General features: G+C 65.8%; 52 protein-coding genes and 1 pseudogene. 29 read left to right on the forward strand and 24 right to left on the reverse strand.

The window, feature by feature from the left end:
• Nucleotides 1–257 (reverse strand): transposase family protein (locus tag BUA29_RS06160; protein ID WP_143148829.1); only part of this gene is annotated, 257 nt, incomplete at its 3' end.
• Nucleotides 258–389: 132 nt separating this feature from the next.
• Here BUA29_RS06160 and merP point away from each other — a divergent pair.
• From merP to BUA29_RS06190, 6 genes and pseudogenes are all read left to right on the forward strand, one after another.
• Nucleotides 390–647, forward strand: coding sequence for a mercury resistance system periplasmic binding protein MerP (gene merP / locus BUA29_RS12320; protein WP_425443770.1), 258 nt, complete (start codon nt 390–392; stop codon nt 645–647).
• 37 nt (nt 648–684) lie between these two features.
• Nucleotides 685–2,097, forward strand: a pseudogene (gene merA / locus BUA29_RS06170) (mercury(II) reductase); the annotation flags it as partial.
• 301 nt (nt 2,098–2,398) lie between these two features.
• Nucleotides 2,399–2,707, forward strand: coding sequence for a BufA1 family periplasmic bufferin-type metallophore (locus BUA29_RS06175; protein WP_072755743.1), 309 nt, complete (start codon nt 2,399–2,401; stop codon nt 2,705–2,707).
• 20 nt (nt 2,708–2,727) lie between these two features.
• A complete protein-coding gene (bufB, locus tag BUA29_RS06180) occupies nt 2,728–3,633 on the forward strand; it encodes an MNIO family bufferin maturase (RefSeq protein ID WP_072755744.1) in 906 nt (301 codons plus the stop codon).
• Nucleotides 3,633–4,412, forward strand: a complete 780-nt coding sequence (locus BUA29_RS06185) for an HvfC/BufC N-terminal domain-containing protein (protein WP_072755745.1) — start codon at nt 3,633–3,635, stop codon at nt 4,410–4,412. The genes bufB and BUA29_RS06185 overlap by 1 nt, the downstream gene beginning before the upstream one ends.
• Complete coding sequence (locus BUA29_RS06190) at nt 4,409–4,939, forward strand: DoxX family protein (RefSeq protein ID WP_245770518.1); 531 nt, start codon at nt 4,409–4,411, stop codon at nt 4,937–4,939. Before BUA29_RS06185 ends, BUA29_RS06190 begins: the two co-directional genes overlap by 4 nt.
• Nucleotides 4,940–4,994: 55 nt before the next feature.
• Here the strand turns inward: BUA29_RS06190 and BUA29_RS06195 are convergent, their stop codons facing one another.
• The 5 genes from BUA29_RS06195 to BUA29_RS06215 form a co-directional block, all read right to left on the reverse strand.
• On the reverse strand, nt 4,995–5,219 hold the full coding sequence (locus BUA29_RS06195; protein ID WP_072755746.1) for an anti-sigma factor family protein: 225 nt from the start codon (nt 5,217–5,219) through the stop codon (nt 4,995–4,997).
• Entirely contained in the window at nt 5,213–5,848 is a 636-nt protein-coding gene (locus BUA29_RS06200) for an RNA polymerase factor sigma-70 (protein WP_084602375.1), read from the reverse strand. Before BUA29_RS06200 ends, BUA29_RS06195 begins: the two co-directional genes overlap by 7 nt.
• A 100-nt stretch (nt 5,849–5,948) precedes the next feature.
• Complete coding sequence (locus tag BUA29_RS06205; protein WP_072755747.1) at nt 5,949–6,233, reverse strand: hypothetical protein; 285 nt, start codon at nt 6,231–6,233, stop codon at nt 5,949–5,951.
• A 98-nt stretch (nt 6,234–6,331) separates the two neighbouring features.
• Nucleotides 6,332–7,414, reverse strand: a complete 1,083-nt coding sequence (gene pyrC, locus BUA29_RS06210) for a dihydroorotase (protein ID WP_072755748.1) — start codon at nt 7,412–7,414, stop codon at nt 6,332–6,334.
• A gap of 164 nt (nt 7,415–7,578) precedes the next feature.
• Nucleotides 7,579–8,085, reverse strand: coding sequence for a hypothetical protein (locus BUA29_RS06215; protein WP_072755749.1), 507 nt, complete (start codon nt 8,083–8,085; stop codon nt 7,579–7,581).
• Nucleotides 8,086–8,564: 479 nt separating this feature from the next.
• Between BUA29_RS06215 and BUA29_RS06220 the strand changes: the two genes are divergently transcribed.
• On the forward strand, nt 8,565–9,188 hold the full coding sequence (locus tag BUA29_RS06220) for an SOUL family heme-binding protein (protein ID WP_072755750.1): 624 nt from the start codon (nt 8,565–8,567) through the stop codon (nt 9,186–9,188).
• Nucleotides 9,189–9,361: 173 nt separating this feature from the next.
• On the opposite strand, the gene BUA29_RS06225 is transcribed toward BUA29_RS06220, so the two are convergent.
• Nucleotides 9,362–12,802 (reverse strand): methylmalonyl-CoA mutase family protein, encoded by a 3,441-nt coding sequence (locus tag BUA29_RS06225; RefSeq protein ID WP_072755751.1) that lies wholly within the window; start codon nt 12,800–12,802, stop codon nt 9,362–9,364.
• Nucleotides 12,803–12,887: 85 nt separating this feature from the next.
• Here BUA29_RS06225 and BUA29_RS06230 point away from each other — a divergent pair, with 85 nt between their 5' ends.
• The 3 genes from BUA29_RS06230 to BUA29_RS06240 all read left to right on the forward strand — a co-directional run bounded on the left by BUA29_RS06230 (nt 12,888) and on the right by BUA29_RS06240 (nt 16,229).
• Entirely contained in the window at nt 12,888–13,706 is an 819-nt protein-coding gene (locus BUA29_RS06230) for a ChaN family lipoprotein (protein ID WP_072755752.1), read from the forward strand.
• A gap of 158 nt (nt 13,707–13,864) precedes the next feature.
• Complete coding sequence (locus BUA29_RS06235) at nt 13,865–14,962, forward strand: Glu/Leu/Phe/Val dehydrogenase dimerization domain-containing protein (protein WP_072755753.1); 1,098 nt, start codon at nt 13,865–13,867, stop codon at nt 14,960–14,962.
• A 109-nt stretch (nt 14,963–15,071) separates the two neighbouring features.
• Nucleotides 15,072–16,229, forward strand: coding sequence for an isovaleryl-CoA dehydrogenase (locus tag BUA29_RS06240; protein ID WP_072755754.1), 1,158 nt, complete (start codon nt 15,072–15,074; stop codon nt 16,227–16,229).
• Between the two features lie 58 nt (nt 16,230–16,287).
• On the opposite strand, the gene BUA29_RS06245 is transcribed toward BUA29_RS06240, so the two are convergent.
• Nucleotides 16,288–19,194, reverse strand: a complete 2,907-nt coding sequence (locus BUA29_RS06245) for a S8 family serine peptidase (RefSeq protein ID WP_178137900.1) — start codon at nt 19,192–19,194, stop codon at nt 16,288–16,290.
• Nucleotides 19,195–19,388: 194 nt separating this feature from the next.
• Between BUA29_RS06245 and BUA29_RS06250 the strand changes: the two genes are divergently transcribed.
• The 3 genes from BUA29_RS06250 (at nt 19,389) to BUA29_RS06260 (ending at nt 21,544) form a co-directional block, all read left to right on the forward strand.
• Nucleotides 19,389–20,564 (forward strand): thiolase family protein, encoded by a 1,176-nt coding sequence (locus BUA29_RS06250; protein ID WP_072755756.1) that lies wholly within the window; start codon nt 19,389–19,391, stop codon nt 20,562–20,564.
• A gap of 187 nt (nt 20,565–20,751) precedes the next feature.
• Nucleotides 20,752–21,057: a hypothetical protein gene (locus BUA29_RS06255; RefSeq protein WP_072755757.1), complete on the forward strand. Its 306-nt coding sequence runs from the start codon at nt 20,752–20,754 to the stop codon at nt 21,055–21,057.
• A 211-nt stretch (nt 21,058–21,268) separates the two neighbouring features.
• Nucleotides 21,269–21,544 (forward strand): hypothetical protein, encoded by a 276-nt coding sequence (locus BUA29_RS06260; RefSeq protein ID WP_072755758.1) that lies wholly within the window; start codon nt 21,269–21,271, stop codon nt 21,542–21,544.
• Between the two features lie 131 nt (nt 21,545–21,675).
• Here the strand turns inward: BUA29_RS06260 and BUA29_RS06265 are convergent, their stop codons facing one another.
• The 6 genes from BUA29_RS06265 to rlmD all read right to left on the reverse strand — a co-directional run bounded on the left by BUA29_RS06265 (nt 21,676) and on the right by rlmD (nt 26,363).
• A complete protein-coding gene (locus BUA29_RS06265) occupies nt 21,676–21,882 on the reverse strand; it encodes a cold-shock protein (RefSeq protein WP_072755759.1) in 207 nt (68 codons plus the stop codon).
• A gap of 218 nt (nt 21,883–22,100) precedes the next feature.
• A complete protein-coding gene (locus tag BUA29_RS06270; RefSeq protein ID WP_072755760.1) occupies nt 22,101–22,850 on the reverse strand; it encodes an S-methyl-5'-thioinosine phosphorylase in 750 nt (249 codons plus the stop codon).
• Nucleotides 22,851–22,883: 33 nt separating this feature from the next.
• Nucleotides 22,884–23,441, reverse strand: coding sequence for a hypoxanthine-guanine phosphoribosyltransferase (locus BUA29_RS06275; RefSeq protein WP_072755761.1), 558 nt, complete (start codon nt 23,439–23,441; stop codon nt 22,884–22,886).
• Nucleotides 23,438–24,490 (reverse strand): beta-N-acetylhexosaminidase, encoded by a 1,053-nt coding sequence (gene nagZ, locus BUA29_RS06280; RefSeq protein ID WP_084602378.1) that lies wholly within the window; start codon nt 24,488–24,490, stop codon nt 23,438–23,440. The genes BUA29_RS06275 and nagZ overlap by 4 nt, the downstream gene beginning before the upstream one ends.
• Entirely contained in the window at nt 24,481–25,017 is a 537-nt protein-coding gene (locus BUA29_RS06285; protein WP_072755762.1) for a CYTH domain-containing protein, read from the reverse strand. The genes nagZ and BUA29_RS06285 overlap by 10 nt, the downstream gene beginning before the upstream one ends.
• A gap of 2 nt (nt 25,018–25,019) precedes the next feature.
• Nucleotides 25,020–26,363 (reverse strand): 23S rRNA (uracil(1939)-C(5))-methyltransferase RlmD, encoded by a 1,344-nt coding sequence (gene rlmD, locus BUA29_RS06290; RefSeq protein WP_072755763.1) that lies wholly within the window; start codon nt 26,361–26,363, stop codon nt 25,020–25,022.
• Nucleotides 26,364–26,479: 116 nt separating this feature from the next.
• Here rlmD and BUA29_RS06295 point away from each other — a divergent pair, with 116 nt between their 5' ends.
• From BUA29_RS06295 to BUA29_RS06305, 3 genes are all read left to right on the forward strand, one after another.
• A complete protein-coding gene (locus tag BUA29_RS06295; RefSeq protein ID WP_072755764.1) occupies nt 26,480–28,090 on the forward strand; it encodes a carboxyl transferase domain-containing protein in 1,611 nt (536 codons plus the stop codon).
• A 105-nt stretch (nt 28,091–28,195) separates the two neighbouring features.
• Nucleotides 28,196–28,684: a bactofilin family protein gene (locus BUA29_RS06300; RefSeq protein ID WP_072755765.1), complete on the forward strand. Its 489-nt coding sequence runs from the start codon at nt 28,196–28,198 to the stop codon at nt 28,682–28,684.
• Complete coding sequence (locus tag BUA29_RS06305; protein ID WP_072755766.1) at nt 28,681–29,034, forward strand: hypothetical protein; 354 nt, start codon at nt 28,681–28,683, stop codon at nt 29,032–29,034. The genes BUA29_RS06300 and BUA29_RS06305 overlap by 4 nt, the downstream gene beginning before the upstream one ends.
• A gap of 33 nt (nt 29,035–29,067) precedes the next feature.
• Here BUA29_RS06305 and BUA29_RS06310 read toward each other — a convergent pair whose 3' ends face one another.
• From BUA29_RS06310 to fabA, 7 genes are all read right to left on the reverse strand, one after another.
• Nucleotides 29,068–29,487, reverse strand: a complete 420-nt coding sequence (locus BUA29_RS06310) for an RNA-binding S4 domain-containing protein (RefSeq protein ID WP_072755790.1) — start codon at nt 29,485–29,487, stop codon at nt 29,068–29,070.
• A 176-nt stretch (nt 29,488–29,663) separates the two neighbouring features.
• On the reverse strand, nt 29,664–30,071 hold the full coding sequence (gene rplS, locus BUA29_RS06315) for a 50S ribosomal protein L19 (RefSeq protein ID WP_072755767.1): 408 nt from the start codon (nt 30,069–30,071) through the stop codon (nt 29,664–29,666).
• Between the two features lie 240 nt (nt 30,072–30,311).
• On the reverse strand, nt 30,312–31,085 hold the full coding sequence (gene trmD / locus BUA29_RS06320; protein WP_072755768.1) for a tRNA (guanosine(37)-N1)-methyltransferase TrmD: 774 nt from the start codon (nt 31,083–31,085) through the stop codon (nt 30,312–30,314).
• 3 nt (nt 31,086–31,088) lie between these two features.
• Complete coding sequence (gene rimM, locus BUA29_RS06325; RefSeq protein ID WP_072755769.1) at nt 31,089–31,610, reverse strand: ribosome maturation factor RimM; 522 nt, start codon at nt 31,608–31,610, stop codon at nt 31,089–31,091.
• A 35-nt stretch (nt 31,611–31,645) separates the two neighbouring features.
• On the reverse strand, nt 31,646–31,894 hold the full coding sequence (gene rpsP / locus BUA29_RS06330; protein WP_072755770.1) for a 30S ribosomal protein S16: 249 nt from the start codon (nt 31,892–31,894) through the stop codon (nt 31,646–31,648).
• 96 nt (nt 31,895–31,990) lie between these two features.
• Nucleotides 31,991–33,199, reverse strand: a complete 1,209-nt coding sequence (gene fabB / locus BUA29_RS06335; RefSeq protein ID WP_072755771.1) for a beta-ketoacyl-ACP synthase I — start codon at nt 33,197–33,199, stop codon at nt 31,991–31,993.
• A gap of 2 nt (nt 33,200–33,201) precedes the next feature.
• Nucleotides 33,202–33,717, reverse strand: a complete 516-nt coding sequence (fabA, locus tag BUA29_RS06340) for a 3-hydroxyacyl-[acyl-carrier-protein] dehydratase FabA (protein ID WP_072755772.1) — start codon at nt 33,715–33,717, stop codon at nt 33,202–33,204.
• A 354-nt stretch (nt 33,718–34,071) separates the two neighbouring features.
• Here fabA and zwf point away from each other — a divergent pair, with 354 nt between their 5' ends.
• From zwf to BUA29_RS06365, 5 genes are read left to right on the forward strand one after another with little or no spacing between them, the layout of a single operon-like run.
• Nucleotides 34,072–35,541 (forward strand): glucose-6-phosphate dehydrogenase, encoded by a 1,470-nt coding sequence (gene zwf, locus BUA29_RS06345; protein WP_072755773.1) that lies wholly within the window; start codon nt 34,072–34,074, stop codon nt 35,539–35,541.
• 5 nt (nt 35,542–35,546) lie between these two features.
• Nucleotides 35,547–36,254 (forward strand): 6-phosphogluconolactonase, encoded by a 708-nt coding sequence (gene pgl / locus BUA29_RS06350; protein WP_072755774.1) that lies wholly within the window; start codon nt 35,547–35,549, stop codon nt 36,252–36,254.
• Nucleotides 36,254–38,086: a phosphogluconate dehydratase gene (gene edd / locus BUA29_RS06355; RefSeq protein WP_072755775.1), complete on the forward strand. Its 1,833-nt coding sequence runs from the start codon at nt 36,254–36,256 to the stop codon at nt 38,084–38,086. The genes pgl and edd overlap by 1 nt, the downstream gene beginning before the upstream one ends.
• A complete protein-coding gene (glk, locus tag BUA29_RS06360) occupies nt 38,083–39,093 on the forward strand; it encodes a glucokinase (RefSeq protein ID WP_072755776.1) in 1,011 nt (336 codons plus the stop codon). The genes edd and glk overlap by 4 nt, the downstream gene beginning before the upstream one ends.
• 2 nt (nt 39,094–39,095) lie before the next feature.
• Nucleotides 39,096–39,743, forward strand: a complete 648-nt coding sequence (locus tag BUA29_RS06365; protein ID WP_072755777.1) for a bifunctional 4-hydroxy-2-oxoglutarate aldolase/2-dehydro-3-deoxy-phosphogluconate aldolase — start codon at nt 39,096–39,098, stop codon at nt 39,741–39,743.
• Between the two features lie 5 nt (nt 39,744–39,748).
• Here BUA29_RS06365 and BUA29_RS06370 read toward each other — a convergent pair whose 3' ends face one another.
• The 3 genes from BUA29_RS06370 to BUA29_RS06380 are packed head-to-tail and all read right to left on the reverse strand — an operon-like array spanning nt 39,749 to nt 42,086.
• Complete coding sequence (locus BUA29_RS06370; RefSeq protein ID WP_072755778.1) at nt 39,749–39,982, reverse strand: DUF6587 family protein; 234 nt, start codon at nt 39,980–39,982, stop codon at nt 39,749–39,751.
• A complete protein-coding gene (feoB, locus tag BUA29_RS06375) occupies nt 39,982–41,841 on the reverse strand; it encodes a ferrous iron transporter B (protein WP_072755779.1) in 1,860 nt (619 codons plus the stop codon). Before feoB ends, BUA29_RS06370 begins: the two co-directional genes overlap by 1 nt.
• Entirely contained in the window at nt 41,838–42,086 is a 249-nt protein-coding gene (locus tag BUA29_RS06380) for a FeoA family protein (protein ID WP_072755780.1), read from the reverse strand. The genes feoB and BUA29_RS06380 overlap by 4 nt, the downstream gene beginning before the upstream one ends.
• A 161-nt stretch (nt 42,087–42,247) precedes the next feature.
• On the opposite strand from BUA29_RS06380, the gene BUA29_RS06385 reads away from it, so the two are divergent.
• The 8 genes from BUA29_RS06385 to BUA29_RS12225 all read left to right on the forward strand — a co-directional run.
• Entirely contained in the window at nt 42,248–43,033 is a 786-nt protein-coding gene (locus BUA29_RS06385; protein WP_072755781.1) for an enoyl-CoA hydratase-related protein, read from the forward strand.
• A complete protein-coding gene (locus BUA29_RS06390; RefSeq protein WP_072755782.1) occupies nt 43,033–45,027 on the forward strand; it encodes an acetyl/propionyl/methylcrotonyl-CoA carboxylase subunit alpha in 1,995 nt (664 codons plus the stop codon). The genes BUA29_RS06385 and BUA29_RS06390 overlap by 1 nt, the downstream gene beginning before the upstream one ends.
• A gap of 3 nt (nt 45,028–45,030) precedes the next feature.
• Nucleotides 45,031–45,939, forward strand: coding sequence for a hydroxymethylglutaryl-CoA lyase (locus BUA29_RS06395; RefSeq protein ID WP_072755783.1), 909 nt, complete (start codon nt 45,031–45,033; stop codon nt 45,937–45,939).
• 8 nt (nt 45,940–45,947) lie between these two features.
• The gene (locus BUA29_RS06400; RefSeq protein ID WP_072755784.1) at nt 45,948–46,433 is read left to right on the forward strand and encodes a GNAT family N-acetyltransferase; all 486 of its coding nucleotides are present in this window, start codon (nt 45,948–45,950) and stop codon (nt 46,431–46,433) included.
• A 63-nt stretch (nt 46,434–46,496) separates the two neighbouring features.
• Complete coding sequence (locus tag BUA29_RS06405) at nt 46,497–47,267, forward strand: SDR family NAD(P)-dependent oxidoreductase (RefSeq protein ID WP_072755785.1); 771 nt, start codon at nt 46,497–46,499, stop codon at nt 47,265–47,267.
• 29 nt (nt 47,268–47,296) lie between these two features.
• On the forward strand, nt 47,297–47,566 hold the full coding sequence (locus BUA29_RS06410; protein ID WP_143148830.1) for a hypothetical protein: 270 nt from the start codon (nt 47,297–47,299) through the stop codon (nt 47,564–47,566).
• Entirely contained in the window at nt 47,563–48,129 is a 567-nt protein-coding gene (yeiP, locus tag BUA29_RS06415) for an elongation factor P-like protein YeiP (protein ID WP_072755787.1), read from the forward strand. Before BUA29_RS06410 ends, yeiP begins: the two co-directional genes overlap by 4 nt.
• Before the next feature lie 531 nt (nt 48,130–48,660).
• Nucleotides 48,661–49,241, forward strand: a 581-nt coding sequence (locus BUA29_RS12225) for a hypothetical protein (protein WP_178137901.1), incomplete at its 3' end; no start/stop codon positions are given.

The raw sequence follows: 49,241 nt of genomic DNA on the forward strand, positions 1-49,241 counted from the left end.
CCGCACTCGCGGCAGGCCACGCGCGGCACCCGGCAGTGGATGAAGGCCTTGAACTGGAAGAAGTGCAGATGCTGCCAGGTGCGCTCCACCCGGTCGTGCACCGGCTGGGCCGCCGCCCCGCAGACCGGACAGGCCAGCCGGGCCGTATCGCACGACACCTCGAAGTGGATCGCCCCCTCATCCGGACGAAACGACACGCTGTCTACCGCCCACGGCGGCGTCAGCCCCAAAGCCTGGGTGAAGAGTTGTTCTTGCATCCGCCAAGGCTGACATCATCCGGCGGCCCGTTCCACACCAGACGCGATGGAGCCGATTGCGCTTGGGTTTCCCTACGTTGCGCCATTTTTCTACTGAAGAGGTATTTGCCATGAAGAGAAACATTGCCCCTTTTGCTCGCCCTGGCTACCGTCGCCACCCCGGTATGGGCGGCCACCAAAACCGTCACCCTGTCGGTGCCGGGTATGACGTGCGCTGTCTGCCCGATCACCGTCAAGAAGGCGCTCACCAAAGTCGATGGTGTGCGCACGGTCGAGGTGTCATTCGAGAAACGGCAAGCCATCGTGACGTTTGACGATGCCAAGACCCGCGTGCAAACGCTGATCCAGGCCACCACCGACGCCGGCTATCCCTCCAGCGTCAAGCCCTGAAGGACACGCCATGCACCCGTGCTGCGCCACCACGCCCCACTCAGCCCAAGAGCACACCCCGCGACTGGCCATCATCGGCAGTGGTGGCGCCGCGATGGCGGCAGCGCTGAAAGCCGTCGAGCGAGGGGCGCGGGTGACGCTCATCGAGCGCGGCACCATCGGCGGCACCTGCGTCAATGTCGGCTGCGTGCCCTCCAAGATCATGCTCCGTGCCGCCCACATCGCCTACCTGCGCCGGGAAAGCCCGTTCGATGGCGGCGTGTCCGCAACGACGCCCGTGATCGACCGCGCAAGCCTGCTGGCCCAGCAACAGGCGCGCGTCGATGAACTGCGCCACGCCAAGTACGAAGGCATTCTGGACGGCAATCCGGCCATCACCGTGCTGCACGGTGCCGCCCGTTTCCAGGACGGCCGAACACTGGTTGTCAGTTTGAACGAAGGCGGCGAGCGCACCGTAGCGTTCGACCGCTGCCTGATCGCTACTGGCGCGAGCCCAGCCGTGCCGCCGATTCCTGGCCTCAAAGAAACGCCCTACTGGACTTCGACCGAAGCCTTGATGAGCGATGCGATTCCGCCCCGGCTCGCGGTCATCGGCTCGTCGGTGGTGGCCTTGGAGTTGGCGCAGGCATTCGCCCGGCTGGGCAGCAAGGTCACGATCCTGGCGCGCAGCACGCTGTTGTTCCGCGAAGACCCGGCCATCGGCGAGGCGATCACCAACGCGTTCCGCGCCGAAGGAATCGAGGTGCTGGAACATACCCAGGCCAACCAAGTCGCCCATACAAACGGTGAGTTCGTGCTCACCACCGGTCACGGCGAACTGCGCGCCGACCAACTGCTGGTGGCCACCGGCCGCACCCCCAACACCCGCGACCTCGATCTCGAAGCAGCAGGCGTGGCCACCAATACGCAGGGCGCCATCGCGGTCGATTCACACCTGCGTACCAGTGCCCAAGACATCTATGCCGCCGGCGACTGCACCGATCTGCCGCAGTTCGTCTACGTTGCCGCCGCAGCCGGCACCCGCGCCGCGATCAATATGACCGGCGGCGAGGCGACGCTTGATCTCACCGCCATGCCGGCGGTGGTGTTCACTGACCCGCAGGTGGCGACCGTCGGCTTGAACGAGCAGGAAGCGCACCGCGCCGGCATCGAAACCGACAGCCGCACGCTCACGCTCGACAACGTGCCGCGTGCGCTGACCAACTTCGACACCCGCGGCTTCATCAAGCTGGTGACCGACGCTGGCAGTGGCCGGCTGATTGGCGTGCAGGCGGTGGCTCCGGAAGCGGGGGAGCTGATCCAGACGGCGGCGCTGGCGATTCGCAACCGCATGACCGTGCAGGAACTGGCTGATCAGTTGTTCCCTTATCTGACGATGGTCGAGGGCTTGAAGCTTGCGGCCCAGACCTTCAGCAAGGACGTGAAACAGCTTTCCTGCTGCGCCGGGTGATGGTGTGTCGGCGGGCACACCACCTTGGGAATCTCCGAGCACTTTGGCGAATCTCGTCGGCCACGAATCGCGAAGGCTGATAACACCAGGATGGCGTTGACCTTCCCGATGGGGCAACCAACCTCAATCGGGCACAGCGCCGCCATGGCGACCGCCGATCACCCGCCGCAACGTCACTGTAAGAATCCGCCACCCTGATCCGACAACTGTCTGTCCAACCACGAAGCCGCCGGCAGCAAGCGCATCCGGCATGGCAGCGGGGACGGGCATGACCCTATTCCACAGAAGCGAGGATTCCACCATGAGCAAGACCACCACCATCACCGCACTGACTCTGGCCCTTGGGGCCGCCCTTGCCAGTGCTGCCACACCGACCCATGCCGCCGACCAGAGCATGGGCATGAAAGGCATGGAGAAATGCTTCGGCGTTGCCCTCAAGGGCAAGAACGACTGCAAGGCTGGTGCCGGCACGACCTGTGCGGGTACCGCGAAAAAGGACTATCAAGGCAACGCGTTCAAGCTGGTGCCTGCCGGCACCTGCGAAAAAACGCCATCGCCGACTTCACCCACCGGCTATGGGCAGCTTCAGGCCTTCCAGGAAAAGGCCTGACGTCCCCGGAGCGCCGTGCGATGACCCCCGCTTTGCAATATTCACCTTCATCGCGCACGGCGCTGCCGTCGCGCACGGGGCTCGGGCTCAAACCCGAGCACGTGCGCGATATTTTGACCACAGCGCCAGCGCTGGGATTTTTCGAGATCCACGCAGAGAACTACATGGTGGAAGGCGGCCCCTTCCACCATCACCTTGAACTGATTCGCGAACGCTATGCGCTGTCTGTGCACGGTGTCGGGCTCTCCATCGGCGGACAGGACCCGCTGGATGCCGAACACCTCCGGCGTCTGCATGACCTACTGATGCGCTACCAGCCCGAGGCTTTTTCCGAACACCTGGCCTGGTCCAGCCATGGCAGCCACTTCTACAACGATCTGCTTCCCCTGCCCTACACCCAGGACACGCTGGAGCGGGTCTGCCGTCACATCGACCAGGTGCAAGCCACACTGCGCCGACCAATGCTGCTGGAAAATCCCGCAACCTACGTCGAGTTCGCATCGTCTACCTGGGATGAAGCCGACTTCATTGCCGAAGTCGTTCGGCGCACCGGCTGCGGGTTGCTTCTCGACCTCAACAATGCATACGTCAGTGCGGTCAACCACCAGCGCAACATCCAGACCTATCTGGATGCACTGCCACTCTCTGCGGTGGGTGAAATCCACTTAGCCGGCCATGCCGAAGACCACGATGCACGCGGTGAGACGCTGCTGATCGACAGTCACGGCAACGCGGTGGCCGATCCGGTGTGGATGCTCTACCAACAGATCATCCAGCGGCTGGGCCCGGTACCCACCCTGATCGAGCGCGACCAGAACATCCCGCCGATCTCTGCACTACTGGATGAGGCATACCGGGCGCAGCACATCCTGGACAGCAACCGCACCATCACCTTGAAACCAGAACCCGTGATCGAGGTGGCCTGATGAACGCCTTTGCTGCTGCACTGCTCGACCCGACGTTGCCGCCCCCCGCCGATCTGGCCGTCCGAAACGGTGCAGACCTGACCTCTCGCTTTGCGATCTATCGCAACAATGTGACGTGGTCACTGATCGAGGCGCTGGCCGACACCTACCCGGTGGTAAAGCAGCTTGTCGGTGACACGTTTTTCCAGGCCATGGCGTGTGCCTATGTCCGTGCCCACCTGCCGAAGTCGCCGGTACTGGCGTATTACGGGGATGCATTTCCAGACTTCATCGCCAGCTTCCCCCCAGCTTCCGGTGTTCCCTATCTCGCAGATGTCGCCCGCCTCGAATGGGCCTATGTCGCGGCGTTTCATTCCGCCGACACCACTGCCATGCGCCTGGATGCATTTGCCGATGCCATGCGCAATCCCGCGACCCTTGCTAACGCCCACCTTCGGTTTGCCCCATGCGTACGGGTGGTGAAATCGCGCTTCCCGGTCGTTTCGATCTGGCATGCCCACCAGGACGACGATCCAGCCGCACGCATGGCAGACATCCCGATTCCCCAGGCCGAAGCCGCCCTGCTGGTACGCCCGGCGTACACCGTGCAGGTGATTCCCTTGCTGATGCCCGCTGCAGACTGCATCGCTGCCCTGCTCGACGGCGTCAGGCTTGGTGAGGCCATCGAACACGCCGCGCTGCCCCAAGCGCATCTGGAATCACTGTTCACGCACCTGCTGCAAACCGGTGCGCTGTGCGGCATCGACATTCCAGAAGATCATGCAAGGCAACCGTCATGACCATGCGCATCATCTGTGTACATTTCTGCACCGCCATGGCACGCCTGTCGGAACTGCTGTCGCGCATTCCCCATTCGTTGATCGCACTACTCGGCCGGTTTTCCATTGCAGCCGTGTTCTGGCAGTCCGGTCAGACCAAGGTCGAGGGATTTGCAGTGGACCTGCTGACGGGTCAGTTTCAGTTGGGCTGGCCCCATCTTTCCGATAGCGCCTTGGCACTGTTTCGTGACGAGTACCGCCTCCCCCTGCTGCCAGCCGACGACGCGGCCCTGTTGGCCGCCCTTGCCGAACACCTGTTCCCAGTACTGCTGCTGGCAGGCCTGGCCACCCGGCTATCGGCGCTCGGCCTGCTGGGCATGACCGCCGTGATCGAAATATTCGTTTACCCCGATGCCTATCCCACCCACAGCACATGGGCAGCTGTTCTGCTTTATCTGATTGCCCGTGGCCCCGGCACGCTGTCACTGGATCATCTGCTCGCCCGGCACTGCCAACCTCTGAAGCCAGCCACCCAGGGGTCTGCCTAAGGGAATCACCGAACACTTCGGAGACTCCCTTGGGCCACGGACGGCTGCTCACAAATCAAGCGTGCGGGTCGTCCTCGCCTGCTGGCGCTGGCGGGTTTTCCTCCGCTGCCCCGCTGACATAGCGCCTGGCAATCTGCCGCAACACTGACAGATGCTGGTCAAAGTGGCGACATCCCGAGCACAGCATCAAATGCACGCGCAAGGCAATTTGATCGCCCAAGGGCAACGGCTGCTCCCTGGCCATCGACATCAGGCGTGTGGCTTGCTCGCAGTTCAGCATGCGCCCCCCTTGGCGAACCAGCGGTTCTCCAGGCACTCCCGTAACCGTATCCGCGCGCGGTAGAGGATGACGTTGACATTGGTGACACTCAGTCCGAGCGTCTGACAGATCTCACTGGTTTCCAGCTCAATGAACTCACGCATCATGAAGACTCTCGCCTGCTGAGCTGGCAACCGTTCTAGACATGTTTCGAAAACCTGCCAGAACTGGGCATTGAGCGTGGCGGTTTCGGGATCGACCCAGTGCTGCGGTCGTTCGTCAGGACGCCAATGGCCGCCCCGATCAAACAGATCGGGAAGCCCATCATCTTCTTCCGCGGCCTCTGTCAGCTGGCTGACCGGCACCATACGGCGGCTCTGGCGCAGCAGATCAGCGATCTTGTGCTTGAGGATGGCCAGCACCCAGGTCTTGAACGCCGAGCGGCCGGCAAACCTGTCGGCATTGGCCATCGCCCCGATCAGCGCCTCCTGTACGGCATCCTCGGCAAGTTGCGGCTCGGCCAGCTGCAAGGTTGCAAATTTCAGCATTTGCCGACGCAGGTCTGCCATGAAATCGCGGTCATGCAGCCATGCCTGCGCCCCCGTCGTAGGGTGATCATCATGCATAGCTGTCGCCGCCAGCTCGTTCATGCCTGCGCATCCATGCCACATGCGGCCAGTGCATTGGCATCACAACGAAACGCCAGTGACGGCAAGAAGCTTCCACGACATTCGATGCGCGGCATAAACCTCACTCCCGCGCCCTGGGGTCATTCGCCGCCAGTGCGGCCGCTTCGCGCAGCTTGCCGATGTACACACGGCGTGTCGGCGGCGCATCACTGGCCGCAACCTGGAGGCCATGGATATAGGCCGCCAGCAGTTCGCGCTTGTTGAACTGCTCACCCAGATCATCCAGCGTGCGAGCAACGGCATCGCGCAGATGCCAGTCCACGTTCATGCCGGACTCGGCCTGCTTGGCAATATCGATGAGCTTGAGGACGTGCGGAGTGACCAGACCTACGACGGTGGCTTTCATGGCAGCGATCCCAAAGGGGGGACGGATCGGACAGGTGTCTGAAGATACCCCATGAACAGTCGCTGCCATAGGCCAGTGCCTGTCAGGCCAACAGCGCCTCAGCCGATCACGCGCCAGTCCAGAGTCTCGCCTGCTGCCAGCGGTACCAAAGTGCGCTCGCCATACGGCAGCTCGGCTGGAACCTGCCAGGCTGTCTTCTGCAACGTCAACGTGCCGGTGTTGCGCGGCAGGCGATAGAAATCGGCGCCGAAATGGCTGGCAAAACCTTCCAGCCGATCCAGCCGACCAACCGCTTCGAATGCCGTGGCGTACAGCGCCAGCGCATGCAGACCGGTGTAACAGCCGGCGCAACCGCAATCGGCCTCTTTGTCGCCGCGGGCATGCGGAGCGGAATCCGTCCCCAGGAAGAACCGCGGATCGCCGCTGGTGGCCGCCGCCAGCAGCGCCTGGCGGTGCTGCTCGCGCTTGAGCACCGGCAGGCAGTAATAGTGCGGACGCAGACCGCCCGTGAAAATGGCATTGCGGTTGTACAACAGGTGGTGGGCGGTCAACGTGGCGGCAATGCCGCTGCCAGCATCGCGCACGTAGTCCACCGCATCCTGGGTCGTGATGTGCTCCAGCACGATGCGCAGCGCCGGAAAGGTCTTGCGCAGCGGAATCAGCACCCGGTCGATGAACACCTTCTCGCGGTCGAACACGTCGATGTCGCGGTCGGTCACTTCGCCATGGATCGCCAGCACCATGCCCGTCTCCTGCATGGCCTCCAGCGCCGCGTACGTATGCTTTAGATCGGTGACACCGGAATCGGAGTTGGTGGTGGCACCGGCCGGATACAGCTTGACCGCGTGCACGAATCCGCTGGCACGCGCACGATGGATCTCCTCGGGAGGCGTGTTGTCGGTCAGATACAGCGTCATCAGCGGTTCAAAATCCGAACCGACCGGACGCGCCGCCAGGATCCGCTCCCGGTAGGCCGCGGCCTGCGCAGTGGACGTCACCGGCGGCCGCAGATTGGGCATCACGATGGCCCGGCGGAACTGCGCTGCGGTGTGCGGCAGCACCGCCTGCAAGGCCTGGCCGTCGCGTAGATGCAGGTGCCAGTCGTCAGGCCAGGTGATGGTCAGCGTGGTGCCGGCCGGCACCGCTGCGGGCGCGGGGATGTGATGGGAAAGCGAGGGCATGGGGGCTCCGGGGCCGTAACGGCTGACAGGGCAATTTTGCCAGAGCCGCCGGGGGCAGGACGCAGGAGACCCACGCCCGTGTCCGTCACCGCCGATGCAAGCCATTTCATCCTGAACCCTGCATCGCGGCCTGCATGACACAGGGCCTTGCGGCAGTTATGCCGTCAGGAGCGACCGGAAGAAGATGACCTGCGTCCCTTCACTACCCCGTACACCAGCAATGCGTTCATCAACAAAGCGACGATGCCGAACACGGCGCGGCCCTCCCATTCGGGGACCTGCGACACCGACGGCGCGGTGAAGCTGCTGGACAGCTTGCGTGTGAAGGTGCGCTGGCCGGGGCCGAAGGCGATCCAGTTGAAGGCCAGCAGGAAGGCGAGCAGTGCCACGCCGCCAGCCTTCGCGGCGACGCTCTGGAAACCCAGTCCGAACAACACGATGCCGAGGCCGGCGGCGATGAACACGGTGGACGCGCACAAACCAAATACCCGGTAGGCGGTGGTCGGCGGCACCTTGCTTGGCAACACGCCAAGCACCGACAGCAGGGCCACGGTGCCCAGCGCCGCGAAGTAAAGGCCGAAGGGCACGGCGAGAATGCGGCCGATGCGGGAGGCGATAGGCGTTGGGCGCACGACGCGGGCTCCAGCCAGGACGGGGCTGGCCGCCAGCATGCCAGAGAACTGGCCGCGTGTTCAGGCGTCAGGCGAGTATCCTGCCCAAGCAGCGGCACTGGACACCTTCGCGCCCCGCCTCGGGGTGCATGGAGTGCCAGCATCCCGAATCCTGGGCACGGCCACATGACCGCCGACAGCCATCCGCCGCGCTGCCGGCGGGCGTGGCCTGCCACGCGATTGCCGGCATCCTCCGCCGCGGCGACGACGGCCTGGTCTCGGTGGCCAGCGCACTGACGCAGCGCGGGCCTGGGCAATGCCCATGGGCAGGCTGGTCATCCACGATGCCGGCCATCTCACCCTGCTGGATCACAGCGAGGTGGTGGCTGCCCTCAAGTGCTGGCTGGCCTAACTATCGCGCTGCGTGCTGTTGCCGCGTCTGTTTGGCCGGTTCCTGCGTAGACCATCGTGAAGCCCAGCTGCCCGCACAAACGCTGGGGCAAGATCCAAGGCCACAATGACCACCGTGAGAGGACAGGATGCACACAAAACACGCTCTGCTGGCAGGCGTACTGGCAACTGCGCTATTGGGAGGCTCGGCGATGGCCGTTGAAACACCCCGCTACGCCACCGTCCTGCGCGATGGCGACCACGAACTGCGCGACTACCCTGCCCTGGTGGTAGCCGAGGTCACCGTCGAAGGCGACCAGAAAACCGCGGCCAACCGGGGCTTTCGTCTGCTGGCCAACTACATCTTCGGCGGCAACCGCAAGCGCGCGGAGATCGCCATGACCGCGCCGGTGGCGCAGCAGGCGGTGGGCGAGAAGATCGCGATGACCGCCCCGGTCGCGCAGGTGCCGGGCGCCGCGGGCACCTGGAAGGTGCGCTTCACCATGCCCAGCGCGTGGACGCTGGACACCCTGCCCGTTCCAAACGATGCGCGGGTCAGCCTGCAACGCATCGAGCCTGCCCGGCTGGCTGTACGGCGGTTCTCCGGGCTTGCGCGGCCAGAGGACGTGCAGGCGCAATCGGCAGCGCTGCTGGCATGGGTGCAGGCACGCAGATTGCGCCCCACCGGGCCAGTCACCCTAGCCCAGTACAACCCGCCGTGGACGCCGTGGTTCCTGCGGCGCAACGAAGTGATGGTGGAAGTGGCGCGCTGACGCTGCGTGACTGTGACCTACCCCCACTGAGCCGCACCACACGAAGCAGGTAGAGTCCGTCCTCCAAAGAGGACGGACATGCGCAAGAGTCGATTCACCACGGAACAGATCATCGGGTTCATCAAATAGGCCGAGGCCGGCATGGCGGTGTCGGAGTTTGTCCGGCAATACGGCTACATATTCCGCCGATACTCCCCACCCACCTCATACAACGCATGGCTGATCTGCCCCAGCGAGTGGGTCTTGACCGCTTCCATCAGCGCCTCGAACACATTGCGCCGAGCCCGCGCCGCATCCTGTAGTGGCTTGAGCCCCTGCGCCGCCAGGCCGTTGCGATGGCGCTGAAACGCTTGCAGATTCTCGATCTGCTGGTGTTTTTCCGCTTCGGTGGAACGAATCAGCTCAATCTCGGTGGTGATGTCGCCAGCATGCTCCTTCGGCAGGAACGTGTTGACGCCGATGATGGGCAGCGAGCCGTCGTGCTTTTTCTGCTCGTAATACAGACTTTCTTCCTGGATCTTGCCGCGCTGGTACATGGTGTCCATGGCGCCCAGCACGCCACCACGTTCGCTGATCGCCTCGAACTCGCGATACACCGCTTCTTCCACCAGGTCGGTGAGATAGCCGACGATGAAGCTGCCCTGCCACGGGTTCTCGCAGAAGTTCAGCCCCAACTCTTTGTTGATGATCATCTGGATGGCCACGGCGCGCCGCACGGACTCTTCCGTAGGCGTGGTGATGGCTTCATCGTAAGCGTTGGTATGCAGGCTGTTGCAGTTGTCGAACAGGGCGTACAGCGCCTGTAGCGTGGTGCGGATGTCGTTGAACTGAATTTCCTGCGCGTGCAGCGACCGGCCGGAGGTCTGGATGTGGTACTTCAGCATCTGGCTGCGCGGGCTGGCGCCGTAACGCTCGCGCATGGCACGCGCCCAGATGCGGCGGGCCACGCGGCCGATCACCGTGTACTCCGGATCCATGCCGTTGCTGAAGAAGAAGCTCAGGTTGGGCGCGAAGTCGTCGATCTTCATCCCGCGCGCGAGGTAATACTCCACGATGGTGAAGCCGTTGCTCAGCGTGAATGCGAGCTGGCTGATCGGGTTGGCTCCAGCTTCGGCAATGTGGTAGCCGGAGATGGAGACCGAGTAGAAGTTGCGCACCTGGTGATCGACGAAGTACTGCTGGATGTCGCCCATCATCCGCAGCGCAAACTCGGTGCTGAAGATGCAGGTGTTCTGCGCCTGGTCTTCCTTCAGAATGTCGGCCTGCACGGTGCCGCGCACGGTCTTGAGGGTCTCGGCCTTGATCCGCGCATAGGTCTCAGTGTCCACCAGCTGATCACCGGTGACACCCAGCAGGGCCAGCCCAAGACCATCGTTGCCCTGCGGCAGCTCACCCTCGTAGCGTGGACGTGGCCTGCCTTCAAACAGCGCATCGAGCGTTTTCTGCGCTTGCGCCCAACGATCCGGATCAGCCTTGAGGTATTTCTCCACCTGCTGGTCGATGGCGGTGTTCATGAACATCGCCAGGATGATCGGCGCTGGGCCGTTGATGGTCATCGACACGCTGGTGGTGGACGCGCACAGATCGAAGCCTGAATAGAGCTTCTTCATGTCGTCCAGCGTGGGAATGTTGACGCCGGAGTTGCCGATCTTGCCGTAGATGTCCGGGCGAAGCGCCGGGTCTTCGCCATACAACGTCACGCTGTCGAACGCAGTGGACAGGCGCGCCGCCGGCTGCCCCAGGCTCAAGTAGTGGAAGCGGCGGTTGGTGCGCTCCGGGGTGCCCTCACCCGCGAACATGCGGATGGGGTCCTCGCCGGTCCGGCGGTAGGGATAGACACCGCCGGTGTAGGGGTAATAGCCGGGCAGATTTTCTTTCTGCAGGAAGGTCAGCAGCTCGCCCCAGCTCCGATAGGTGGGCGCGGCGATCTTCGGAATCTGCTGGTGGCTGAGCGATTCGCGGTAGTTCTCGACGCGGATCGTCTTGTCGCGCACCTGGTATTCGTTGACCGGATCGGTGATGGATTTCAAGCGCGCCGGCCACTCGCGCAGGAGTTTGAGCGCCTCGGCATCCAATGACTGGATGGCATCGTTGTAGCGCTGGCGCAAGGTGTTGCGTGAACGGTCATCGCCCTCGGTGAGCGCCTCGACCGGATACAGATCCAGCGGCTTGGGCAACGCCGGATCGCCCAACTCTCGCAGAGCCTCCCACAACGATTGGGCGCGATCGGCGATTTCCGCCTGCGCCTCGATCCGGGCATTGATGGCACGACCCTGCTCGGCGATCTCGGCCAGATAGCGCACGCGATTGCCGGGGATGAGCACGGTCGCGCGCGGCTCACGGATGCTCGTGTCCAGCTGCGGCGTCCAACGCTCGGCCGGCAGCGCCAGTTTTTCCCGCAACAGGCGGCACAGATTGACGAACATCCAGTTCAGACCGGGGTCGTTGAACTGGCTGGCGATAGTGGGATAGACCGGAATGTCCTCATCGCGGATGTCAAACCGCGCGCGGTTGCGCTTCCACTGCTTGCGCACATCGCGCAGTGCATCTTCAGCGCCGCGCTTGTCGAACTTGTTGAGCACCACCAGCTCGGCAAAATCGAGCATGTCGATCTTTTCCAGCTGGCTGGGCGCGCCGAAGTCGGAGGTCATGACGTACATCGGGAAATCGACCAGATCGACGATTTCCGAATCGGACTGGCCGATACCGGCTGTCTCGACGATGACCAGGTCATAGCCCAACGACTTCAGGAAGGCGATGCAGTCCTTCAGCACCGCATTGGTGGCGGCATGCTGGCGGCGGGTGGCCATCGAGCGCATGAACACCCGTGGGCTGCGCAGGCTGTTCATGCGAATGCGATCCCCCAGCAGCGCACCGCCGGTGCGGCGGCGGGTGGGATCGACCGAGATCACCGCGATGTGCATGTCGGGGAACTGCGCCAAAAACCGGTTGAGCAGCTCGTCGGTGACCGAGGACTTACCCGCACCACCGGTGCCGGTAATGCCCACCACCGGCGTGCGTCCGCCGGCCAGCTGCCATTCCTTACGCAACCGTGCCAGCTCAGCCTCGTCGAGGGCGGATTCCTCGATGGCCGAAAGCATGCGGCCAATCGCGATTTCATCCTCGAATGCCACCTTGTGCGGGATTTCGACCGGAAGACGGGCCGCGCTGGCGCGCCGGATCACGTCCTCGATCATCGCCACCAGCCCCATGTGCATGCCATCGTTGGGGTGGTAGATCCGCTCGACGCCGTAGGCCTGCAACTCGCGGATTTCCTCCGGCGTGATGGTGCCGCCACCGCCGCCAAATACGCGGATATGGCCGGCGCCGCGCTCACGCAGCATGTCCACCATGTATTTGAAGTACTCGACATGGCCACCCTGATAGGACGACAGCGCGATGGCGTCGGCATCCTCCTGCAAGGCCGCACGCACCACCTCCTCGACACTGCGGTTGTGCCCCAGATGGATCACTTCCGCACCCTGCGCCTGGATCAACCGACGCATGATGTTGATGGCGGCATCGTGACCATCGAACAGGCTGGCGGCGGTGATAAAACGCAACGGGCTGGTCTCGGGCTGGCGCTCGGGCAGCTGGGTGGCTGGCGTGCTCATAGAAAGTCCACACATCGGAAATCGATCACCTGCCGATTGTAGCGCGGGGTTAGGATGGCGCTCTCACGATCCGGATATCCGATCCATGCGCTCACGCTTCACGTTCCCGCTGCTGGCCGCCGTCATCCTGATGACCGGCTGCCTGCAATCACCTTCACACCCATCACCCACGCCGCGCCTGCTTCTGCTGGGCGAAGTGCACGACAACCCCGCAGGGCACGCGGCACGTCTGGACTGGCTGCGCACCCAACTGGCCTCGGGCTGGCGGCCGGCGATTGCGATGGAACAGTTCGACACCGACCAGCAACCTGCGCTGGACGCAGCGATGCGCACGTGCACAGATGCCACCTGCGTAGTAGCGCGGGTATCGCCTTCGCCATCAGGCTGGAACTGGACGTTCTATGCGCCCGTGATTGAGTTGGCACTTGAATACCGGCTGCCACTGCTGGCCGCCAATCTGTCGCGCGCGGATGCGTCAAAGGTGGTGAAAGACGGCTTTGCCGCAGCACTGCCAGCGGACATCATCGCCCGCTACCGGCTCGACAACCTGCCTGCGGAGGTATTGGCCGCGCAGGAAAACGAAGTGCGCGACAGCCACTGCGGCGCACTGCCGGAATCGCTGGTGGCGCCGATGGCGAAAGCACAGATCGCCCGCGACGTGGTGATGGCCGAGACGCTGCGCACTCACGCCGACCGCGGCGTGGTGCTGATCGCCGGCAACGGGCATGTGCGCCGCGACATTGCAGTGCCGTACTGGCTGCGCCAACAGGGGTTGGCCGCACAGGCCGTGGGCTTCCTGGAGCCCTCCGGCGATGCCCGGGTATTTGATGCTGTCCGGCGCATTCCAACATTCCCGCGCCCGGATCCCTGCGCCGGGTTCAAGGCACCGGCGCGCAACGGCTGAATGGTGCAATGCACCCATACCTTGACGTATGCAGGCCCGACACACCGGGATGACCTAAAATAGGCGGTGCAGCGGGGCGCAGTCCCGCCGCAGCCACACCAGACGTTCCCTTCCACTGCCAGCGGCCGTGCCGGTTCGGCACCGCCCGGAGCTTTGCCATGATCTTTGAAACGCTCGACACCTACGGCCACGAACAGGTCGTGTTCTGCCACAACAAGGACGCCGGCCTGAAGGCGATCATCGCCATCCACAATACGGTGCTTGGCCCTGCGCTCGGTGGCACCCGCATGTGGCCGTACAAGAGCGAACAGGACGCGCTCAACGACGTGCTGCGCCTGTCGCGCGGGATGACCTACAAGAACGCCGTGGCCGGCCTCAACATCGGCGGCGGCAAGGCGGTGATCATCGGTGATCCGGCCAAGGACAAGTCCGAGGCGCTGTTCCGCGCGTTTGGCAAGTTTGTGGATTCGCTGGGCGGCCGCTACATCACCGCCGAAGACGTCGGTATCGACGTCAACGACATGGAATACGTGTACCGGGAAACCGAATACGTGACCGGCGTGCACCAGGTGCATGGCGGCTCGGGCGATCCCTCGCCGTTCACCGCCTACGGCACCCTGCAAGGGCTGATGGCCACCTTGAACCGCAAGTTCGGCAACGAGGACGTGGGCAAGTACAGCTATGCCGTGCAGGGCTTGGGCCACGTCGGCATGGAATACGTGAAGTTGCTGAAAGAGCGCGGCGCCAAAATTTTCGTCACCGACATCAACCCGGCACTGGTGGAGAAAGCGGTCTCCGAATACGGCGCTGAAGCCGTCGGGCCAGAAGATATCTATGACGTCCCGGCCGATGTGTATTCGCCGTGCGCACTGGGCGGCACCGTCAACGAGCAGACCCTGCCGCGCCTGAAGTGCAAGATCATCTGCGGCGCTGCCAACAACCAGCTGGCCAGCAACGAGATCGGCGATGAAGTGGCCCGCCGCGGCATCCTCTATGCGCCGGACTATGCCGTGAACGCCGGCGGCGTGATGAACGTGGCGCTGGAGCTGGACGGCTACAACCGCGAACGCGCCATGCGCATGATGCGCACCATCTATCACAACCTTACCCGCATCTATGAGATCGCCGAGCGCGACGGCATCCCCACCTACAAGGCAGCCGACCGCCTGGCCGAGGAGCGGATCGAAAAGATCGGCCGCCTGAAACTGCCGATGGGACGCGGCCATACCCGCTTCCAAGGCCGGATCCGCGGCTGATCCTGTGCACGGGCATGCGCGGCCTGACCCCGCATGCCCGTCTTGACGCTGCACCGCAGCCCTTGCCTTCGGCCTTCCCCGTCAACCTCTCAACCCCAGGCACCCCCGCATGCGCCCCTTCCCCTTAGGTGACGACATCGATGCCCTGCGCGAAGCGGTGCGCCGCTTTGCCGAAACCGAAATCGCCCCGCGCGCTGCACAGATCGACGCGGATAACGCGTTTCCGCCCGACCTGTGGCCAAAGCTGGGTGAAATGGGGCTGCTTGGCCTGACGGTTCCAACCGAATATGGCGGCAGCGGCATGGGCTATCTGGCCCATCTGGTGGCCATGGAGGAAATCAGCCGTGCTTCCGGCTCGGTGGGGTTGTCCTATGGCGCCCACTCCAACCTGTGTGTCAGCAACCTCTACGCCAATGGCACCGAAGCCCAGCGCGCCCGCTATCTGCCCAAGCTGTGCAGCGGCGAGTGGGTGGGTGCACTGGCCATGAGCGAACCGGGCGCCGGCTCCGACGTGGTGGGATCGATGGCCTGCCGCGCCGAGCGCAAGGGCGATGTCTGGGTGGCCAATGGCAACAAGATGTGGATCACCAACGGCCCCGATGCCGACGTGCTGATCGTCTACATGCGCACCGCAAGCCGCGAGCTCGGCAGCAAGTGCATGACCGCCTTCATTGTCGAAAAAGGCATGCCAGGCTTCTCCACCGCGCAGAAGCTCGACAAGCTGGGCATGCGTGGCAGCAACACCTGTGAGCTGGTGTTCGAAAACTGCGAGATCCCGCAGGAGAACGTCCTGGGCGAGGTCAACAACGGCGTCAAAGTGCTGATGAGCGGCCTGAACACCGAGCGCCTGGTGCTCACGGGCGGGCCGATCGGGCTGATGCAGGCCGCACTCGATCTCACCCTGCCCTACGTGCGCGAACGTCGCCAGTTCGGCCAGCCGATCGGCACCTTCGAGCTGATGCAGGCCAAGATCGCCGACATGTACACCGCGCTGCAGTCTTCACGCGCCTTTGCCTACCAGGTGGCACGCGATTACGACGCCGGCCATAAAAGCCGCGTCGATGCCGCCGCCTGCCTGCTGCATGCCAGCGAGGCGGCAGTCCAGGTGGCGCTGGAAGCCATCCAGTCGCTCGGTGGCAATGGCTACATCAACGACTATCCGGCCGGCCGCATCCTACGCGACGCCAAGCTGTACGCCATCGGCGCTGGCACCAACGAAATCCGCCGCATGCTGATCGGCCGCGAGCTGTTTGCCGGCAATCACTAACGAAATCTCTGCGGAAGGCGCCCGCCGCGCATCGGGCAGGCGCCATCGTTGCCGACCATCAGAACCGGTAGCCTGCCTGTAGCTGGACGTTGCCGGCCTGACCCAGCCCGTCGCTGCGACGGGTCAGATCCAGACGCCACCAGCCGCGGTCACCCTGCTGCACATCCAGCCCAATCCCGAACTGACGGCGGCTGGGCGCAAGCGACATCCCGGGCATCGGCGCCCACTGGGTCAGCCCGGTAAAGCTGGCCTCAAACAATCGCCCCGAGGTCATCAGGGTACGCCGCTGCTCAAGGTAGGCATCAGCGCTCACTGCGAGATCGCCCACCCGCCAGTGCTGCGCCGCCCGCACGCCCGCCAGCGCCTGCCAGCGCCCGCTGTCCCACTGCCGCGCCTGCAAGCCGAACCCGGTGTCGCCGGTTTCGGCAAAGCCGCCATTGCGCACGCGCACGTAGTCGCTGCCCAGATACGGCGTCAGGCGTAGTGCCCCGTGTGACCACCGCCAGCCGAGCTCCGTGCTCGCCCCCCAATAGCTGCCGTGCATGCGGCCGAACACCGGATCACGCAGCGCGCCCAGCAGCAGGGTCCGCTGGACCTGGCGTTGGAACCCGCCCCCGACCAGCTGCGCCTGCCACTGCCACGGGCCGTCCTGTCGCATCGCATACAGCTGCACCTGCTGCTGTACGCCACGACTGCGGTCGCCCAGCGTATCCAGCCAACCCAGCTGGGTCTGGCGATCGAGCGTGACACCCACCAGGGCGCGCTCACCCAGGCGCCAGTCATTGCCGATCAGCTGCCCACCACTCTGCAGACCGACCGTGTCGAAACCAGACCGGGCCAGCTGCCCACCGCCTGCCAGATCCTGCGACCAGCCTCCCGCCCGTGCCGGCGCATCCGCCAGCTGCGACAACCGCTGCGCAAGCGCCTGCCGGCCGGCGTCGATGCCGTCCAGGGTCAACGCCAGCGATGCGCCATAGAGCTGACCAGACAGACTGCGCAGCGACAGATCGGCCTGCGTGGCGCTTGCAGTCTGCTGGAAAGCACCGGCGGCCTGGATGAACCCGGTGCCGATCGTCGGCGCGGCAAGGCCGCCAAGCTGGGCATCAATCGCCTGCATCGCCGCTTCCATACGTCCGGCACTCACCAGGCTGACCCCACCCAGACCAAGTGCCGCCACCGCCTTGCTGACGTCGATACGGTTGATATCGAGAAAGACCGTGTTGGGGTTGTAGCTCAGGCTGGCATCCAGGAACACGTTGGACGCCGCCTTGAGCGAGGAAAACCGGCCCTGGACACCGCCATTGGCGGACAGCAGCGTCTCGCGCGCGCTGGTGGTATAGCCGGAGCGCACGCCCAGCACCGCCAGCGTGCCATCGACACTGGCCTGCCCACTCACCTGGAGCGGGCTGCCCAACCAGACCCCAAGCGTGCCGCTGGCCGTCTGCAGGTAGTTGCCGGCGATGCTGGCCGGCGAGCTGGCACCGACCAGGAACCGCCCAGCGTTGTTGACGTTGCCACCAAACGCACCGCTGGCCCAGACGGTGGCACCGCTGGCCACAGTCAGATTCGATGCCAGCCCCTTGCGCACATCCAGTCCACCGGCATCCACCCGGGTGGCACCGGTAAACAGCCCGGCCTCGGCCAGCGTCAGGATGCCGGACCCACCCTTGATCAGACCACCACTGCCGATGATGGGATTGCGCCAGACCGAATTGCCGGAAAACGACACGCTGAAATCGCCCCAGGCAAAGTTGCTCGGCCCCATGGCGGCCTTGGTGACATCCAGCAGGCCCCAACCAAACACCGGATCCACCCCCGGCGCCCCCAGATCCTTGGCAGCGCCCAGAATCAGCTGCCGCACCTGATCGTTGTTCATGTAGGGGAACGCCGACCACACCACCGCCGCAGCGCCTGACACCTGAGGCGCCGCAAACGAAGTCCCGCCCCCCTGGTAGAGGGCATAGCTGCTGTCTCCGACCTTGGCCTTGGGGTCGATGAAAATCACGTTGCCCGGCGCCACCAGGCAGTAGTTCATCGCCGAACCGCACTGCTGGGAATACGACGTAAGCTGGGTGGGGTTGTCGGGATCAAGCGCACCAACGGTCAACCACCCCTTTTCGAGCTCGGCATCACCCGCCAGCGTCGGCAGCCGGGCGTTGTCGGAAGGCTCACCGGCATAGCGCGGGTCTGCGCCGCTGTTGCCATTGGCAAAGACGATGATGCCACCGCGGTTGACCACGAAATCCCGCCAAGCCGTGGCCAACTCCTGGGTCAACAATGGATCGTTCCAGTACAGACCACCCCAGGAATTGTTGATGATGCGGGCACCAGCATTGGCCAGCTCGGCATTGACCGCCCGGAAGAAATCCCCATACCCCTCGCCCGCATGGATCTCATTGCCGGCACCGGAGCCGTCATCGGACGGGGGTGAATCGCTGATGATGCGTGAGGAAGCGATGCTGGCGTTTTGCGCCACGCCACCGCCCCAGCTTCCAACCCCTTTGCCTGCGGCCAGTTCAGCCACCTCCGTGCCATGACCGACCTTATCATCCACCGTCGTATCGTTGGTGGCCGGATTCACATGGATGAAGCTGGCCGTGACCCGGCCATTCAGAGCCGGATGCTGCCGGTTCACCCCGGTATCCAGCAGACCGATGGTCACCCCTTGCCCTGTCAGCCCGGCCCCCAAGGCGCCGGCCGCATTTGTCAGCACCAGATGGCGGCTGTACTGCGGCAGGCTGGCCGGCCCAGACAGGGTTGGAATGGTTGGCGGATTGACCACGAGACTGCTGTCGATGGTCACTGTCGGAGTGAACCCGATGCCGCCCCCCGGTGTGACCGGCGGCGGCGTAGAACGGACCGCCCCACCCCCGCCACCGCAGGCAGTCAGCAGCACGGCCATGACACAGGGCAGCATCGCCACGGCGTGATGGCACATCCGGACATCCAAACGATTCGTCTTCACGATATTTCCCCTTGCGACTCTTGGCCGCAGCAACGCGGTCGTCACCGCCAGACCGACGCGAGTTGTAAGCCGTTTCTGCCCGCACCTGCAATCCCTGGCAGGCACGATGTGGCGTTGCAACATGTGCCGCGGTTTCGCGCCATAATCTGAGATCTTTCCGGCCCCTACCGGGCCCCACCCCTACGGAGCAGCCCATGAGCGACGTCGTCATCGTCGGTGCCAAGCGCACCGCCATCGGTTCCTTCCTCGGCCAGTTCACCGGCGTGCCCACGCCGACACTGGGTAGCGCCGCCATTGCCGCCGCACTGGCGCAATCGGGCCTGTCTGCCGAACGGGTGGACGAAGTGATCATGGGCTGCGTGCTGCCGGCCGGCCTGGGCCAGGCCCCGGCCCGGCAGGCCTCGCGCGGCGCCGGGATCCCCGATGCCGCCGGCTGCACCACCATCAACAAAGTCTGCGGCTCCGGCATGAAGGCGGTGATGTTGGCGCACGACCTGATCAAGGCCGGCTCGGCACAGACCGTGGTGGCCGGCGGCATGGAGTCGATGACCAATGCCCCGCACCTGCTCAACGGCTCGCGCACCGGCATCCGCTACGGCAGCGCCGAGTTCCTCGACCACATGGCCTACGACGGCCTGACCAACCCCTACGACGGCAAGGCGATGGGCGTATTCGGCGATGCCGCCTGCGCCAAGTACGGCTACGACCGCGCCACCGTTGATGCCTATGCCGCTGAAAGCGCACGTCGCGCCCAGGCCGCCCAGGCGGCCGGCGCCTTCGATGCCGAAATCGCCCCGGTGACCGTCAAGACCCGCAAGGGCGAGGTCGTGATCAGCAAGGACGAAGAGCCCGGCAAGATTGATCCGGCCAAGATTCCCGACCTGCGCCCGGCGTTTAGCAAGGACGGCGTACTGACCGCCGCATCGTCCTCCAAGATCTCCGACGGCGCCGCCGCGCTGGTGGTGATGTCGGCCGACGCTGCCGCTGCGGCTGGCGTCACGCCACTGGCCCGCATCAAAGCCCACGCCACCCAGTCGCAGGCGCCGGAGTGGTTCACCACCGCCCCGGTCGGTGCCATCCAGCGTGTGCTGGACAAGGCCGGCTGGCAGGTGGCCGACGTCGATCTGTTCGAAATCAACGAAGCCTTTGCCTGCGTGGCAATGGCGCCGATGACCGACCTGGGCATTCCGCACGAGAAGTTGAACGTCAACGGCGGCGCGCTGGCGCTGGGCCACCCCATCGGTGCTTCCGGCGCCCGCCTGCTGGTGACGCTGATCCATGCCCTGCAGGCCCGCGGCGGCAAGCGCGGTGTGGCGTCCCTGTGCATCGGGGGCGGCGAAGCCACGGCGATGGCGGTAGAACTGCTCTGACGCTTAGGCTCTGCGCCGGATTCTGCACGGGTTGGCATCTGCAAGATGGGCACGCCCAGGCCTTGCTCAGACGCATTCCCGCATCTGAACAAAAAAATGCACCAGACCACTTGACACGCGACGCCAACACGCCATTATGGTAGCCGCACCTTGTTTCCGCGCCCCATTCATAAAGAGGTACCGCAACATGTCGATCAACAAGATCCTGCTGGCCATGGCCCTCGGCGTTGCCCTGAGCGCATGCAGCAAGTCGGAACCGACCACCGAAGCGGCTGCCAATGACGGCGCGGCGCCGGCCACCGAGCAGGCGGCTGCGGATGCGGCCACCGCCCAGGCCGCCCAGGCGGCTGATGCGACGGCGGAAGCCCCTGCGGCCGACACGGCGGCCCAAGCGGCACCGGCCGACGCGGCAGCCACCCCGGAAGAAGCGCAGAAGGCGGCGGACGAAGCCGAAAAGGCCGCCATGGCTGCGCAAGCCGGTGACAAGAAGTAATCCGACGGCAGGAGGAGTCTTTGCCGCCGTATTGCTGCTAGAATTCGAAAGAGCCGTCGGAACGCCGGCGGTTTTTTCGTGTCCCGGGCGACCGGGAAATACGTAAGTCAGTGAACGACCCACCGGTGCAAGCCGGTTCGCTAAGCGCACTGGCGTTGCCTGAAGTTCCACCCACCTTAAGTTCCAAATCAGACAACCCTTGGAGATTTCCATGAACAACAAGCTTTTCGTGCTCCTCGCCGCTGGCGTCCTGGCTCTGTCGGCCTGCAAGAAGGAAGAGGCTGCTCCGGCTGCTGACGCCGCTGCTCCGGCTGCTGAGGCTCCGGCCGCTCCGGCTGCTGACGCCGCCGCTGCTCCGGCTGCTGAGGCTCCGGCCGCTCCGGCTGCTGACGCCGCCGCTGCTCCGGCTGCTGACGCCGCCGCTGCTCCGGCCGCTCCGGCTGCTGACGCCGCCGCTGCTCCGGCTGCCGAAGGCGAGAAGAAGTAATCTTTCTTCAGCCTCGTGCTGTCACAACAGGGCCCGCTTCGGCGGGCCCTGTTCTTTTTTGCGGTGCATCTGATCCGCCCGAAAAGAACCCCGCGCAAGGCGGGGTTCTAACAGGCTGGGTGATGGCAGGATCAGGGGACCGCTTTGACCGCTGCCGCCTGCAGTCCCTTCGGGCCTTGCTGCACCTCGAAGCTGACGCGCTGCCCTTCCTTCAGGGTGCGGAACCCTTTGGCGTCGATCGCGGAAAAATGCACGAAGACATCGGCGCTGCCATCCTCGGGTGCGATGAATCCGAACCCCTTGGCGTCGTTGAACCACTTCACGGTGCCGTACTGCATGATGCGAAAACCTCTTGCGATTGCGGGTGGTGATGGACCGGAGTGTGGGGGAATGTGTCGCAGTCCAGCGACACGCCGCGAGTATGCCGGATCACACCGCGACCGCAAACCAGGCCAGCGCTGCCGTTGATCTGTGGAACCGTGATTGCCTCCACCTCCGCGCCAGCGGAATCAACCCACCGGCCTGCCCTGCCCGACGGGTATGCAGGCACGCCCGTTCAGGCCGACAGCAGGCAATGCAGGATCCGCGGGACCCCATCCATCGCAGCGGCGACGTTGTCCAGCACATCCTTCAGGGTGATCACCTCGTCAGGCTCCGGGCCGGCCCCCGCCGCCCAGTTGGCGACGATGGCCAGGCAGGCATAGTCCAGCCCCAGCTCGCGCGCCAATCCTGCCTCCGGCATGCCGGTCATGCCAACCAGATCGCAGCCGTCCCGGCGCATCCGCGCGATTTCGGCCCGTGTCTCCAGACGCGGCCCCTGGGTGGCGCCATAACACCCGCCATCGATCACCGCCACGCCGGCACGCTGCGCTGCGTCCAGGATCTGCCGCCGCCAGGCCGGGGTGTAGGGATCCCCGAAGTCGACATGCAGCACCTCGGTCCCCGGCTCTTCGCAGAAGGTGGACACACGACCCCAGGTGTAATCGATGAGCTGGTCTGGGCAGGCCAGCACGCGCGGGCCAAACCGCTCGGTGATGCCGCCGACGGTATTGAGCGCCAGCACCCGGGTGATCCCAAGCGCATGCAATGCCGCCAGGTTGGCCCGGTAGTTGATGCGATGCGGCGGCAGTGAATGGCCCTCGCCGTGGCGAGCAAGAAATGCCACCCGTTTGCCGGCAAGCGTTCCCACCCGCACCGGCCCGGATGGCGGCCCATAACGGGTGTCCGGCTGGTGGGTTTCGACATCGGCCAGTTCGCCCAATGCGTAGACGCCTGTGCCTCCAATGACTGCAAGTTCGATGCTCATGCCTGTCTTCCGTGTCAGCCGGCAGCGGATGTCTCAATCGCCCAGCGCATAGATCGCCGGCAGATTGCGGCCCTGCTCGTAATAGTCCATGCCGTAGCCGAACACGTAGGCGTCCGGCACGCGCACCCCGACGTGATCGGCGTGGATGCCTTCGACGCAGCGGTCGTGCACTTTTTCGGCCAGCACTGCCACCCGGACTTCGCGCGCGCCCTGATCTTCGCACCACTGTTTGATGGCCAGCAGGGTGTGGCCTTCGTCGAGGATGTCATCCGCCAGCAGCACCCTGCGCCCGCGCATCGGCGTAGCCGGACGATGCAGCCAGGCCAGACGTGAACCGCTGGTCTGGCCGCGGTAACGGGTGGCGTGCAAATAGTCGAACTCCAGATCCAGCCCGCGCGCACCCAGTGCCATGGCCAGTTGTGCGGCAAACGGCAAGCCGCCATGCATCACCGTGATGTACAACGGCACTTCGCCATCGTCATAGGCCGCGCGAATCTCATCGGCCATGCGTGCGATCGCCGACTCCAGCACGTCACGATCAAAAAGCTTGCGTGCCGACGCCAGCGCATCGGCCAGTTTTGGCCCAGTCATGCCACATCTCCGGAAAAAATCGCGCCTGATCTTGCGCCCTCTGCCGAGGGCTGCCACTGCACCGCCTGCAGCCGTGTCTGGCTTTGCGCATGACGGGCATCGGCAAGCAGCCCGTCCCAGCCCAGCGCGCCACGCCCCAGCAGACCGACCAGCGCCATCGTGTTGAGCGGTCGCCGGTCCACCGCCTGCAGCGCGGCGTCCACCTGGCCGGGCTGACAGACCAGCACCGCATCACAGCCCGCCTGCAGATGCGCATCAATGCGGGCGGCCAAATCGCCGGTGGCGCCGGCCGCTGCCATCCCCAAATCATCGGACAACACCACACCACGAAAGCCCAGCTCGCCCCGCAAGATATCCTCGATCCAACGGGGTGCGCAGCCGGCCGGCTGCGGCGCCACCTGCGGATAAATCACGTGCGCCATCATCACCGCATCGGCGCCGGCGGCAATACCCGCCGCAAACGGCAGCAGATCCTCGGCACGCAGCACATCCAGCGGCCGTGGATCGACTGCAACGTCGTAATGGGTGTCCTCGAGCACCGAGCCGTGGCCAGGAAAATGCTTGAGGGTGGCGGCCATCCCGGCTTCGTGCATCCCCGCCACATAGACCTGGGCGAATGCCGCCACCACCTGCGGATCGGCCGCGAAGGCGCGGTCGCCGATGGCGCGATTGCCGCGCGCTAGGTCCAGCACCGGCGCGAAGCTGAGATCGATGCCACTGGCGCGCAACTCACTGGCCATCAGCCAGGCGTGTTCGCGTGCCAAGGCGAGCGCCGAATCGGGATCCTGTCGATACAGTGCCTCGAACCCGTGCAGTGCCGGCAAGGCGGTGAAGCCATCGCGAAAACGCTGCACCCGGCCACCCTCCTGATCCACGCAGATCAGCTGCGGGCGCGGCGCTGCCTCGCGTATCGCCTGGGTCAGCTCGGTGAGCTGCATGCGCGAGACAAAGTTGCGGGCAAACAACACCACGCCCGCGCAGGCGGGATGCTGCAACCAGTCGCGTTCACGCGGAGCAAGCGCAGGCCCGGCGATGCCAATCAGCAGCATGTCGGCGCATCCTTCACGTCATTGGCCTGCCGCTCCTCGTCACGCCATTGCGAAAATGGGCGCGACGCCAACGCCAGGTTGTAATAGCGCGGCACATCGGTCACTTCCGGGCCCAGCCAGTCGGGTTTTTCGAAGGTGGCCTGGACGTCCTCCAGTTCGATCTCGGCCACCACCAGCCCCGCGTTATCGCCTTCGAACTCGTCGATTTCCCAGACGCGGCCGGCATGCTCCACATAGTGACGCCGTTTCACCACCAGCCCACCGACGCAGAGCGCAAGCAGCGCGTGCGCATCCTCCAGCGGGATTGGGTATTCGAACTCCTGCCGCCGGGCGCCCAGCTCGCGCGATTTGATGTTGAGGAAGGCCTGGTCGCCCTCGATCCGCACCCGCACCGAGGCGCGCATGTCGCCACGATCGACCATGCCGACATCATTGAGATAGCCCTGCGCCATCGGCACGACCCGCTGCGCCGCGTGGCGCCAGCCGTCGCCACGCACCAGGAATTTGCGCTCGATTTCCAGCCCCATGCTCACCTCCTGCGCGGCGGATCGAACACCGCGATCGATTCCACATGCGCGGTATGTGGAAACATGTCCATCACCCCGGCCGCGCGCAGCGTCCAACCAGCGTCGTTGACGAGAAACCCGGCATCGCGCGCCAGCGAACCGGGATGGCAGCTGACATAGACGATGCGTTGAAGCCCGTTCAAAGGCAGCTGGCGCAGCACTTCGATCGCGCCGGCACGGGCGGGATCCAGCAGCAGCCGGTCGAAGCCAGCCTTCAACCACGGCTGACCGGCCAGGTCCTGCGCCAGATCAGCCGCATGAAACTGCACATTGTCCAAACCATTACGGCGGGCATTGTGCCGCGCCCGCGCCACCAGCCCGGTGTCGCCCTCGACCCCCACGACCTGCCCGTCACGGCAGACCCGCGCCAGCGGCAGGGTAAAGTTGCCAAGCCCGCAGAACAGGTCCAATACGCGCTCGCCCGGCTGCACCTCGAGCAGGTCGAGGGCACGCGCGATCATCATCTCGTTGAGACGCGCATTGACCTGGATGAAGTCCAGCGGGCGGAACTCAAGCACCACATCCCACTGCGGCAGCCGGAACGCCAGCGGCACGTCGTCCGTCAGCGGATGCACGGAATCAACGCCGCCCGGCTGCAGGAAAATGGCAAACCCGTGTTCCTGGCCGAACGCCGCCAGCGCCGCCCGATCGCGCTCCGACAGCGGTTGCAGATGGCGAAACACCAAGGCAATGGCGTCATCGCCGGCGATGAACTCGATCTGCGGAATATCGCGCCGCGCCGCCAACCCATCGACCAGCGCGCCCAGCGCCGCCAGCTTCAGGCCAAGCTCCGGGATCACGGTGTGACACTCACGCAGGTCGGCGACGAAACGCGGATCCTGTTCACGAAACCCCACCAGGGTCTTGTCTTTCTTTTCGACCCGGCGCACCGACAGGCGCCCCTTGCGCCGGTAGCCCCAGGCCTCGGCCCGGAGTGGCGGCAGCACCTGCTGCGGGGCGACGTGACCGATCCGTTGCAGGTTGTCCAGCAGAACCTGCTGCTTGTAGGCGATCTGACGATCTTCGGCCAGATGCTGCAGCACGCAGCCGCCACAGGTACCAAAATGTGGGCAGCGTGGCACGACCCGGTCAGGCGAGGCCGTCAGCACCTCCAACGTCTGGGCCTCGTCAAAATGACGCGAACGCGCGGTCTGTCGGGCCAGCACAGTCTCGCCAGGCAGGGCGCCCGCCACGAACACGGTCTTGCCGGCCTGCGGATGGCCCTGCGGCCAGCGCGCCACGCCGCGTCCGTCATGGCTGAGATCGGAAATGGTCAATGTCGTTGGGGTTTGGTCGAATCGGGCCACTGCAACCGCATGTCGAGAACAAGGCTGATCATTGTCGCAGACGTGCGCCCGGGCCGCAGGCGTTGCCGCAATCCGGCGGGGTATCCTGTGCAGGTTTCCCAATCCTTGGTTCGCCCATGCCTGCGCTGCCCACGCATATCGACCCCCGCTCGCCGGAGTTTCAGGACAACGCTGCCTATCACCGCGCCCTCGCAGAGGAGCTGCAACGCCGTCTGGCACGTGCGGCGGCTGGCGGCGGCGAGCAGGCACGCGCCCGTCACACCGAGCGCGGCAAGCTGCTGCCGCGCGAGCGCATCGATGCCCTGCTCGATCCCGGCTCGCCGTTTCTCGAGATCGCGCCGCTGGCTGCCGAGGACATGTACGACGGCGCCGCCCCCGCTGCCGGCATCATCTGCGGCATCGGCCGGGTGATGGGCCAGGAAGTGGTGATCGTGGCTAATGACGCCACCGTCAAAGGCGGCACCTACTTCCCAATGACGGTCAAAAAACATCTGCGTGCGCAGGACATCGCCCGCGAGAATCGCCTGCCCTGCGTCTATCTGGTCGATTCCGGTGGCGCCTTCCTGCCACTGCAGGACGAAGTGTTCCCGGACAAGGAGCACTTCGGCCGGATCTTCTACAACCAGGCCCGGATGAGCGCCGAAAACATCCCGCAAATCGCGGTGGTGATGGGGAGCTGCACCGCCGGTGGTGCGTATGTGCCGGCGATGTGCGACGAATCGGTGATCGTCAAGGAACAAGGCACCATCTTCCTCGGTGGCCCGCCGCTGGTGAAAGCCGCGACCGGCGAGGTGGTCGATGCCGAGACGCTGGGCGGCGCCGACGTGCACACCAGCATTTCAGGAGTCGCCGACCATTTCGCCGAGGACGACCGCCACGCACTGGAGATCGCCCGCGGCATCGTCGCTTCACTCAACCGCAAGAAAGTCCTGCCGGTGGCAACCCGGCCGGTGCGCGAGCCGCTGTACCCGGCCGAAGAGCTGTACGGCATCGTGCCCAAGGACCTGCGCCGACCGTTCGACGTACGCGAGGTGATCGCCCGCATCGTCGACGGCAGCGAGTTCCAGGAGTTCAAGGCGCGCTACGGCAAGACGCTGGTGACCGGCTTCGCCCATCTGCACGGCTACCCGGTCGGCATCGTCGCCAACAACGGCATCCTGTTTGCGGAGAGCGCCCTGAAAGGCGCGCACTTCATCGAGCTGTGCAACCAGCGCGGCATCCCGCTGGTGTTCCTGCAGAACATCACCGGCTTCATGGTCGGCAAGAAGTACGAGCAGGCCGGCATCGCCAAGGACGGCGCCAAGATGGTGACCGCCGTGGCCTGCTCGCACGTGCCCAAGTTCACCGTGGTCATTGGCGGCAGCTTCGGTGCCGGCAACTACGCCATGTGCGGCCGCGCCTACGGCGCCCGCTTCCTGTGGATGTGGCCCAATGCCCGCATCAGCGTGATGGGCGGCGAACAGGCAGCCAGCGTGCTGGCGACGGTCAAGCGCGACGGCATCGAAGCCAAGGGCGGCACCTGGACGGCGGAAGAAGAAGAGGCGTTCAAGGCACCGATCCGGCAGCAGTACGAGCACCAGGGCAGCCCTTGGTACGCCACCGCGCGGCTATGGGACGACGGCATCATCGACCCGGTGGACACCCGCCGCGTGCTAGGCCTGGGGCTGTCGGCCGCCCTCAACGCGCCGATCGAGGGGCCCAGCCGGTTTGGCGTCTTCCGTATGTGACAGGAATCACACATAGAACACACCCGGCATTGCACCCGCCCATTCAGGCGCACCAGCGCTGCCAGTGGTGATAGGCTCAGCAGTTCTTTCTGTGGAGAGCAGCCCATGGCCATGTGGAAAGATTCGGCACCGGCTCCGAAAAAAGCCGAACCTGCGCGCTTCGACCCGCCCACCCATCTACACGATCTGGCCGCACCGCAAGGGGCGCCTGCCCGTGCCGCCGAAACCCCGGCACGCGAGTCAGTGATCGCCGCTGACCTGTCCATCGAAGGCAAGATCGAAGGCAGCGGTCACATCCGCATCGCCGGCAAGTTCAAGGGGGACGTGAACGTCCAGGGCAACCTCAACATCGATCAGGGCGCCAAAGTGGCCGGCAGCGTCACCGCCAGCAAGGTCATTCTGGCGGGCGAACTGGACGGCAACATCACCTCGGCCCAGCACGTGGAGCTTTTGTCCAGCGGTGCGCTCAATGGCGACATCAAAGCGGGCTCGCTGACCGTCGCGGCGGGCAGCCGTATCCGCGGACATGTCGAGTGCGGCTGGGACAAGGACGCCAAACCAGCCGGCAAGACGGAGACCGGCGGCAGCGCATGAGCGCGCCCGCCCCGGGCGAGGCAGGCGCCACCCGGATCTGCCCGCATTGCAAAACCACCATCCTGCAAAGCTCGGCGGTCTGCCCGGCCTGCCGCGGTCATCTGCGTTTCGATGCGGCCACCCGTGACGCCGAGCAACGCTTCATTCCGCTGCAGGTGGAAGGCACCCTGCGTGGTGATGAACAAGGCAGCTTCGAGTACACGATGGTGGTGGTGATCCGCAACGAGCGCGGCGAGGAAGTCGGTCGCCACGTCGCCGGTGTCGGCGCGGTTCTTCCGGGCCAATCCCGCACATTCAGCGTGACCGTGGAGGCGGTGCCGGTCACCGCCAAGACGCGCCGCCGGCACTGATCCGCATACCATCGCGGCGATCGCCAGCGCCGATCAAAGCGCGTCGAAATCACCCAAAGCCCGCAGCAGACGACGGGCCCGTTTGTCCGGTCGGGTTTGCGGTGGCTGGAATCCCGCACGTTCGGCAGCGCGCAACGCCCGCGCTTCGGCGCGCGCTGCACGCGACGCTTCGGATTCCCGATACAGTGTCTGGGCCACCTGCGCCGGGCCGCGCACCTGCGCCAGTGCCAGCACGTCCACTTCAAACTGCTCCGGCTGCCGGGTGATGTGCAGCTTGTCGCCAACCCGTACCATGCGTGCCGGCTTGGCACGCTGACCACCGACCAGCACCTTGCCGGTTTCCACGGCCTGTTTGGCCAGTGCCCGGGTCTTGAAGAAGCGCGCTGCCCATAGCCACACATCCAGCCGTACGCCGGGGGTCTGCATCGCCAACGGATCCTGACGTAGAGGCATGGAAATCTCAAAAAAGCCGGGGCACACGGCACGATTCATGATCGGCCATCTGTCGCCGACGGGAATCCGTGAAACGCTCGGAAACGCCCTGGCGCCAGCGACAAGACCGAAGGTTCTGCCTAAACGCAGACGGCCACCCGAAGGTGGCCGTCTGCCGCAGTGACGCGCTGCCTGTCTTATTCGGCGGCAGCAGCGGCGGCGGCCGCCTTGGCCTTGGCGTTGCCAGCCAGGTCTTCCTTGATGCGCGCCTTCTTGCCCTCCAGGCCACGCAGGTAATACAGCTTGCTGGCGCGCACGGCACCGCGGCGCTTGACCTCGACCGACTCGATCGCCGGGCTGTGGGTCTGGAACACGCGCTCAACACCGTAGCCGTGGGAAATCTTGCGCACGGTGAAGGAGGAGTTCAGGCCGGCATTCTTCTTGGCGATCACCACGCCCTCATAGGCCTGCACGCGCTCGCGGTTGCCTTCCTTCACCTTGACGTTGACGACGACGGTATCGCCAGGACCAAACTCGGGCAGCTGACGGGCCACCTGGGCAGCTTCAAAGTCCTGGACAAGGGTATGGATCGAGGGCTTGTTCATTGGGATCAACCTGTCTTGAGTCGTTGCGTACCTTGAGTACGCGCCTGTTGGAATCGTTGTTGCGCGAGTGCACGCGGACCCGCGTCATGGCATGAAAAACACATCTGGGCAAACAAGCCCAGCCGCGCATTATAGCAGAAAACCGTTCCTGTTTGCCGACTGGACACCCCGGAAAACCGTGGATTGACCTTGATGCCCCCGGATCAGATCCGGGACACCCTCATCCAGGGATGGCCTGCCTCAGGCATCCCCGTCCGGCGGCTCGCCGGTGGCCTGCACCCACTGGGCGCGAAAGGCCTCCAGCAGGGCGCGGTCCTGGGCCGACAGCGAGGCTTCGTCAAGCAAATCCGGGCGCCGCAACCAGGTGCGGCCCAGTGCCTGTTGCCGCCGCCAGCGGGCGATCCGCGCATGATCTCCCGAGAGCAGAACCTCCGGCACACGCCCCAGGGCATGCTCGACAGGCCGTGTGTAATGCGGGCAATCCAGCAGGCCGTCCTCACCGAAACTGTCCTGCCCCGCCGACTCGGCATCGCCCAGCGTGCCGTCCAGCAGCCGCGCCACGGCATCGATCACCACCGCGGCAGCCAGCTCGCCCCCGGACAGAACGTAATCACCGATCGACAGCTCTTCGTCCACCTCGGCCTGAATCAGCCGCTCGTCCACGCCCTCGTACCGGCCGCACAGCAGAATCAGGCGCGGACGGGTGGCCAGTTCGCGCACCTTGCGTTGATCCAGCCGCTGCCCCTGCGGGCTTAAGTAAATCACCCGTGCCGGGGCGGGATCGGCCGCACGTGCCGCGGCCAGCGCCGCACGCAGCGGATCAATCATCATCACCATGCCGGGGCCACCCCCAAACGGCCGATCATCGACCCGGCGATAGTTGCCTTCCGCAAAATCACGCGGGTTCCAGCCATGCAGCGTCAGCAGGCCGCGCTCACCGGCGCGCCCCACCACCCCATGCCCGGCCAGTTGGGCCACGAACTCGGGGAACAGGCTGATGACATCGAACCGCATGGATCAGAAGTCCGCGTCCCACTCGACGGTGATGCAACCGGCGTGCAGATCGACATCGCGGACATACTCCGGACGGGCAAACGGGATCATCCGCTCGCGCTCCCCCTGCACCACCATCACGTCATTGGCGCCATTGTTGAACAGGTACGCCACTGTGCCGAACAGGACGCCTGCGGTATTGACCACCCGCAAACCTTCCAGATCGACCCAGTAGTACTGGCCCGGCGGCAGCGGCGGCAGCGCACTACGTGGCACCTGAATCTCCACACCACGCAGCCGCTCGGCCGCATCGCGATCGGTGATGCCGGGCAGAGTCGCAATCAGGCCCTTGCTGCCGGCACGCACCCTCGCCCCGGTGCAGACCTGTTCCTCGCCACGCCCGTTGCGCAACACCCAGGGCTGATAGCGGGCAATGGCGCGCGGCGGGTCGGTATAGCTTTCCAGCTTGACCTCGCCGCGCACGCCGAACGCACCGTGCAGGCGGCCTACGGTGATCATCCGTTCGCCGACTGACGGCGCGTTCATGTCGCTCACGAGGAGGGCGCTCAGGCCCCGTACGGTCAGGCTGCCTTGGCTGCTTGCCGGTAGAGATCAGCGACCTTGTCGGTCAGCTGGGCACCCTTGTCAAGCCAGTACTTGACGCGCTCCACGTCCAGCTCGACCCGCTTTTCCTGACCCTTGGCCACCGGGTTGTAGTACCCGAGCCGCTCGATATTGCGGCCGTCGCGCGGGCTGCGGCTGTCAGTGACGATGATGTGGTAAAAGGGGCGCTTCTTGGCGCCGCCACGGGTGAGACGGATCTTGACCATGTGCGTGTTTCATCCAGCGGCCGGGATGGCCGGGTAAGCGCGGAATGATAGCCGACTTTCCCGGCAAAACCAATGCCTTGCAGGGGACGCGTGCGCTCAGGGGCGAGCGAACACCAGCGCCGCGTTGGTGCCACCAAAGCCAAAGCTGTTGGACATCACCACATCGAGCCGTGCCGGCCGGCTGCTGCGCACGATCGGGAAATCCGCCGCCTGCGGATCCAGCGTCTCGATGTTGGCCGAACCGGCAATGAAGCCGTCGCGCAGCATCAGCAGGCAGTAAATCGCTTCGTGCACACTGGCGGCACCCAACGAATGCCCGCTCAGCGCCTTGGTCGACGACAGCGGTGGCAGATCAGCCCCGAACACGGCGCGCACAGCGTTCAGTTCAACGATGTCCCCCAGCGGTGTCGATGTCCCGTGGGTATTGAGGTAATCCACCCGGCGGTCCAGGCCGGCCAGCGCCATCTGCATGCAGCGCACCGCTCCTTCGCCACTGGGGGCGACCATGTCGGCACCATCGCTGGTCACGCCATAACCGACCAGCTCGGCATGGATGTGGGCCCCGCGCGCCACGGCATGCTCCCACTCCTCCAGCACCAGCATGCCGCCCCCGCCGGCGATCACAAACCCGTCACGGCCGGCGTCGTAAGGACGCGAGGCACGCTCGGGGGTGTCGTTGTAGCTGGTGGAGAGCGCACCCATTGCGTCGAACATGGCGGTCATGGTCCAGTGCAGATCTTCACCACCACCGGCAAACACCACATCCTGCACGCCATGGCGAATCAGGTCGGCAGCCGCACCGATGCAGTGCGCCGAGGTCGCACAGGCCGCACTGATGGAATAGCTGACGCCCTTGATATGAAAGGCCGTCGCCAGGTTGGCTGAAACCGTCGACCCCATCGTGCGCGGCACCATGTACGGGCCGACTTTGCGCACCCCACGGCTGCGGACGATGTCAGCGGTTTCCACCTGCCAGTGGCTGGATCCCCCTCCAGACCCGGCGATCAGCCCGGTGCGGGGATGGCACACCTGATCGTCCTGCAAACCGGCATCCAGGATGGCTGCGCGCATCGCCACATAGGCGTAAGCCGCTGCATCACTCATGAAACGCTTGAGCTTGCGGTCGATGACGGCATCCAGATCAAGATCAATCACACCCCCCACTTGGCTGCGCAAGCCGTGTGCCACGGCATCGGGCAGGAGGCGAATCCCCGAACGTCCCTCGCGCAGGGCCGCCGAGACGGTATTGAGGTCATGACCCAGGCAGGAGACGATCCCCATGCCGGTGATGGCAACGCGGCGCATGGTCAAAGGGTATCCGTGGACGTGAACAGACCGACCCGAAGGTCTTTGGCAATGTAGATTTCGCGGCCATCCACCAGGGTGCGGGCGTCAGCCTGCGCCATCACCAGCCGGCGGTTGATGACCCGAGCGATGTCGATTTCATAGGTCACCCGTTTGGCCGTGGGCAGCACCTGCCCGCTGAACTTGACCTCGCCACATCCCAGCGCACGCCCGCGCCCCGGCGCCCCCAGCCAGGTCAGATAGAACCCGACCAGCTGCCACATCGCGTCCAGCCCCAGACACCCCGGCATCACCGGGTCACCGATGAAGTGGCACTGGAAAAACCAGAGATCCGGCCGTATGTCGAGTTCGGCACGCACGAAGCCCTTGCCATAGGCGCCACCGTGATCATTGATCTCCACGATCCGGTCGAACATCAGCATCGGATCGGCCGGCAACCGGGCATCCGTGTTGGCAAACAGCTCGCCGCGTGCACTGGCCAGAAGCTGCTCGCGGGTAAAGGAAGAAGCGCGGGTCATTCATGGCCCCCAGAATTGGAGCGTTGATTCTAAACACCGCACCTTCGACATACCTAGACGTATGCAACCATCGGCCACACGGCGTCACCACGCAGCGCCACAAACGCGACAGCGGCGACATGAAATCGTCTGCAGCGGCACCCCGACGTGCGGTATTTGTATAAGCTCGGCGATGACGAAGACCCTCTGATTGCACCGGAGTTCGCCGGCCTTGGATGCGACTTACGGATGCGAGTCCGGACATACGCCGCACTCGACGTGATCAGGCCTTCTCAAGACAAAACAGCCTTACGCCGTATAGTCTGAACCGGCTGCCGGGAACCCCGGCGTTTTTTCCATGTTTGCGGAGCATCCGTGACACACCCCACCCCTGCCTCGCTGCTGACCATCTTTGGCGCCACTGGCGACCTGTCCCGGCGCATGTTGCTGCCTTCGCTTTATCACCTCCAGGCCGAAGGGTTGCTGCCTGAGGATCTGCGCATCCTGGCCACAGCGCGCACCGAGATGACACGGGACAGCTTCCTGCAACTGGCCGCCGAAAGCATCCACGCGCGCGATCCTGGTGCGCGGCCAGATGACGCCGCACTGCAGGGTTTACTGCAGCGTATCGACTATCTCCCCGCAGGGACCGACGATGCCGGTTCGATGCAGGCATTGGCGGCACAGATCCAGCGTCTGCGCCGGGGCGATGTGCTTTATCACCTAAGCACGGCGCCGAAGTTCTATGGCGCGATCTGCCAGGCGTTGGCAGCGCATGGCGCCGCCGGCGCCGGCACCCGGGTGATGCTGGAAAAACCGATCGGCAACGATCTGGCCAGTGCGGTTGCCATCAATGATGCAGTTGCCCGTGCCTTCGACGAATCGCGCATCTATCGGGTCGATCATTACCTGGGCAAGGAAGGCGTGCAGAACCTGATCGCACTGCGCTTCGGGAACGCCCTGTTTGAACCGCTGTGGAACTCGCGCCAGATCGAACAGGTGCAGATCACCGTGGCAGAAACGGTTGGGGTGGAAGGTCGCGGCGACTACTACGACGAAGCCGGCGCGCTGCGCGACATGGTGCAGAACCATCTGCTGCAGCTGCTGTGCCTGGTGGCGATGGAGCCCCCAGCCCGGTTCGACCCCACCGCTGTCCGTAACGAAAAAATCAAGGTGCTGCGCTCGCTGCGCGCCATCGACCAGCACAGCGTGACCAGCGAGACGGTGCGCGGCCAGTACAGCGCCGGCGCGATCGAAGGACGACTGGTGCCGGGGTATGCGGAAGAACTGGGGCGTCCCAGTCAGACGGAAACATTCGTCGCTCTGCGCGCCCATATCGACAACTGGCGCTGGTCAGGCGTGCCGTTCTACCTGCGCACCGGCAAGCGCCTGCCGTCACGCAGCACCGAGATTTACCTGCAATTCCGTAAAGTCCCGCATTCCATTTTTGGTGGCGCAGCCGCAGCAGACATGCGCCCCAACGGCCTGCTGATCAAGCTGCAACCGGAGGAGCGCATCGAGCTTGCCCTGATGAGCAAGACCCCGGGGCTGGACCGACATGGTCTGCGCCTGTCGCAAGTGACACTGGATCTGGATTTCCACCAGGAATTCCGCCACGCGCCGCGGCGTATTGCCTACGAGCGGCTGTATCTGGACGCCATCGAAGGCAATGGCACCCTGTTCGTGCGCCGCGATGAAACCGAGGCAGCCTGGGAGTGGGTGGATGCCATCGCGGAGGGTTGGCGAGAGGCCGGGTTTGCCCCTCGTCCCTACCCTGCCGGCACCTGGGGGCCGGGTGCAGCGGTCGCCCTGCTCGACCGACTAGGCCATGCCTGGCGGGAGTGAACGCGATGCTGCCTGCGTCTTCGCCCCACACGTTCCACAGCTATGCCGATGCCGATGCGCTGGCCACACAGCTGGCACAGACACTGACGGCCGCCTGCCATGCCGCCATCGACGCGCGCGGACGGGCGTGGCTTGCGCTGGCCGGTGGCCGCACCCCACTGCCGGTCTACGCCCGGCTGGCCGCCGCCGGATTGGGGCCGATCGAGGCCATCCCGACCGACGAGCGCTGCGTGCCGCACAGCGATCCTGCCTGCAATCTGCACCAGCTCCGTGTGGCGCTTGCCGGAAACCCAGAGATCACCGTGCACCCATTGACCTGCGCGGATGGCGACCCTGTGCGCTCGCTTGATCTGAGCCGCACCTGGCTGGCCCGCCATCCGGCGCCGTTCGACCTGGTGCTGCTGGGGATGGGCAACGACGGCCACATCGCCTCGTTGTTTCCGGGCGCGGCCAATCTCAGCGAAGGGCTGGCACTGGAGCGCGGGACGGACGTGATCGCCAGCGTGCCCGATCCACTCCCGCCGGAAGCCCCGTATCCGCGAATCAGCCTTACCCTGGCCCGGCTGCTGCACGCCCGCGCTATCCACCTGCTCGCCACCGGTCAGCACAAGCGACAGGTGCTTACGCAGGTACTCACGGATCCGCAGTGCCACCTGCCAGTCGCCGCATTGCTGCGGGCAGGCACGCCGATCCAGATTCACTGGAGCCCCTGATGTCCACCGTTCCCCTGCATCCCGTCGTCGAACGTGTCACTGCCCGCATCATCGCGCGCAGCCGCAGCAGCCGTGCCGACTATCTGGCCCGCATGGCGGCCGCCCGTGCCCAGGGGCCCTATCGCTACCGGCTCTCCTGCGGCAACCTGGCGCATGCCTTTGCCGCAGCCGGCACGGACAAACCGACCTTGCGCAGCGGACATAGCGGCAATATCGGCATCGTCACCGCCTACAACGACATGCTCAGCGCCCATCAGCCGATGGAGCATTACCCGGCACTGATTCGCATGGCCGCCCGCAACGCTGGCGGCAGCGCACAAGTCGCCGGTGGCGTGCCGGCGATGTGCGACGGCATCACCCAGGGCCGCGACGGCATGGAGCTGTCGCTGTTCTCCCGTGACGTGATTGCCATGGCCACCGCCGTTGCGCTCTCGCACGACGCCTTCGACGCGGTGCTTTGCCTGGGGGTATGCGACAAGATCGTGCCCGGCCTTTTGATCGGGGCGCTGAGCTTTGGTCACCTGCCGGTGATCTTCGTGCCGGCCGGCCCGATGCCATCCGGCATCCCCAACCGCAAGAAAGCCGAGGTCCGCCAGCGCTACGCGCTGGGCCAGGCCAGCCGTGACGAGCTGCTGGACGCAGAGGCGGCCTCCTACCATGCGCCCGGCACCTGTACGTTCTACGGGACAGCCAACTCCAACCAGATGCTGATGGAGGTCATGGGCCTGCACATGCCTGGGGCTGCCTTCGTTCCACCCAATACACCGCTACGTGACGCCCTCACCGTCGCGGCAGCCGAACAGGCCCTTCGGATCACCGCGCTCGGCCCCGACTACCGGCCGTTGGCACACACCCTCGACGAAAAAGCCATCGTCAATGCCATGGTCGGCCTGGCCGCTACCGGCGGCTCCACCAATCACACGCTGCACCTGGTGGCAATCGCACGCGCCGCCGGCATCCTGATCGACTGGGACGATTTCGATGCCCTGTCGCGCGCCACCCCATTGCTGGCACGCATCTACCCCAATGGCGAAGCCGACGTGAATCAGTTCGAGGCAGCCGGCGGGCTGGGCTTTCTGATCCGCGAGTTGCTGGATGCCGGCCTGCTGCACGAGGACATCGCCTGCGTGCATGGCGGCACGCTGCGCCAGCAGATGATGCAGCCGGTGCTGGACGATCTGACCCTGCGCTGGCAAGCGCCGCCCGCGCACTCGCGTGATCCAAGCGTGCTGCGGCCGCTGGCCGACCCGTTCGACCAGGAAGGCGGGCTGCGCCGGCTGCAGGGCAATCTCGGCCGGGCCGTGGTCAAGGTGTCAGCGGTGGCGCCCGCACTGCGCCGGATCGAAGCACCGGCACGCATATTCGACTCGCAGGACGCGGTGCTGGCTGCCTTCAAGGCCGGCGCTCTGGATGGCGATTTCGTCGCCGTGGTGCGCGGCCAGGGGCCGCGTGCCAACGGCATGCCCGAGCTGCACAAACTGATGCCCACCCTGGCGGCGTTGCAGGATCGCGGCCAGCGCGTCGCCCTGCTCACCGATGGCCGTCTCTCCGGAGCATCTGGCAAGGTGCTGGCGGCCCTGCACCTCACCCCGGAAGCCGCCGCTGGCGGCCCGCTGGCGAAACTGCGTGACGGCGACCTGGTCGTGATCGATGCCGATGCCGGCGTGCTGGAGGCACGGGTGGATGAGGCCCTCTGGCAGGCGCGCACCCCGGCCAGCCTGTCACTTTCCGGCAACCAGCATGGCACCGGCCGAGAACTGTTCGCGCTGATGCGCCACCATGTCGGCAGCGCCGAGGACGGCGCCTGCAGCCTGTTCGGATCGACCGCATGAACCCCAACACCCTGGCCCTGGTGGGCGATATTGGCGGCACCAACGCGCGCTTTGCACTGGTGGATCTGTCCGCCCCCGAGCTCACCCTGCGCGAGAGCCGCAGCCTGCCCAATGCCGACTTTGCCAGCCTGCAGCACGTCATCGAGCATTACCTGGATGCCGTCGGCGCGCGGCCGGCCCATGCCGCCCTGGCCGTGGCCTGCCCGGTGGGCAGTGACGAGATCCGCCTGACCAACCGTGCCTGGTCGTTCTCGCGCCGGGAACTGCAAGCCGCGCTGGGCCTGACCTCGCTGCGGATGCTCAACGATTTCGGCGCGGTGGCCTGGGCCATTCCAGCGCTTGCGCCGGAGCACCTGGTCACCCTGCATGGCAACCCGCAGGCCCCGCTGCAAGGGCCGATCAGCGTACTTGGCCCGGGCACCGGGCTGGGCGTGGCCCTGCTGCTGGGCGACGCGGATCACGGCTGGCAGGTGGTGGAAACTGAAGGTGGCCACATCGGCTTTGCACCGATCGGCGATGAAGAGCGCGCAATCTCCGCCTGGCTCACTGCCCAGCACGGCCGCACCTCGAACGAACGCCTGCTGTGCGGCAAGGGGCTGTCGGAGATCGATCTGGTCCTGCGCGGCGCAGCGGTGCTGCCCACCGCCAACCTGCTGCCCGGGGAAAGCACCCTGCAGCGCCCCGCCCTGCGCGACCCGGCCACCATCGTCGCCGCCGCCCTCGACGGCCACGACCTGCCCGCACGCCGGACACTGGCACGGTTTTGCGCGGTGCTGGGCAGCGTGGCTGGCGACTGCGCACTGATCCATGGGGCCCGCCGGGTGGTGATCGCGGGCGGCATCGTGCCGCGCTTCATCCCATTTCTACGCAGCAGTGCTTTCCGCGAACGGTTCCTGGCCAAGGGCCGGATGGCCACCCTGCTGGAATCCGTGCCGATCCAGGTCATCACCCATCCCCACCCCGGCCTGCTCGGCGCGGCCTGCGCACTGCGTCACGCGAAGGAGTGAACATGTTGGAGACGGCCACCCATACCGCCCAGGTCGATGCGATGTTGACACGTGCGCCGGTCATCCCGGTGCTGACCGTGGAACGGCTGGACGATGCCCTGCCGCTCGGCCAGGCCCTGGTCGATGCCGGCCTGCCGGTGCTGGAGGTGACGCTGCGCACGCCCTGTGCCCTGGCGGCCATCGCCCGGATGGCTCGTGAGCTGCCCGGAGCGTGTGTCGGCGCTGGCACGGTGCTGAGCGCGGACGACCTCCAGCGCGTGCAGGAGGCCGGGGCGGCGTTCGCCATCGCCCCCGGTGCCACTGAGTCGCTGTATGCCGCCGGCATGGCCAGCGCCATCCCGTTGATTCCGGGTGTGGCCACCGCCTCGGAGGTCATGCGTGGGCTTGAACATGGCTGGCAGCGGTTCAAGTTCTTCCCGGCGGAGGCCAGTGGCGGCGTGGCGGCCCTGAAGGCGCTGGCCGGCCCGCTGCCGCAGGCCAAGTTCTGTCCGACCGGCGGGATCGACAGTCGCAATGCCACCGCGTATCTGGCGCTGCCCAATGTGCTTTGCGTCGGCGGCTCCTGGATGGTGCCCCGGGAAGCGATCCAGACCGGTGACTGGACACGGATCGGCACGCTGGCGCGTGCGGCCGCCACATTGCCGCGCTGACCGGCTCAACCGCAGCCGTTGCAGCCGCCGCAATGGCGGTCGTGACTGGCCGCAGGAGGCGCCAGCCAGCCCGCCAGCCGGCGCAGCCAGGCCGGGCCGCCGATCCGCAGCAGTAACAGCGCCAGCCCCAACCGCAGCCGGCGCAGCAGCCCCGGACACTGCTTGCGCAGCACCACACCCGCACTGACCAGCACCGCCAGCGCGATCATGAGCTCCTGCAGACGCAGCGGAATCTGCATCAGCCGCCTCCCAGTGCCAGCGTGATTCGGTACGTCAGCAGCGATGCCAGATAGGCCAGCGCGAACAGGTAGCCCGCGGCGAATGCCGTCTGCTTCCAGGAATGGGTTTCGCGCCGGATCGTGACCAGCGTGGACAGGCACTGTGGCGCGTAGATGTACCAGACCAGCAGGGACAGCCCGGTCGCCAGCGGCCACTGCTGCTGAAGAATCGGCAACAAAGCCTGCGCGGCCGCATCATCGCTGCCCGTCGAGAGGGCATACACGGTGGCCAGCGACGACACCACCACCTCGCGTGCCGCCAGCCCAGGAATCAGGGCGATACTGATCTGCCAGTTGAAGCCGATCGGCGCAAACAAATACGCCAGCCCATGCCCGATCCGGCCGGCCAGGCTGTAATCAATGGCCGGGCCAGAGGCACCTGCCGGCGGTGCCGGGAAGCTGAGCAGAAACCACAGCAGGATGGTCAGCGCAAGGATGATGCCACCCACCCGCTTGAGAAAGATCATCGCCCGCTCCCACAAGCCGATGGCCAGATCGCGCGGATGCGGCAGCCGGTACGAGGGCAGCTCCAGCAGCAACGGATGCTCGCCCTGATCCCGGCGCCAGCGCTTCATCACCCAGGCCACCGCCAGCGCGCTGAGGATGCCGGCGACGTACAGCCCGAACAGCACCAGGCCCTGCAGGTTGAGCACGCCCAGCACCGGCCGCTGCGGGATGAACGCGCCGATCAGCAGGGTGTAGATCGGCAACCGCGCCGAGCAGGTCATCAACGGCGCCACCAGGATCGTGGCCAGCCGGTCACGCGGGTCCTGGATGGTACGCGTGGCCATGATGCCGGGCACCGCGCAGGCGAAGCTGGACAGCAGCGGGATGAAACTGCGGCCGGACAGGCCCGCCGCCGCCATCGGCCGATCCAGCAGAAACGCCGCCCGCGGCAGATAGCCGGATTCTTCCAGCGCCAGGATGAAGAAGAACAGGATCAGGATCTGCGGCAGGAACACCACCACGCCACCCATGCCGGCGATCACCCCATCCACCAGCAGGCTGCGCAGCGGCCCGTCGGCAAGTAAACCGCCGACCAGATCCCCGGCCCAGCCGGTGATCTGTTCGATGCCATCCATCAGCGGCGCGGCCCAGGCATAGACCGCCTGGAAAATCAGAAACATCACCGCCGCCAGGGCGACAAACCCGAAGACCGGGTGCAGCAGCCAGCGATCCAGCGCCTCGTCGATGGCCGCAGTGCGGCGCGGCATCCGCACCACCAGCGCCAGAATCCGCCGCACCTCCTGATGCAGCGTGTCCTCGTCAGGCAAGGCGACAGGCTGCACCGGGTCTGCGGGCATCCGCTCGAGCTGTTCCCGCAATGCCCGGGCGCCATCGCGACGGATCGCGATGGTCTCCACCACCGGCACGCCCAGTTCGCGCTGAAGCGCCGCCACGTCAATGGCGATCCCACGCCGGCGCGCCACATCACACATGTTCAGCGCCACCACCATCGGCTTGCCCAGCGACCGCAGCTCCAGCACGAACCGCAGATGCAGCCGCAGGTTGGTGGCATCGACCACGCAGACCAGCACATCGGGAGCCGGCTCACCCGGGTAGAACCCGCGGATGACATCGCGGGTGACCGCTTCGTCCAGGCTGGCCGCATGCAGGCTGTAGGCGCCGGGCAGATCCAGCACCACCACGCTGCGGCCGGACGGCAGGAAAAACTGCCCCTGCTTACGCTCGACCGTCACCCCGGCATAGTTGGCCACTTTCTGGCGGCTGCCGGTGAGCAGATTGAACAGCGCGGTCTTGCCGCAGTTGGGATTCCCCACCAGCGCGACCCGCAATGGCGGCTGCAATGCGGCGTTCATGCCACGCCCTGACCGTTGCGCAGACGCACCCGCGCTGCCTCGACCCGGCGCAAGGCAAAGCGGGTGAAGCCGACCTGCACCAGCAGCGGGTCGCCACCCAGCGGCCCTTCGGCCAGCACTTCGACCTGCTCGCCGGCGACAAAGCCGAGTTCACGCAGACGCCGCGCCACTGCATCGTTGGGGGCATGCGCCTCCACCGTCTCGACGATCGCCGGATACCGCCGCGGGAGTTGGTTCAGCCACATGCGAATGCGCACAAATGGGAATTGTTCTCAATCTTAGCATTCCCCCAAGCACTCGCCTTGATCCTGCTCAAGCCGCGCGCGACTGCATTCAGGAATCCACCACGGGCGCAAATCCGGGGGGTTCCTTATCATTCGGGTTTGCCCACACGACCTGCCCGCCCATGCCGACCTCGCTGCACCTGCTCCGCGACAGCCCGCTGGCCCGACTGCGCCTGGCCCGCGGCTCACTGCACAACGCGTTTGATGCCGCGCTGATTGCCGAACTGACGGCGGCGCTGGAGAGCCTTGCCACCGACCCGTCCGTGCGGGTGGTGGTGCTGGAAGGCGAAGGCCCCTCGTTCTCGGCCGGTGCGGATCTGCACTGGATGCGCGCGATGGCCGCCGCCAGCGAGGAAGAAAACCGCGAAGATGCCCTGGCCCTGGCCCGGCTCATGCGCACCCTCGACACCCTGCCCAAACCCACCATCGCCCGCGTTCACGGTGCGGCGTTTGGCGGCGGCGTCGGATTGATCGCCTGCTGCGACATCGCCATCGGCGTGCCCGAGGCCAAATTCGGCCTGACCGAAAGCCGGCTGGGTCTGCTGCCGGCGGTGATCTCGCCCTATGTGATCGCCGCCATCGGCCCGCGCCAGGCACGCCGTTATTTCGCCACTGCCGAACTCTTCGATGCCGCCGAGGCGCTGCGGATCGGCCTGCTGCATCAGGTGGTGCCCGCCAATGAGCTGGATGCGGCGGTGCAGCGCCAGATCGACCTGCTGCTGAAGGCCGGGCCCCTTGCCGCCGCCAGCGCCAAGCAGCTGGTGCGGTCGGTGTGCGCGCATACCGACAGCGCCCGCCATGACGCCGACAATGCCGCGCTGATCGCCCGCCTGCGGGTGTCGCCGGAAGGCCAGGAAGGCATCACCGCGTTCCTGGAAAAACGCCCACCCCACTGGATTGCACGCTGATGTTCGACCGCCTGCTCATCGCCAACCGCGGCGAAATCGCCTGCCGGGTCATCCGCACCGCACGCCGGCTCGGCATTCACACCATCGCCGTGTTCTCCGACGCCGATGCCGACGCCCAGCACGTGCGGCTGGCCGACGAGGCGCACCACATCGGTGGCCCGCGCCCACAGGACAGCTACCTGCGCGGTGACGCCATCCTCGACGTCGCCAGGCGCACCGGCGCCCAGGCGATCCACCCCGGCTACGGCTTTCTCTCCGAAAACGCCGACTTCGCCGATGCGGTGCAGGCCGCCGGGCTGGTGTTCGTCGGCCCGCCGGGCGCGTCGATGCGCCGGATGGGCAGCAAGGCCGGCGCCAAGGACCTGATGGCCGCCGCCGGCGTGCCGGTGGTGCCGGGCTATACCGGCGAGGACCAGTCGCCCGAGCGACTGCAACGCGAGGCCGACCGCATCGGCTATCCGCTGATGATCAAGGCCGCCCACGGCGGCGGCGGCAAGGGCATGCGCATCGTGCGCAGCGCCGAGGAGTTCCCGGCGCTGCTGGAAAGCTGCCAGCGCGAGGCGAAAAATGCCTTCGGCCGCGACCGGGTGCTGCTGGAACGCTACATCGAGCATCCCCGCCACATCGAGATCCAGGTATTTGCCGACCACCACGGCGGCGTCATCCACCTGGGCGAGCGCGAATGCTCGGCGCAGCGCCGCTACCAGAAGGTGCTGGAGGAATCCCCCTCGCCGTTCCTCACCCCGGCGCTGCGCACGGCCATGGGCGAGGCCGCCGTGCAAGCCGCTCGCGCCATCGGCTATGTCAATGCCGGCACGGTGGAGTTCATCGTCGCACCGTCCGGCGAGTTCTACTTCATGGAGATCAACACCCGGCTGCAGGTGGAGCACCCGGTCACCGAGCTGGTCACCGGGCTCGATCTGGTCGAATGGCAGCTGCGCATCGCCGCGGGCGAACCGCTGCCGCTGGCGCAGCAGGACATCCGCCAGCACGGCCACGCCATCGAAGTGCGGCTGTACGCGGAAGACCCGGACGCCGGCTTCCTGCCGGGCTCGGGCACGCTGCGCACCCTGCACCTGCCTGCCCCCTCGCGCCACGTGCGGATCGATTCGGGCGTGATCGAAGGCGATACCGTCACCATCTTCTATGACCCGATGATCGCCAAGCTGATCGTCTGGGACGAGGATCGCCCGCGCGCACTGGCGCGCCTGCGCGAGGCGCTGGCGCAGTGCCAGGTGCAAGGGCCCAAATCCAATGTCGCGTTCCTGGAACGGCTGGCGCGCCATCCCGCCGTGGTGGAAGGCCGCATCGACACCGGCTACCTCGACCGCCATCTGGACGAATTCCTGACCCCGACGACACTGGACATACCGGCGCTCCTGGCCGCTGCCACCGCCTGTCTATTGACCCAGGAATCCGATGCCCGCCTTGCCAGCGCCCAGACTGCCGACCCTGCCTCGCCCTGGGCCTTGACCGACGGCTGGCGGCTGGGTCATGCCGGCGCGCGCCGGCTGCGCCTGCAGCATGGCGGGCAAGACCTGACCCTGCTGGCACAAGGCGACAACGGCCACTATCAGATCGACCACGCCGGCCAGAGGCACGCGGTGGACGCGGCGCGGCTGGAGGCCGGCGAACTCAGCGCCCGCATCGACGGCGTGATGCGGCGCTATCGGGTGCACTGCAGCACCGACGCCGTCACCGTCCACGACGGCAGCACCCGGCTGCACCTGCAACGCGTGGACGAACGCCACCAGACCCACCATGCCGGCAGCAGCGGCGATCAGGCCATCCGCGCCCCGATGCCGGGCCGGGTGGTGCTGGTACAGGCCAGCCCTGGCGAGCCGGTCAAGGCCGGCCAGGTGGTGCTGGTGCTGGAAGCGATGAAGATGGAGCTGGCCCTCAAGGCCCCACGCGATGGCGTGCTGGCCGAGCTGCGTACCGCGGCCGGCGAGTTCGTCGATGCCGATGCCGTCCTGGCCACTCTGGAGGAATGAGCCATGGCCCTGCCTGCCTCGGTTCGCATCGTCGAAGTCGGCCCGCGTGACGGGCTGCAAAACGAGAAAGTCGATATCGGCACCGCCGCCAAGATCGAACTGATCGACCGCCTCTCGCGCACTGGCCTGCGCACCATCGAGGCCACGGCCTTCGTCAGCCCGAAATGGGTGCCGCAGATGGCCGACGCCGAGCAGGTACTGGCCGGCATCACCCGTGTTCCCGGCGTGTCGTACCCGGTGCTGGTGCCGAACGAACAGGGCTATCTGCGCGCCCGCGCCGCCGGCGCCACCGAAGTGGCGGTGTTCACGGCGGCCTCCGAAGCATTCAACCGAAAGAACACCAACGCCAGCATTGCCGAATCGCTGGAACGCTTCGCGCCGGTACTGGAACGCGCCCGCGCCGACGGCGTCAAGGTGCGCGGCTACGTCTCCACCGTGCTCGGCTGCCCGTACCAGGGCGAGGTGCCGCTGGCCGAGGTGGTGCGCGTTGCCCGCGCCCTGCATGCGATGGGCTGCTACGAGATCTCGCTGGGCGACACCATCGGTGTCGGCACGCCCGGCAAGGCACGGGCGATGCTGCGGGCGGTGGCGGCCGAGGTTCCGATCGAGGCGCTTGCCGTGCACTTCCATGACACCTACGGGCAGGCGCTGGCGAACGTGCTGGCCTGCCTGGAAGAAGGGGTGTCGGTGGTGGACAGCGCGGTGTCAGGCGCCGGCGGCTGCCCCTACGCCAAGGGAGCCAGCGGCAACGTGGCCAGCGAAGACGTGGTGTACATGCTGCATGGCCTGGGCATTGCCACCGGCATCGACCTGCCACTGCTGGCCGAAACCGGCCGCTGGCTGGCCGGCCTGCTCGGCCGCGAGACTGGCAGCAAGGTCGGTCGCGCCCTGCAGGGAGCCGCTGCGTCATGATGTCGTCCATGCCAGACGTGACCATCCGCCCGATCCAGCCCGATGATGACGCCGCCATCGCCGCCATCATCCGCACCGTGATGCCCGAATTCGGGGCTGTCGGCCAAGGCTTTGCCATCACGGATCCGGAAGTGGACTGGATGAGCCGCGCGTATGCCGCGCCACGCCATGCCTATTTCGTGGTGGAGCGCGACGGCCGGGTGCTGGGCGGCGGCGGCATCGCCCCGCTGGCCGGCGGGCCGGACGATGTCTGCGAGCTACGCAAGATGTATTTCCTGCGCGAAGCCCGTGGTCTCGGCGCCGGCACGGCCCTGATGGCGCGCTGCCTGGATGCCGCGCGCAGCTTCGGTTTCCGCCAGTGCTATCTGGAAACCCTCACCGGCATGGACGCGGCGATGCGGCTGTACGAGCGCAGCGGCTTCCGCCGCATCGACGCCCCGATGGGCGCCACCGGGCACGGCGGCTGCGACCGCTTCTACCTGCGCGATGTGTAGCGCCGCCTGCCCCGCGGCCGGCATCCGCTAAAATCGCGGCTTTCCCGCTGAAGGACATTCCGCATGCAGCTTTCCAACGTCCGCGCCGTCGTCACCGGCGGTGTTTCCGGCCTGGGGTTGGCCGTGGCCCGCTATCTGGTGGCCCACGGCGGCAAAGTTGCCCTGTTCGATCTCAATGACGAAAAAGGCGCCTCCGCCGTTGCCGAACTTGGGCAGGAAAACGCCCGTTACCTGCAGACCAATGTCACCGATGAAACCCAGGTGACGGCCAACGTGGCGGCCGCGCGCGAATTCCTGGGCGGCCTGAATGCCTGCATCAACTGCGCCGGCATCCTGGGCGCCGGCCGCGTGCTCGGCAAGACCGGCCCGATGCCGCTTGCGCACTTCCAGACCACCGTGATGGTGAACCTGGTCGGCAGCTTCAACGTCGCCAAGGCCTGCGCCGACCTGATGCAGCACAACGACGCCGGCGCTGACGGCGAACGCGGCGTGATCGTCAACACCGCCTCAGTGGCCGCCTACGAAGGCCAGATCGGCCAGGCCGCCTATTCGGCCTCCAAGGCCGGGGTGGTCGGCATGACCCTGCCGATGGCACGCGAACTGGCCCGCTTCGGCATCCGCGTGATGACCGTGGCGCCCGGCGTGTTCTGGACACCGATGGTGGACGGCATGCCGGAGGACGTCCAGAAGTCGCTGGCGGCCACGATCCCCTTCCCCTCGCGGCTGGGCCGCCCGGACGAGTTTGCCGAGCTGGTCGGCCACATCCTGGTCAACCCCTACCTCAACGGCGAGACCATCCGCATCGACGGCGCAACCCGCCTGGCGCCGAAGTGAGCGGGTACGGCTCGCGCACGGAGCGCTGGGTGGCCACGCGCTGGCCGGCCATCCGCGCCCGCGGCATGTGGCGCTTCGTGCTGGTCAGAGGCGTGGCGCTCTGGGGCGGGCTGATGCTGGCGTTCATGGCCATCGTCGTGACCCTGCAGCTGGGCCCGTCGCATCCGCGCCTGCCGCTGGTGCTGGCCATCGCAGTGCCGCTGTGCGCACTGGGTGGCCTCGCCTGGGGGCTGCTCACCTGGATCTTCACCGAACGCATCTTCCACGCGATCCAACAACAGAAGAACACCCTCCCATGAAGGCTTACGACATCAAGAAGGGCAACGTCGTCGAATACAACGGCGGCGTGTACCAGATCCGCGACATCGAACGCAGCAGCCCGCAAGGCCGCGGCGGCAACGTTCGCTACCGTTTCACCATGTACTCCGTGCCGGGCGGCAGCAAGCTGGATGCCAGCTTCGATGCCGACGATGATCTGCGCGAAGTCGATCTGGTGCGCCGCCAGTGCACCTATTCCTACCGCGATGGCGATGCCTTCGTGTTCCTCGACGACGAGGACTACACCCCGTACACGCTGGATGCGGATGCAGTGGGCGACGCCGCGGGGTACATCGTCGATGGCCTGACTGGCATCTACGTGCAGCTGATCGACGACACCCCGGTGGCGATCCAGCTGCCGCAGTCGGTGGCGATCGAAGTCATCGACACCCCACCGGAGCTGAAAGGCGGCACCGCCACCAAGCGCCCGAAACCCGCCAAGCTGGCGACAGGCATCGAAATCATGGTGCCGGAATACATCGGCAACGGCGAAAAAGTGTGGGTCAACACCACCACCGGCGAGTTTGCCGGCCGCGCCGACTGACACATTCCCGCCACTTTCCGGAGATTCTCGTCGGCCATGGATGGCCGTGACCTGCGGCACTGAGCTGCACCACGCGAAACTGGGCAGCCGCCCCTAAAACTCCCAACCCACTGAGTTTCAATCAGCTTTCCCGGCTTCTTGGGTGGATTTCTCCCCGCCTACTGGCCGCCACCCGCTGACGTCTGGGAGTTTTGCAATGTTTGCCTGCCCGCCGCCGAGGGCGTCTTCCGCCTACGGTTTGACTCCATGACCGGCCTGCACCATCCGCTGGCGGTCACGCATCGTGCCCAAGAACCGGCAGCGCAAAGCAGCCCATGATTAGCCCAAGCTGTATGCCTGGCATGCGCCTGGGGTGGAATGCATCTGCAAGGTCAAGGCCAGACCGCCTTCAAAGCACCCGTGGCGGCTCAGATAGTTACCCAGCGCGATGGTATGCAAAACTGTGCCCATACCACAGCCGCAACATTCCTGGAAAATACCAACGGGCCGCATGACGGCTGTTCATGAAAGCAAGCTTCGCGCGACAAGCCCATGAGCGATCAGAAGAAGACACCCCAGGCACTGATTCCGACCTCATCCAGTTTGCCAACGGTGGCAGGTGAGCAAACGGGCGGCGGCATCCTGCAGCGCATGACCCAGGGGGCGCTGCAAGTGTGGCGGACCCGGCAAGCACTGGCACAACCGCGTCACCGCGTAGGCGAATACGAACTGTGTGAGCCGGACTATCAGCAGCTGCTGCTGTGGGCCGACCGCCTTGACCTTGAACCCGAAGAAGTATTGGCACGTTTGTCGGCCGCCAGAGCGGAGGCTTTCTTGGACACGGAAGAATCCTTGTGCTTGGTGGTACGTGAAGGGCATTTCCTGCAAATCGTCTGGGACGGCCAAGCCTTGCCGCTCCAAGCCTTCGAGTGGTTACCGGGCCTACAACTGGAAACCCTGGCTGTCATCCGTGCGATGCCCAGGTGGCCGGCAGAGCAGAAACTGCCATCACTAAGAAGACTTCAAGTTTCCAGTCTTGCGCTTGCATCACTCGACCTCACCCCCGTGCCGGGGCTGACGAAACTTGACTGCTCGGAGAACCAACTCACCGAGCTCGACCTCACCCCCGTGCC

It is taken from the genome of Thermomonas hydrothermalis (assembly GCF_900129205.1).
GTDB classification, from domain to species: Bacteria; Pseudomonadota; Gammaproteobacteria; order Xanthomonadales; family Xanthomonadaceae; genus Thermomonas; species Thermomonas hydrothermalis.

What these genes read in the sequence shown, in the direction of transcription:
- BUA29_RS06175 (WP_072755743.1), top strand. Translation starts at nt 2,399, where the DNA reads ATGAGCAAGACCACCACCATCACCGCACTGACTCTGGCCCTTGGGGCC.
- bufB (WP_072755744.1), top strand. Translation starts at nt 2,728, where the DNA reads ATGACCCCCGCTTTGCAATATTCACCTTCATCGCGCACGGCGCTGCCG.
- BUA29_RS06185 (WP_072755745.1), top strand. Translation starts at nt 3,633, where the DNA reads ATGAACGCCTTTGCTGCTGCACTGCTCGACCCGACGTTGCCGCCCCCC.
- BUA29_RS06190 (WP_245770518.1), top strand. Translation starts at nt 4,409, where the DNA reads ATGACCATGCGCATCATCTGTGTACATTTCTGCACCGCCATGGCACGC.
- BUA29_RS06195 (WP_072755746.1), bottom strand. Translation starts at nt 5,219, where the DNA reads ATGCTGAACTGCGAGCAAGCCACACGCCTGATGTCGATGGCCAGGGAG.
- BUA29_RS06200 (WP_084602375.1), bottom strand. Translation starts at nt 5,848, where the DNA reads ATGAACGAGCTGGCGGCGACAGCTATGCATGATGATCACCCTACGACG.
- BUA29_RS06205 (WP_072755747.1), bottom strand. Translation starts at nt 6,233, where the DNA reads ATGAAAGCCACCGTCGTAGGTCTGGTCACTCCGCACGTCCTCAAGCTC.
- pyrC (WP_072755748.1), bottom strand. Translation starts at nt 7,414, where the DNA reads ATGCCCTCGCTTTCCCATCACATCCCCGCGCCCGCAGCGGTGCCGGCC.
- BUA29_RS06215 (WP_072755749.1), bottom strand. Translation starts at nt 8,085, where the DNA reads ATGCTGGCGGCCAGCCCCGTCCTGGCTGGAGCCCGCGTCGTGCGCCCA.
- BUA29_RS06220 (WP_072755750.1), top strand. Translation starts at nt 8,565, where the DNA reads ATGCACACAAAACACGCTCTGCTGGCAGGCGTACTGGCAACTGCGCTA.
- BUA29_RS06225 (WP_072755751.1), bottom strand. Translation starts at nt 12,802, where the DNA reads ATGAGCACGCCAGCCACCCAGCTGCCCGAGCGCCAGCCCGAGACCAGC.
- BUA29_RS06230 (WP_072755752.1), top strand. Translation starts at nt 12,888, where the DNA reads ATGCGCTCACGCTTCACGTTCCCGCTGCTGGCCGCCGTCATCCTGATG.
- BUA29_RS06235 (WP_072755753.1), top strand. Translation starts at nt 13,865, where the DNA reads ATGATCTTTGAAACGCTCGACACCTACGGCCACGAACAGGTCGTGTTC.
- BUA29_RS06240 (WP_072755754.1), top strand. Translation starts at nt 15,072, where the DNA reads ATGCGCCCCTTCCCCTTAGGTGACGACATCGATGCCCTGCGCGAAGCG.
- BUA29_RS06250 (WP_072755756.1), top strand. Translation starts at nt 19,389, where the DNA reads ATGAGCGACGTCGTCATCGTCGGTGCCAAGCGCACCGCCATCGGTTCC.
- BUA29_RS06255 (WP_072755757.1), top strand. Translation starts at nt 20,752, where the DNA reads ATGTCGATCAACAAGATCCTGCTGGCCATGGCCCTCGGCGTTGCCCTG.
- BUA29_RS06260 (WP_072755758.1), top strand. Translation starts at nt 21,269, where the DNA reads ATGAACAACAAGCTTTTCGTGCTCCTCGCCGCTGGCGTCCTGGCTCTG.
- BUA29_RS06265 (WP_072755759.1), bottom strand. Translation starts at nt 21,882, where the DNA reads ATGCAGTACGGCACCGTGAAGTGGTTCAACGACGCCAAGGGGTTCGGA.
- BUA29_RS06270 (WP_072755760.1), bottom strand. Translation starts at nt 22,850, where the DNA reads ATGAGCATCGAACTTGCAGTCATTGGAGGCACAGGCGTCTACGCATTG.
- BUA29_RS06275 (WP_072755761.1), bottom strand. Translation starts at nt 23,441, where the DNA reads ATGACTGGGCCAAAACTGGCCGATGCGCTGGCGTCGGCACGCAAGCTT.
- nagZ (WP_084602378.1), bottom strand. Translation starts at nt 24,490, where the DNA reads ATGCTGCTGATTGGCATCGCCGGGCCTGCGCTTGCTCCGCGTGAACGC.
- BUA29_RS06285 (WP_072755762.1), bottom strand. Translation starts at nt 25,017, where the DNA reads ATGGGGCTGGAAATCGAGCGCAAATTCCTGGTGCGTGGCGACGGCTGG.
- BUA29_RS06295 (WP_072755764.1), top strand. Translation starts at nt 26,480, where the DNA reads ATGCCTGCGCTGCCCACGCATATCGACCCCCGCTCGCCGGAGTTTCAG.
- BUA29_RS06300 (WP_072755765.1), top strand. Translation starts at nt 28,196, where the DNA reads ATGGCCATGTGGAAAGATTCGGCACCGGCTCCGAAAAAAGCCGAACCT.
- BUA29_RS06305 (WP_072755766.1), top strand. Translation starts at nt 28,681, where the DNA reads ATGAGCGCGCCCGCCCCGGGCGAGGCAGGCGCCACCCGGATCTGCCCG.
- BUA29_RS06310 (WP_072755790.1), bottom strand. Translation starts at nt 29,487, where the DNA reads ATGCCTCTACGTCAGGATCCGTTGGCGATGCAGACCCCCGGCGTACGG.
- rplS (WP_072755767.1), bottom strand. Translation starts at nt 30,071, where the DNA reads ATGAACAAGCCCTCGATCCATACCCTTGTCCAGGACTTTGAAGCTGCC.
- trmD (WP_072755768.1), bottom strand. Translation starts at nt 31,085, where the DNA reads ATGCGGTTCGATGTCATCAGCCTGTTCCCCGAGTTCGTGGCCCAACTG.
- rimM (WP_072755769.1), bottom strand. Translation starts at nt 31,610, where the DNA reads ATGAACGCGCCGTCAGTCGGCGAACGGATGATCACCGTAGGCCGCCTG.
- rpsP (WP_072755770.1), bottom strand. Translation starts at nt 31,894, where the DNA reads ATGGTCAAGATCCGTCTCACCCGTGGCGGCGCCAAGAAGCGCCCCTTT.
- fabB (WP_072755771.1), bottom strand. Translation starts at nt 33,199, where the DNA reads ATGCGCCGCGTTGCCATCACCGGCATGGGGATCGTCTCCTGCCTGGGT.
- fabA (WP_072755772.1), bottom strand. Translation starts at nt 33,717, where the DNA reads ATGACCCGCGCTTCTTCCTTTACCCGCGAGCAGCTTCTGGCCAGTGCA.
- pgl (WP_072755774.1), top strand. Translation starts at nt 35,547, where the DNA reads ATGCTGCCTGCGTCTTCGCCCCACACGTTCCACAGCTATGCCGATGCC.
- edd (WP_072755775.1), top strand. Translation starts at nt 36,254, where the DNA reads ATGTCCACCGTTCCCCTGCATCCCGTCGTCGAACGTGTCACTGCCCGC.
- glk (WP_072755776.1), top strand. Translation starts at nt 38,083, where the DNA reads ATGAACCCCAACACCCTGGCCCTGGTGGGCGATATTGGCGGCACCAAC.
- BUA29_RS06365 (WP_072755777.1), top strand. Translation starts at nt 39,096, where the DNA reads ATGTTGGAGACGGCCACCCATACCGCCCAGGTCGATGCGATGTTGACA.
- BUA29_RS06370 (WP_072755778.1), bottom strand. Translation starts at nt 39,982, where the DNA reads ATGCAGATTCCGCTGCGTCTGCAGGAGCTCATGATCGCGCTGGCGGTG.
- feoB (WP_072755779.1), bottom strand. Translation starts at nt 41,841, where the DNA reads ATGAACGCCGCATTGCAGCCGCCATTGCGGGTCGCGCTGGTGGGGAAT.
- BUA29_RS06380 (WP_072755780.1), bottom strand. Translation starts at nt 42,086, where the DNA reads ATGTGGCTGAACCAACTCCCGCGGCGGTATCCGGCGATCGTCGAGACG.
- BUA29_RS06385 (WP_072755781.1), top strand. Translation starts at nt 42,248, where the DNA reads ATGCCGACCTCGCTGCACCTGCTCCGCGACAGCCCGCTGGCCCGACTG.
- BUA29_RS06390 (WP_072755782.1), top strand. Translation starts at nt 43,033, where the DNA reads ATGTTCGACCGCCTGCTCATCGCCAACCGCGGCGAAATCGCCTGCCGG.
- BUA29_RS06395 (WP_072755783.1), top strand. Translation starts at nt 45,031, where the DNA reads ATGGCCCTGCCTGCCTCGGTTCGCATCGTCGAAGTCGGCCCGCGTGAC.
- BUA29_RS06400 (WP_072755784.1), top strand. Translation starts at nt 45,948, where the DNA reads ATGCCAGACGTGACCATCCGCCCGATCCAGCCCGATGATGACGCCGCC.
- BUA29_RS06405 (WP_072755785.1), top strand. Translation starts at nt 46,497, where the DNA reads ATGCAGCTTTCCAACGTCCGCGCCGTCGTCACCGGCGGTGTTTCCGGC.
- yeiP (WP_072755787.1), top strand. Translation starts at nt 47,563, where the DNA reads ATGAAGGCTTACGACATCAAGAAGGGCAACGTCGTCGAATACAACGGC.